This window comes from Pseudotamlana haliotis (assembly GCF_008806375.1).
GTDB classification, from domain to species: domain Bacteria; phylum Bacteroidota; class Bacteroidia; order Flavobacteriales; family Flavobacteriaceae; genus Pseudotamlana; species Pseudotamlana haliotis.
The window spans coordinates 148,086-205,756 of sequence record NZ_WAAT01000044.1 but is presented as its reverse complement, the minus strand read 5'-3'; the positions used below and the strand labels follow the sequence as shown (position 1 = coordinate 205,756).

Below are 57,671 nucleotides of genomic sequence, written 5' to 3'. Positions count from 1 at the left end.
CTCCTGAAATTTCAGTGTTAGTGGTCGCCACTGGATCTTGAGCAAAACCGTAAGCTCCAACTAAAAGTAAAGCACAAGTGGTTTTAATAGTTTTCCAATTAATTGGGTTCGTTTGTAATTTTGTTTTCATTTTGTTAATATATTTAGATTAGTTTGCACTAATATATGAAAAATATTAAACACTCTAAAAACAAGTGTATTACCAAATTAACTACAGAAAAACCAACAAGAACATATAATACTACAAACCAATATTTTAACAAGAAACTAAGACTTGTAAAAAAAATAAAAAAATATTTACAAGACTGCGTTAGGGATTGCAGCGGCATCCTTTTTTTGGTTAACCACCTCTACACCTACAAATTAACTTTTGCTTTCATTACACAACTCATGTTGCAAAATAAGCTCTGGTCCAAAAAAAGATATAGCGGAAAGCCCGACCATAGTCTGGAACCCAAGTGGAAGGCTATGGTAACGCCCAAAAACTAAAGATTATACTCCCCCAAACCTTTGGTAAAAGCCTCTGGATCTTCAGCAAGATGGTAACGTGGATCATCTATGGCCTCAACAACCACTTCACGGAATTTCGGGTTCGATTTATAAAGAAGAAGTTTACAATCTTCACTTAGGTGTTTTAATCTAATTTGTTTACCGGCTGCTTCGTATTTATTAACCAAGTTGAAAATGGCTTCCATCGCCGAGTGGTCGCTAATACGTGATTCTACAAAATCGATTTCAACGGTATCAGGGTCATTTTTAATATCGAACTTTTCATTAAAAGCTGTAATCGAACCAAAAAATAAAGGTCCCCAAATTTCGTAAACTTTAGTACCATCTTCGCGCATACGCTTACGAGCACGAATACGAATGGCATTCTGCCAAGCAAAACTCAAGGCTGAAATAATCACCCCTACAAAAACCGCAATAGCCAAATCGAAAATCACGGTAACCGCCGAAACCACGATAAGCACCACGGCATCAGACTTTGGTATTTTCTTTAAGATTCTAAAACTAGACCAAGCGAAGGTTTCGATAACCATCATGAACATCACCCCAATAAGCGCAGCGATTGGCACTTGTTCGATAAGTTTATCGGTAAAAAGAATAAAAGTCAGTAGCGTAACTGCCATCATAATTCCAGACAATCGACCACGACCACCAGCTTTGATGTTAATTACGGTTTGCCCGATCATACCACAACCACCGGTGCCTCCAAAGAGTCCAGACATGATATTTCCAGCACCTTGAGCAATACACTCGCGGTTTCCGTCGCCACGACTATCAATAAGCTCATCAACAAGGTTCATGGTCATTAAAGACTCTATCAAACCAACACAGGCCGCTAAAAAAGCGTAAGGTAATATAAAGCTAAGTGTATCTAAATTAATGGGTAAATTTTGCCACAGCTCTAAATTAGGGGTTGGTACTTCACCTTTAAGACCAGTTCCGCCACCTTCAATAATATAAGACCCTACGGTTGATACGTCCATATTGAAACCAACCACCACCAAAGTAGTTACTAAAATAGCCGTCAAAGCTGCAGGAATTTTTGTAGTGATTTTTGGTAGTAACCAAATAACCCCCATGGTTAAGACCACCAACCCTATCATAATGTAAAGTTCAGTACCGTGCATAAAGGTATTGACGTATTCTTTAACACCTGCTTCAGACACTTGTAAGGTTTTATGAGAAAACATTTTGACCTGAGCCCAGAAAATGACAATAGCCAGACCGTTTACGAAGCCCATCATTACTGGGTGCGGTATTAAACGCACAAAACGCCCCAGTTTAAAAACACCTGCAAATATTTGAATGATCCCCATGAGAATCACACAGGCCATCAAATAGAAGAACCCCATGTTTTCAATAGGTTGATCGAAAAGCATGCCTCGGGTATGACCTTCGGCAATCATGCCTACAAAAATAACAGCTACCGCACCAGCAGCACCAGAAATTAACCCTGGGCGCCCACCAAAAATGGCGGCTATTAACCCTACAATAAAGGCACCTGAAAGCGCCATTAGAGGGTCTATTTGCGCCACAAAAGCAAAGGCTACCACTTCGGGCACCATCGCTAAAGAGACGGTTATCCCTGCTAGAACATCATTTTTTGCATTTGCTGCGCGCTTAATAATAAAATCGGTCATGGCTCGTTTTTTGGAGCTGCAAATTTAAGTTTAAAATGTTGTCTTGCAAGCAGAAGCTATTTATTTTACCATTACCAAAAACTATAACGTTTGAGATAGCTATTTCAGACAAGAAAGAAAAACAACAACAATGTTTTATGAGACCTAAAAATATTGTTAAAAACTCAAGTGATTGAGCCTAATTATTAGTTAGAAACAAACTTGAGTCCCACAATAGAAGCTATTAGCCGCAAAAGCCACCTCAAACAACCCCGCAATAATCAATAAAATCCAATTCATAAGATTAAACTTAACTACTTCAACTCCTAACCTACTTAACTACACCGCACTGAGCCCCGCGAAGTGAGAACCCCTTAACTACTTAACTACTTCAGCCCCCAATTAAACCAACCTCCGAATATTAGCATAAGAATTCCCCAGCGCCTCCTGAGCCTCCTCATTGTTCAACCACTCCACTTTAGTAATTCCCTCTTCTTCTTGTCCGTTTAAATCACCTGTAAAATCCGTTTTCATCTCAAACCAGTGTGTTATTTTAATCTTATAGCGCCCGTGACGTTTAAAAATGTGATAGGTAGTATCTAAGGGTTTAGTAATAACGAGTCCGCTAACCCCGGTTTCTTCAGTGACTTCTCGAATGGCAGTTTCTTCAATACTCTCATAACGCTCGGCTTTTCCTTTAGGCAGGTCCCATTTATCATTTCGGTATATGAAAAGAATATCTCCTTTGGCATTATAAACCTTTCCCCCACCAGCGATAACATTGGGCAGTTTCTTTAAAAACTTCTTAAGTAATTTCTCAGGATTTTTATGAATCAGTCGTGCTTCTTTCAGCGATGAAGTATTCAGTTTTCTAATAACTTTCACCAAGTTCACCGTATCAAGCAAATAATTCTTAAAATTGATTTCCTGCTCTACTTGGTTGGTTAAAATCATAGGTTTATCTCCAACAAAAACTTTAATCATAGTCACTCTTAGTTAACAATTTCTTTAGGTAAAAGTATTAATTTTGTTCACACAGTAAACGAAGATCAAAAAATAATTTCATTAAAAATAAAACTCGATTCATTTTAAAATTAAATTTATCCGTAATTTTGCCAACATGATTTTCAACAAAGACACAGCAAAAAAAACAGCCGAAGTTTTATTGCAAATAAACGCTATAAAACTAAGTCCTCAAGAACCATTTACTTGGGCATCGGGCTGGAAATCGCCAATTTATTGCGATAACCGTATTATTTTATCATTCCCTCCTGTGCGTAATTATATTCGTGAAACTATGGGGAAATATATCGAAAAACACTATGGTAAACCCGACGTTATCGCGGGCGTTGCTACAGGTGCCATTGGTATAGGTATGCTTGTTGCCGAATATTTAGGACTTCCTTTTATTTATGTGCGACCAGATGCTAAAGGCCACGGAAGAAAGAATCAAATTGAAGGATTTATTCAAAGTGGTCAAAACGTGGTGGTTGTAGAAGATTTAATAAGCACTGGCAAAAGTAGTTTAAATGCTGTAAAAGCTTTAAAAGAAGCTCATGTTAACGTTAAAGGCATGATTGCCATATTTACTTATGGTTTTGACGTTGCCACGGAAAACTTTAAAGAAGCTGGTGTACACTTAAACACTTTAAGCAACTACGAAAACTTATTAGAACAGGCATTAGATACCAACTACATTTCTGAAAAAGAAATAAAAACTTTATCAGAATGGAACAGTAATCCTAGTGAATGGAACGCTAATTGATAGTAGCTCCTTGTCATTTGAAGGCATTCGTTTAAAAAAATGCCTCAGCAATACATAACACTATTTTAAATATTATGAATTTAGAATCCCCAAAAGTTACGGTAACAAAATCAGAAGAAGAGGTGTTTAAATTTCTATCTGATGTGAAAAATTTTGAAGCGATTATGCCTGAAAACATCAGTAAATTTGAAGTTTTAGGTGACGATAAATTTCTTTTTGCTTTAAAGGGCATGCCAGATATCGTACTTAAAAAGAAAGAAGAGGTGCCTCATAATAAAATTGTTCTTGGTGCAGCAGGTGGAAAAATAGACTTTTCACTAACTACTCAAATAAATAAAATTGACAATGGCGCCAGCGAAGTACAATTGCTTTTCGATGGAAACATCAACCCTATGATGGCCATGATGATTAAAGGTCCTATCACAAAATTGATAGAAACCTTATCAACAAATATCCCTAAAGCCGTTTAGTACATTAGGGTAATTTCTTTTAAATCGAATTCTTTTATAATGTTGTCTTCTAATAAAACCTGAAGGTTTCCAAAATTAGAAACACCTTTTATAAAACCAGAAAATAGTAAACCTTCAGCATCTTTAAATGTTGAGGGTTTATTTTTTCTAAACAAACAGGATTCATATTCGGTTTTTAGGTTTTCAAATCCACCCTCTTTTAAAAGGTCAAAATAATACTGAACTTGATTTAAAACCGCCAAAGCCACTTCATCTAAGTCATAAATAGCGCCTGTAATTTTTGTCAATGAGGAGGCTCTAGGTAAATTATCAAATTCAACTTGATTGACATTCAAGCCAATTCCTATTATTGAAGCGACAATATCTTGCTGTTTCATGACATTTTCAATTAAAACACCACATATCTTTTTGTCTGCTGACAAAATGTCGTTAGGCCATTTTACATATAATTGCGGAATTAAAAAGGACTGTAAAGCCTTTCTTAAAGCTAAAGCAACCACCATACTAATACCAAAAGGGTGTGTTAGCGAAAAGTCTTCTAGGCTCTTAAATACGCTAAAAGTAAGGTTTTTAGCCTCTTGAGATTCCCATTCTGCCCCCCTCTGCCCACGACCTTGAGTTTGCTTTTTAGCAATAACTGTTGTAAAATCTTCAATAGCAGAACTTGAATAAAGCCTTCTCAAATAGCTGTTTGTAGAATCGGTGGCATTAAGTTTGATAATAATCATGAACAAGTTATTGGGATAAGACTAAATCTTATGGTATTTTTAAACTATAAAGAACCAAAAAAATAATAACTTTGCACAAATTAAATAAATTTAATGGCGAAAGAAAATATAAGCGCAGACCAATTAATATCCGTTATTATTAGTGGCATTGAGGATGTTAAAGGACAAGAGATAAATATTCTAGATTTAAGAGAGATTGAAAATACGGTTTGTGATTACTTTATTATTTGCGAAGGAACGTCAAATACACAAGTAAACGCTATTGTTAACTCCATTCAGAAAAAAGTAAGCAAAGAACTTAAGGACAACCCATGGCATACTGAAGGTATGGATAACGCCGAGTGGGTATTAATTGATTACGTCAATGTTGTTGTTCATGTCTTCCAAAAACACATTAGAGAATTTTATGACATCGAAAGTCTTTGGGGTGATGCAAAAACAACCGTAATAGAAACCAATTACTAAAAGAATCAAATGGCAAAGGACAATAAAAAACCAAAAGACAAAAAACCAAAATTTAGTCCGTATTGGGTTTACGGCGCATTAATAGCTTTATTTTTAGGATTTCAATTATTTAGTGGAGAAAGCTATGAAGGCGGTAATACAACAACCCCTCAAGAATTCTTTCAGTATTTAAAGGATGGTGATGTAGCACGCGTAAACATTGTAAAAAATACACGTGTAGCAAAGGTTTACCTAACTTCTGAAGCATTAACTAAGGAAGAACACAAAGGAGCAAAACCTCAATCGATTATTCCTTCGGCAACCGAACTACCGAATTATAAATTTGAATTTGGTGACCTTCAGAATTTTGAAAATGAACTGAACGAAAACATTAAAGATCTTCCAACAGAACCAGATGTTAGCTATTCTACAGAAACCAATGACTTAGGAAACCTTTTAATGGGTATCCTACCTTTTATTTTACTTATTGGAGTTTGGATTTTTATCATGAGACGTATGTCTGGTGGTGCTGGTGGCGGTGCTGGTGGTCAAATTTTTAACATCGGAAAATCGAAAGCAAAACTTTTTGACGAAAAAACAGAAGTTAAGACAACTTTTAAAGATGTTGCCGGATTAGAAGGTGCTAAAGAAGAAGTACAAGAGATTGTAGATTTCTTAAAATTCCCTGAAAAATATACCACTTTAGGTGGTAAAATTCCGAAAGGCGCCTTACTTGTAGGCCCTCCAGGAACTGGTAAAACATTATTAGCTAAAGCCGTTGCCGGTGAAGCTAAAGTGCCTTTCTTCTCGTTATCTGGTTCAGATTTTGTTGAAATGTTTGTTGGTGTGGGAGCTTCTCGTGTTAGAGATTTATTCAAACAAGCTAAAGAAAAATCACCATCTATCATTTTTATTGATGAAATTGATGCCATAGGTCGCGCCAGAGGCAAAAACGCCATGTCTGGAAGTAACGATGAACGTGAAAACACATTAAATCAGTTATTAACTGAAATGGATGGTTTTGGCACAAACACCAATGTGATTGTAATTGCCGCAACCAATAGAGCCGACATTTTAGATAAAGCCTTGATGCGTGCTGGTCGTTTTGACAGACAAATATTTGTTGATTTACCAGACGTAAGAGAGCGTGAAGAAATATTTGAAGTCCACCTAAGACCACTGAAAAAAGCTGAAAACTTAGATTTAGACTTCCTTTCTAAACAAACACCTGGATTTTCTGGTGCCGATATTGCTAATGTTTGTAACGAAGCCGCTTTAATTGCAGCGAGAAACAACAAGAAAGCTGTAGATAAACAAGATTTCTTAGACGCCGTAGATAGAATTATTGGTGGATTAGAAAAGAAAAATAAAATCATTACGCCAAGTGAGAAAAAAGCAGTAGCTTTTCACGAAGCTGGTCACGCCACAGTAAGTTGGATGTTAGAACACGCAGCGCCTCTAGTAAAAGTGACAATTGTACCTCGTGGACGTTCATTAGGTGCAGCTTGGTATTTACCTGAAGAACGCCTAATTGTGCGTCCGGAACAGATGTTAGACGAAATGTGTGCCGCTCTTGGTGGTCGTGCCGCTGAAAAAGTGATTTTCGACAAGATCTCAACTGGAGCATTAAGTGATTTAGAAAAAGTTACTAAACAAGCACGTGCCATGGTAACCATTTATGGTTTAAGTGATAAAGTTGGAAACTTAACCTATTATGATTCTGGTCAAAGTGATCACGGTTTCACAAAACCTTATAGTGAGGAAACCGCTGTTTTAATTGACAAGGAAATTTCTGAAATAATAGAAGAGCAATACCAACGTGCCATTAAGTTACTTGAAGAAAATAAAGACAAGTTAACTGAGCTCGCTGAAGTCCTTTTAGAAAAAGAAGTGATTTTCAAAGATAACTTGGAAAAAATATTTGGCAAACGTGCTTTCTTAAAAGAAGAAGCTATTACTTCTAAATCAGAGGTTAAAAGCACCGAAGAAGAAGCTTAAAAGCTTTTAAGCCTTAATACCTATACAAAAATCTTAAATTAATCATATGATTAGTTTAAGATTTTTTATATTTGATGACCCTCTCAACATAAATTCTTATAATAGCATTACTTAATGAATCTTTTTAGAAAAATTTTTGGTTCAAAATCTAAGCAACCTGACGAGGAGATTAAATCAGATCACAGAGGGCGCTATATGCCTGAACTAAAATTACCAATTGACGAAAGGTTTACCATAAACTTTAAAGCTAATGGCGGTAAGTTTCTATACTGTGATGATATCAATGAGGTTCAACAAAATTTAGGGCACATCATTCAAGAAAACAAATGGCAAAATGAGCCCTTACTTTTACTGGATTCAGAACTTGGAAAAAAGTTTAAAAGAATCAATCTGAACCCGACCAAAAAACTGAATGAAGCTCCATTTTTCTTAACTACATGCGAAAACTTAATTGCTAACGATGGATCTATCTTAATTTCATCAAATCAGATTTTTGAAAAAAAGCTTCTTGAATTACCTTTCAATTTTATAGTATTTGCAACTACAAGTCAATTAGTTGAAACCATTGGAGAAGGGTTAAAAGGTATCAAATCAAAAAACACCAAACAAATCCCTACCAATATTACAACCATAAAGCATTTTAAATCGGGAGATGACAACGACTTCTTAAGTTATGGCAGTAGTGCAAAAAACCTATACCTCCTACTTTTAGAAGACTTATAGAATGAAAGAAATAGTTATTCGATCCCTTTCAGGATTTCTTTATATATCCATATTACTTGTTTCACTATATTTTGAACATTTATTAATTGCATTATTCTGTATATTCGGACTAGTATGTTTAGCTGAGTTTCAAAAACTTATCCAGCTAAAAAGCAACATACCTTATATTATTTTCATCATTCTCTATATCTTCTTCGGCTATTGGCAAACCGTATTAAATACTAATGCTGGACTTATAGAAGCAACACAAATACTTTTAGTACTTTCTATTTTTGTCAACTTATTCTTAATAAAAGATCTGTTTTCTGAAAAAACAATACCCTTATTCAGTACAAAACGTTTTTTACTAACTACTTTCTACCTTTCCAGTGCTTTTGTCTTTTTAATACTAATTACGGCAAACAATCAACAGTATAATCCTAAAATTTTATTAGGTGCCTTTATATTGATTTGGGTTAATGATACATTTGCTTATCTAGTTGGAAAAAACTTAGGAAAACAAAAACTATTTGAATCCATATCTCCTAAAAAAACCGTTGAAGGTTTTCTTGGAGGGCTATTCTTTTCCTGTGTAGCAAGTTATTTTATTGCTACCTTTACCGAAACTTTAAACTCTGCAAACTGGCTTATTTTAAGCATTATTGTTAGTGTTTTTGGAACGCTGGGAGATTTGATAGAATCCAAGTTCAAAAGGCAAGCCAAAGTCAAAGATAGTGGGGTTATCATGCCAGGACACGGTGGATTATTAGATCGATTAGACAGCATTATATTTGCTGCACCATTTATATATTTATTTTTAAGAATTTTACATTATGTTTCATAAAGAAGGGTATAAAATTATATTTATAACGTTTGTAATCGTTGTAGGAGCTGCTTTAATTGCAGATAGTTTTATAGGCATAAATTGGCTAAGAACCATTGTATTGCTAGCATTAATCGTCTTTTTAGTATTGATACTACAATTCTTTAGAAACCCGAAAAGAAACACCGTATTAAATGATAATCAGGTTTTATCTCCTGTAGATGGCAAAGTGGTCGTTATTGAAGAAGTTTATGAAAAAGAATATTTCAAAGAAAAACGTCTTCAAGTGAGTGTATTTATGTCTCCAATAAATGTTCACGTCACACGTTACCCTATTGGCGGGCATGTTATCTTCAGCAAATACCATCCCGGAAAATATTTAGTAGCTTGGCACCCAAAAGCAAGTGAAGAAAACGAACGTACTACTGTTGTTGTCGAGAACCAAACTTACGGCAAAGTACTTTATCGACAAATTGCTGGAGCATTAGCCAAACGTATTGTTAACTATGCGCAATTAAACGATAAGGCCGTTCAAGGTACAGACTCAGGCTTTATTAAATTTGGGTCTCGTGTTGATTTGTTTCTACCTTTAGACACTAAAATCAATGTAGAAATCAATCAAAAAGTTCGCGGTGGTGAAACTGTCATTGCTGAATTAAAAAAATAAATGAGTAAAAGCAACTTAGATATTGAGTTTGATCAAGCAGTAGACCGTGTAAACGCTTACACGGAGCCTTTTCCTGCAGACACATTACTCAAGCTGTATGCTTATTATAAAAAAGCTACAAACGATTACGGACGTCCGAAAAGCAAAAAGCCCATCATTAATGCTTTTAAAACAAATGCCTTATTTCAAGCCAAAGGACTGACCGAAGACGAGGCTAAAAGATTGTACATCGACTTGGTTAATAACTACTTTTTATATCGTAAATAGAAAGCTCCTCTTTAGTTTATTAATAACCTTCACGAATACTTTATACTGACCACAGCAACTTTCTTTCTTTCTTTCTTTCTTTCTTTCTTTCTTTCTAAAAACATCGTAAAAAGACATTTCTAAAGTTTCGTTTACGCCAGCGTTACGTCGATTTTATTCCTAAATAAAGCAAATAACTTTTATAGCTATAATTATTCAAAAAGCATCACAGACTTCAACACTATTCCCCCTACCTTCTGCATGTACACTTAATGCTTTAAATAGCTGGAGGCTAATGCGTACAGTAAACGAATTATACAACACTTAGATGAAGTGGGGAGAACAGAATCATTTAAGCTATTCTAAATGTTCTTAATAACACCTATTTTATTTCTCATAGCAGTATAACCACAATTATGCAGAAACTTCAATATGGAAGATGCTTTAGCTCAAGCAACCAATTATTAGCTCCATTTACCGCCTATATACTCTCGGAAAGAAAAAACAATAAAAAGCTACTTCACAAAACTATAAAGCATAAAAAAAGGGCCTTCAGAAGAAGGCCCTTTTTTAAAACATTTATTGGTTTAAAATACTATTCCCAAACTAATTCGTAATCAGTTCTACGGTTTTCTCTGTGTTCTTCTTTAGTACACTTAACACCATCAGAACATCCATTATTTAACTGAGTTTCACCGAATCCTTCAGCAACAAATCTAGATCTATCGATACCGTGAGTTACTGCATAATCTACGATACTCTTAGATCTCTTCTGAGAAAGCTGTAGGTTATAATCTTTCGCTCCTCTACTATCTGCATGAGATTTAATATCTAAAATAGCTGTTGGGTATTTATTCATGAATACTACAAGTTCATCAACGATATCTTGGTCTTCAGATGTTAAAGTTGAAGAATCAAAATCGTAGTACACACGACGTACTTCACTTAAATCAGAAGTCATTTGTTCACGTAATACAGCTTCTTGATCAACTTGTGGTTCTGGAGTTGGCTCTGGAGTTGGAGTTGGCTCAACAACAGGCTCTGGCTCGGGCTCTGGTGCTTGCTCTACAACTGGTGCAGGAGCAGGTTTCTTCTTCTTACCAAATGGTTTAAACACAACACCAATAGCGTGTTGAATATGGTTATCACCTTTATTATCTTCGTTGATTCCCCATTTACCCATAGTGTTTAAGTTGATCGCCCAGTTTTTTTGTTTCCCTAACCAAAAGTTAGCACCAGCACCAGCATTAAAAGTAAGAACCTTATCATTATTAATAGAAGAACCTCCCATACCTGCTTGTAAATAAGGATCAAACCAACCTTTTCTTGAGGTAAATTTGTCTAAACTGAAAGACACCATACCATCAACAGCCCAGTAGTCTAAATCTTCAGTTAAAACACCATATCCATCCAACACTTTACCTTCTTGTAAGGTATTAATGGTACCAATAGCTTCAACAGAAAAACCACTACGACCTAAGATATAACCAACATTTAATCGGTTAGGATAAGCTGTGTAATGCCAGTTATCACTAAAATTAAAAGGCTCACTACCTGCTGTACCTGAATCGTCAACAAAGTTATAACCTAGACCAAAATAAAATCCGCCTTCCCTTTCTCCACTAGATTGAGCAGTAACATTTGAAAGGGATCCCACGACAAGCATGAGCAAACTAAATAAGTAAAATTTTTTCATAATTAATTAATTAATATAAGTAACTGAGTATCAACAGTGAGTCTATCGAGTCAGTATTACCTGATTTGAGTATCAAATATAGAAAAACGGTAAGATTATTCACAATCAAATCGCATAAAATCTATAAAAAATTAAAAAAAAATTAAAAACAAGCCCTTAATTGCATTATTCTCTTTTTAATTCAAGATTACCAACCATTACTGAGATTAATGGGCTGAAAAATAAAAAATTGACAATCACTAAGCCTAGAGGTGCGTTCATAATTAAACTGATTTTCATCAATTTAACCTATTGATTTGTTAAGTAACACCGAATAATAAAAAGATTAACAACATCACACAAAGACACCTCATAAAAAAAGCTTTCCAAAATATGCAAAACACATATTTGAAAAGCTTTTTTTAAAAGAATTTATGCTTTTTAAATTAACCTAAACTAGCTAAACTAGACTTTAAGGTTTCTATTTTGGCCAAAGCATCCGCTTCTTTTTTCTTTTCACTGGCAACTACTTGCTCTGGTGCTCCTGCAACAAAACGCTCATTGGATAATTTTTTTTGAACAGATTTCAAAAAACCTTCGGTGTATTTTAGTTCTTCTGTAAGCTTTTTAATTTCTGCTTCCACATCAATAGCCCCAACCATTGGAATAAAATATTCATTCGATTTTACTCTAAAAGTCAAAGCGCCTTCAATAGCTTCGGTAGTCGTTTCAATAGCTTCAAGGTTTCCTAATTTTTGGATAACGCCATCAAAAGTTTTTGTGGTATTTTCATTATTTATTATAGAAAATGCAACGGCATCTTTAAAAGCGATGTTTTTCTGTTTCCTAATGTTTCTAATACCCGAAATCACTTCTGAAGCAAATTCAAATTCTGAAATCAAATGCTCATTTACAACTATATGTTTTGGCCATTTTGCTACAATTAAGGCCTCCTCAGGGGTTCTCTCTGTAATATATTGCCAAATTTCTTCGGTTAAAAACGGCATAAACGGATGTAAAACTTTTAAATTATTTTCAAAAGCTTTAATGACTGCCTGGTATGTTTTAGCATCAATAGGTTTTTGATAGGCTGGCTTAATAATTTCTAATAACCATGATGAAAAATCATCCATGATTAACTTGTACACCCCCATTAAAGCATCACTCAATCTATATTTGCTAAAGTGATCTTCAATTTCTGCTAAAGCTTTTTGAAACTTCGCTTCATACCAATCTAAGCCAACTTTTGAAGTTTCTGGTTGTGGAATAGTTTCATCAATTTCCCAACCTTGAATCAAACGGAAGGCGTTCCATATTTTATTACCAAAGGCTTTTCCTTGCTGACAAAGGGCTTCGTCAAACATCAAATCATTACCAGCCGCTGAACTCAATAACAGTCCTACACGAACCCCATCAGCACCATATTCTTCAATAAGTTTTAAGGCATCAGGAGAATTACCTAATGATTTACTCATCTTACGACGTTGCTTATCGCGAACTAAACCTGTTAGATAAACATTATTGAACGGTTTTTCATCTTTGTATTCATAACCCGAAATAATCATACGAGCTACCCAGAAGAATAAAATATCGGGCCCTGTAACTAAATCGTTAGTTGGATAATAGTATTTTATGTCTTCATTTTCTGGATATCTAATCCCGTCAAAAACAGACATGGGCCATATCCAAGATGAAAACCAAGTATCTAATGCATCTGTATCCTGACGTAAGTCTTCTGCTTTTAATTCTGAATTATCAGTAGCTGTTTTTGCTAATTCTAGTGCTTCATCAGCTGTTTCTGCTACAACAAAATCATTTTTACCATTGCCATAGAAATATGCAGGAATTTGTTGTCCCCACATGAGCTGACGAGAAATGTTCCAATCACGGATATTTTCCATCCAGTGACGGTAAGTGTTCTCAAACTTTTTAGGAAATAAGTTAATTTCTGAATCTTCACCTAAGACAGCTTCAATTGCTGGCTTTACTAATTCTTCCATTTTCAAGAACCATTGATCACTCAATCGCGGTTCGATAACAGCTTTGGTTCTTTCAGAAGTCCCAACTTTATTAATGTGAGTTTCTGTTTTTATTAAAATTCCTTTTTCTTCTAGCTCTTGAGTAATTTCTTTTCTTACCACAAAACGATCTTTACCCTCGTAATGCAATCCGAAACTATTTAAAGAAGCATCGTCATAGAAAATGTCAATAACTTCTAAATTGTGTTTGTCGCCAAGGTTTTTATCGTTTTCATCGTGAGCCGGTGTTACTTTCAAACAGCCTGTACCGAATTCTACATCGACATATTCATCTTCAATAATTGGAATAACACGGTTACAAATTGGAACAATGGCCTTTTTTCCACGTAAGTGAGAAAAACGTTCATCATTTGGGTTAATACAAATGGCTGTATCTCCAAAAATAGTTTCAGGTCTTGTAGTTGCAATAGTTAGAGTGTCATCACTACCTTCAATTTTATACTCTAAATAATATAAATTCCCCTGACGTTCCTCATGGATCACCTCCTCGTCAGAAAGTGTTGTTTTAGCTTCTGGATCCCAGTTAACCATACGGTAACCACGATAAATCAATCCTTTTTGATATAAATCAACAAAAACTTTAATCACTGATTCACTCATCTCTGGATCCATGGTGAATTTAGTGCGCTCCCAATCACAAGAACAACCTAGTTTTTTCAGCTGCTCTAAAATCACACCACCATACTCATGGGTCCAATCCCAAGCGTGCTCTAAAAACTCTTCTCTAGTTAGACTGTTTTTATCAATGCCTTGTTCTTTAAGCCTGGCTACCACTTTAGCCTCAGTAGCAATAGAGGCATGATCGGTTCCAGGTACCCAACAGGCGTTTTTACCTAATAAACGTGCACGACGGATTAATACATCTTGAATGGTATTATTAAGCATGTGTCCCATATGCAAGACCCCTGTAACATTTGGTGGCGGAATCACAATAGTATAAGGCTCTCTTTCATCAGGTTCTGAGTGAAAATAATTATGTTTCATCCAGTAGTTGTACCACTTATCTTCTACTTGACGGGCATCATATTTTGATGGAATTTGCATGCTTTGGAATAATTTTTGAATAATAAAGTGCAAAAGTACTTATATTTCTTTTTCTGTGAAACTATATTATGAATTCATAACATAGCGTAGTCTTGATATTTTAACATTATAATAGGACCTTTTTTCGATCTGATCCGTACATTTGAATATCAATACTAGGTTAACAAACAAGTATTACATCTTTTATTTTTGCAGATTATCGGAAAAGTAAGTATGTTTGAGGGCTAATTCCAGATTCTAACAAGCTTTATTTCTTGACAGAATCATTAAAAAAGAAACATCAAAACTATAAAATAATGAAGTCATTAATTACAATTTTATTTATCGGATTAATTAGCTTATCGGTGAATGCACAAGCTAAAATCAAGTTTGAATCAGATACTATAGATTATGGAACCATAGAAAAAGGGGCAGACGGTGTTCGTGTGTTTAAATTCACAAACACTGGAGATGAACCACTTATCATTTCTAAAGTGTCATCAAGTTGTGGATGTACTATTCCTAAAAAACCTGAAGGACCTATTTTACCAGGAAAACAAGGAAAAATAGAAGTTAAATATGACACCAACAGAGTGAACCCAATTAGAAAAACGATTACGGTTATTTCTAATGCCGAGACACCAACAGTCGCACTAAAAATTAAAGGTCTTGTTGTTGAAAAAGCCGGTGTTATGGATAAAAAAGATAAAAGCGTAATGGAATAAAAAAACCATTTCTTTTCATAAAACACAAAAAGGCTTAAACAAACGTTTAAGCCTTTTTCATTTACAGGCCTACTCTAAAACAAATTAACAAAAGATTGGGCTATTTCTTAGAAAACTATTCAATTGCTTAAGTATACCTTCATATTTAAAGCTGTTTATTGAAAAACTTCATATAATTTTCTCAACTTTACACCCTAAAATTTAATAAATGCCAACCATTTCTAAAAAAGGCCACAAAATGCCTGCCTCTCCTATTCGTAAACTGGTCCCTTATGCGGAACAAGCTATAGAAGACGGAAAGCACATTTACTATTTAAACATCGGGCAACCAGATATCAAAACTCCTGAAGTTGCCATAAATGCCGTTAAAAATAGTAACATTGATATTTTATCCTATTCTAGATCTCAAGGTTCTGAAACGTATAGAAAAAAGTTAGCTGCCTACTATAACAAGCATGACATTACCGTCATTCATGAAGATATCATTGTAACCACAGGAGCAAGCGAAGCTTTACAATTTTTATTTAGTAGCATTATGGATCCCGAAGATGAAGTGATCATCTCTGAACCATTTTATGCCAATTACATTGCATTTTCTACAGCAACAGGAGTCAACGTGGTTCCTGCGATTTGTAGTATCGATGATAATTTTGCACTACCATCCATTGAAACTTTTGAGAGTTTAATTACACCAAAAACTAAGGCTATATTAATTTGTAATCCTGGAAACCCTACAGGAACTTTATATTCTAAAGAAGAAATAGAACAACTTGCAGCCTTAGCCATAAAACATGATTTGTTTTTGGTTGCCGATGAAGTATACCGTGAGTTTATTTACGACGGAGAAACCCACTACTCCATTATGCAAGTAGATGGTATTGAACAACACGCCGTTATTATTGATTCGGTTTCTAAACGCTACAGCATGTGTGGTGCACGCGTAGGCTTTTTAGTATCTAAAAACAAAATGGTTATGGAAACCGTTTTGAAATTTGCTCAAGCAAGATTAAGTCCGCCAACATTCGCACAAATTGCAAGCGAAGCTGCGTTAGATACACCGCAAAGTTATTTTGATGAAGTCATTCATGAATATGTAGAGCGCCGTAATATTCTTATTGCAGAATTACAAAAAATAGAAGGCATTAAAGTTGCCAAACCGAAAGGCGCATTTTACTGCATAGTAGAATTACCAGTAAAAAACACCGATAAGTTCGCGCAATGGCTTTTAGAGAAATTTGATATAGACGGAGAAACTATTATGGTAGCCCCGGCAAACGGATTTTACTCTACACCAGATGTTGGATTAAACCAAATAAGAATTGCTTACGTACTTAACAAAGAAAGCTTAATAAAAGCAGTTCATATATTAAAGGAGGCCTTAAAAATTTATAAAGACTAATTACTGTGCAGATCGAACAAAATACATCCTTAAAACCATTTAACACCTTTGGTATTGATGCTAAAGCCAAACATTTTGTTTCGGTAGATGATATTGAAGAACTTAAAAAAGTACTTTCTTTAGAAGACTATCCTAACAAGCTTATTTTAGGTGGTGGCAGCAACATGTTACTCACTAAAGATTTTGAAGGACTCGTTATCAAGTTAGGATTTAAAGGTATTGAAGTCATTGCTGAAGATGATGAGTTTGTTACTGTAAAAGTACAAGCGGGTGAAGTCTGGCATGACTTTGTACTTTGGACAATAAACAATGATTTCGGTGGTATTGAGAATTTATCGCTAATACCTGGAAATGTAGGCACAGCACCCATTCAAAACATTGGTGCCTATGGGGTAGAATTAAAAGATAGTTTTGAATCTTGTGAAGCCATTTCTATAGCGTCAAAAGACATGCACAGCTTCCGTAAAGAAGACTGTCATTTTGGCTACAGAAACTCCATTTTCAAACAAGAAGCGAAAGGAAAATATATTATCACTAGCGTAAACTTTAAGCTCACTAAGAAAAATCATAAGCAGCATGTACATTATGGTGCTATCGCTTCAGAACTAGAAAAAGAAGGCATTAGTACGCCAACCATTCAAGATATTTCTAAGGCCGTTATTTCTATTCGCCAAAGCAAACTTCCTGACCCTAAAGTTATAGGAAACTGTGGTAGTTTTTTTAAAAACCCCGTGATTTCCAAAAAAGCTTACGAGCAACTGACTGAAAACTTTCCAGACATGCCGTCTTATCCGGTTTCAGACGATGATGTTAAAGTTCCTGCGGGATGGTTAATTGAAAAAGCAGGATTTAAAGGAAAAACATTCGGTCATTACGGTGTGCATAAAAATCAAGCCTTAGTTCTAGTGAATTATGGAGGTGCCACTGGTGAAGAGATTTTAAACCTTTCACAACTGATTCAGAAAACAGTAAACCAACTTTTTGGTATTGCTATTGAAGCGGAAGTAAATATCTTATAATAAAAAAGAAATTTCTAACTTTGCGGGCTTGCTACTGTCGCAAGTTTTATATAAACTGCTTATAATTTGGTTTCAGCAATAGAAAAAGAAATAGTCAGTCTCCTTCAAAAAGAAGATAAAAAGGCCATTAGTTTACTTTATGAAAACTATGCCGATGCGCTCTATGGGGTAATCAGAAAGGTCATTACCGATGAAGATCTCGCCCAAGATGTCCTGCAAGAAACCTTTGTAAAAATTTGGAGATACGCCAAAAAATATGATGCTTCTAAAGCAAAACTATTTACTTGGCTTTACCGCATCGCCTATAATACGGCCATAGACAAAATTAGATCTCAAAAAAATAAAATAAACAATGAAGTCCAGATGGAGACTTCAACCGTATATAAAGTGACATCCAACGAACTCAATCAGGATGTTTTAGATATCAAAAAACATCTAAGCAGCTTAGATGAAAAATATCAAATAGTGATTAATGCCCTCTTTTTTGAAGGCATGACGCAGCAAGAAGCTAGCGATGAATTAGACATTCCATTAGGAACAATAAAGTCAAGATTAAAAATTGGGTTACGTGAATTGAAAAAAATTTACCACCCTTAAATACATTTAAGTCATGAATGAGAAAGTACATACTTTTTTAAATTCTGGCCTTCTAGATAAATATTTACTAGGAGCAACTACTTCTGAAGAAACCCAACATGTGGAATCTTACATCTCTCGATTTCCAGAAGTACAGAACGCATACAACACGCTTCAATCTAACCTTGAAATCGTAGCTAAAAGCCAAGCGGTTGAAGCTCCAAAAATGGTTTTAGATCATATTTTAGATGAGTTAGATGAGAAACCAGTGATTGCACTAAAGCCGCAAAAAGCTTACAAAAAATGGTATAAATTGAGCATTGCAGCTAGTTTAGTCGCTATGCTTTTTGCTGGAACATCATATATCTTTTACTCTCAAAATCAACAACTAGCCGAAGAAAACCAAGTTGTTGTTGAAGAGATTTTTGATTTAAGAAGTGATATTGACAAGCACAACGAAATGCTTGACAGCATGATGAGGCAGCTTTTAAAACTTAACAATCCTGAAACTCAAAAATATATCATTACAGGTAACGATCGTGCAAAAGATTTAAAAACAGTAGCCTATATCAACTCTAAAGAAAAAACATCGATGATTGACGTGGTTTCCTTACCGCAACTACCTGAAGAACAGTGCTACCAAATTTGGGCAGACTTACAAGGTAAAATGGTGAACTTAGGTATTTTAGATAAGGCTGATAGAAAATTACGAAATATCCCTTACATGGAAGATGTTCAAGGTTTAAGCATTACCATCGAACATAAAGGCGGTGCTAACGTCGCTTCAAAAGAAAATTCAGTAGCAGAAATTAGTTTACATTAATCCAGTATTCAACTAATAACAAAAAAAGCCTCGTTTCAATTGAAACGAGGCTTTTTTATGACATATATCTTGAATTCAAATTATTCTTTATCAAACAAAGCTTTGTGAATCAAACCAGCCACAATAGCACCAGCAATTGGAGCTACCCAGAACAACCAAAGCTGACTTACATAACCTCCACCAGCAAACAAGGCCTGACTTGTAGAACGCGCAGGATTAACCGATGTATTGCTAATAGGAATACTTATCAAGTGAATCAAAGTCAAACCTAAACCAATAGCAATAGGTGCAAAACCTTTAGGCGCTCTTTCATTCGTGCTTCCTAAAATAATTAGCAAGAAAAACATGGTGAGTAAAAACTCAGCCAATAAAGCTGAAGTCATGGAATAACCTCCTGGAGACAATTCACCAAAGCCATTGGCAGCAAAGGCTCCCGCCTGAGAACTATCAATAACAAAGCCTCCTTTACCAGAAGCTATAAGATACAATGCCCCTGCAGCTACAAGACCACCAACCAACTGTGCTATAATATATCCTATTAAATCTTTCCCATCGAATTTTCCTCCTGCCCACAGTCCGAAAGACACGGCCGGATTAAAATGTCCGCCAGAAATATGGCCTACAGCAAATGCCATGGTTAACACCGTTAAACCAAAGGCTAAAGACACCCCAGCAAAACCAATACCCAATTCGGGAATACCTGCCGCATAAAGCGCACTACCGCAACCTCCAAAAACGAGCCAAAAGGTCCCAAAAAACTCTGCAAATATTTTTTTCATAATTATAATATTAAATCGATTAGTAAATTAAATGTACGAATAAATACCAAATAAGACGTTAAAGTTTTTGTGGCCACAGGCCTTTTTAAAGGGCTTTGTATTTCAGAAATATCAAAAAACATTATCTTTGCAGAAACAATTACAGCATACAAATGAAACTTTTCTTTATAACTATTGGCCTTTTAGCACTTGGCATTGCAGGTATTGCCATAAAAATTTGGGCAAAAAAGGACGGCAAATTCGCTGGCACCTGTGCAAGCCAGAATCCTATGCTTAATAAAGAAGGAGAATCTTGTGGTTTCTGCGGAAAAACGCCAGATCAATATAGTGATTGTAATGAACCAGCACACTCCTAAGTAACCTATGCCTTTATTGGATTTTGTTATGTATACCTTTTTGGTTGTAGTTGGTATACAGGTTATATTCTATGTCCTATTCTATTCTAGGTTTGCTTTCTCAAAACAGCAACGAACCACTCAAAATGTAGTTCCGGTTTCGGTCATTATATGCGCCAAAAATGAAGCCGAAAACTTAAAAACGTTTTTACCTTCAGTTTGCGCTCAAAATCACCCGAATTTTGAAATTGTCCTGATAAACGATAGTTCGACCGATGACACGCTAGATATCATGGAAGAATTCAAGGCAACATATCCAAACATTAAACTTGTTAATGTTAAAAGCATAGAAGCCTTCTGGGGGAATAAAAAATACGCCTTAACCTTAGGCATAAAAGCTGCTACTCACGAGTATTTACTGTTTACTGATGCCGACTGTAAGCCCCTTTCTGAAAATTGGGTTTCAGAGATGACGGCACATTTTTCACAATCAAAATCGGTGATTTTAGGTTATGGAGCCTACGCTAAAATTAAAAACTCGTTTTTAGATAAATTAATTCGGTTTGAAACATTAGTAACAGCTACAAATTATTTCTCATTTGCCTTAGCGGGCATGCCATACATGGGTGTAGGTCGAAATTTAGCCTACACAAGAAAGGAATTTTTTGATGCCAATGGTTTTATTAATCATATTAAAGTACGATCTGGAGATGATGATTTATTTGTGAATCAAGTCGCAACCAAATCCAACACAGTTTGCCAATATTCTGCAGCAAGCTTTACAGAATCTGTCCCTGAGCAAACCTTTCATGATTGGTACAGACAAAAGCGCCGTCATGTTTCAACTGCAAAACTTTACAAAACGCCTCATAAGGTTTTACTAGCCGCATTATACATCAGTAATTTTATGTTTTGGCTATTAGCCATCCTATTATTAGCCACACAATATCAATGGAAAATTGTACTAGGCGCATTTTTATTACGTATAATCATGCAATACATCATTTTGGGCGTCTCTGCTAAAAAATTAAAGGAAACCGATTTAATCTTCTTTTTTCCTTTCATAGAATGCTTCTTAATCCTAATGCAATTATTTATCTTTATCAATAATATCATCTCAAAACCCAAACATTGGAATTAGATAAAGCTATTAAAAATGCCAAAACGAATGACCAAAAGGCCTTCAACTACCTCTTGGATTTATATTGGGATGACGTTTATGGTTTTCAGCTCAAACGCACGAAAAACGAGAATGATGCCGAGGATATTACCATTCAAACCTTTTCAAAAGCCTTTGATCGCATAGAAACTTTTAAAGAAGAATACACCTTTAAAACCTGGTTAATTACCATTTCAAAAAACATTCATATTGATTTGCTTCGGAAGGAAAAAAACTCCATTTCACAAGTCATTCTTAAAAACAACCGTGAAGTCTACGATATTTTAGACGAGTCGCCTTCACCGGAAGACGAACTCATCACAGAGCAACACCTAGCCAAATTACTACGTGATATAAAAAAGCTTAAACCACATTATCAGGAAATTATCAATTTACGTTTTTTTCAGGAATTGAGTTACAAAGAAATTTCTCAAGAACTCAACGAACCTATAAATAATGTCAAAGTCAAACTGCTTAGAGCTAAAAAACTCTTAACAGAAATTATTCAAAAAAAGTAGTTCTCTGCGTCAGTTTAAACGTAACACTTTACTCGTAACTCATCGCTATATCGGCTTAATTTAAAAGAATACTTTGTATCTTTGCAATCTATTTTTTCAGATTATGAACAGCGAAACAACTTCAAATATATTACCAGAACGCAGTCCGAAACCAAAATGGCTTCGTGTTAAACTCCCTACTGGGAAAAAGTACACCGAGTTAAGAGGTTTAGTTGATAAATACAAATTAAACACGATTTGTACTTCGGGAAGCTGCCCAAATATGGGTGAGTGCTGGGGAGAAGGTACAGCCACTTTTATGATTTTAGGAAATGTTTGCACCCGTTCTTGTGGTTTTTGTGGTGTTAAAACAGGGCGCCCAGAAACTGTAGATTGGGATGAACCAGAAAAAGTAGCACGTTCTATTAAAATCATGAGTATCAAGCATGCGGTTTTAACCAGTGTAGATCGTGATGATTTAAAAGATATGGGAAGCATCATGTGGGCCGAAACGGTAAAAGCCGTACGCCGTATGAACCCAGAAACAACCCTAGAAACACTTATCCCGGATTTTCAAGGTATGGAAAAGCATATTGATAGAATTATTGATGTGGCTCCAGAAGTCGTTTCTCATAATATTGAAACCGTACGCCGCTTAACTCGTGATGTTAGAATTCAAGCCCAATACGACCGTAGTATGGGGGTTTTAAAATACTTAAAACAACAAGGCCAGCGCAGAACAAAATCTGGAATCATGCTAGGTTTAGGTGAAACCCGAGAAGAAGTTATTCAAACCCTTCATGACCTTAAAGAACATGATGTAGATGTGGTAACTATTGGTCAATACCTTCAACCGTCTAAAAAACATCTTCCTGTGAAGAAATTTATCAACCCTGATGAATTTAAGGAATTTGAAGACATCGGATTAGAATTAGGTTTCCGTCATGTAGAAAGCAGCGCCTTAGTAAGATCTTCTTATAAAGCACAAAAACATATTAATTAGGCATGATACGTGTCGCCATTAATGGTTTTGGTAGAATTGGCAGACGTGTTTTTCGATTGCTTCAAGCTTACAACCATATTGAAGTTGTTGCTATAAACGATTTAGCTGATGCTAAAACTTTAACGCATTTATTAAAATACGATAGCGTTCATGGTGTTTTAAGTGGTGATTTTTCTTCTGATGAACATCATATCATTTATAATGGCAGAGCTATTCCGCTATTAAGCGAAAAACACCCAAAAACCATTGACTGGAGTCCTTATGATATCGATTTTGTTATCGAATCCACAGGAAAATTCAAAAGTAAATCAGAAATTAATCATCATATTACTAATGGGGCTAAACGCGTTATTTTAAGTGTTCCTCCGGTTGAAGACGATATAAAAACCATCGTTTTAGGTGTTAATAACCACACAATAGATGGCTCTGAAACCATCATTTCAAATGCTTCGTGTACCACAAACAATGCCGCGCCCATGATAGACATTATCAATACCCTTTGTGGTATCGATCAGGCCTATATTACTACGGTACACTCCTACACTACCGATCAAAGTTTACACGATGTACCGCATCGCGATTTACGACGCTCTAGAGCCGCTGCACAATCTATAGTTCCAACCACTACGGGAGCAGCAAAAGCACTGACTAAAATATTCCCAGAGCTTTCTGATGTTATAGGAGGTTGTGGCATTCGTGTTCCAGTCATTAACGGCTCACTTACAGACATCACCTTAAACGTAAAAAAAACGGTAACTCTGGAACAGGTTAACGCAGCGTTTAAAGAAGCTTCCCAAAACCAATACAAGGATATTTTAGAGTATACCGAAGACCCCATAGTTTCTATTGACATTATTGGAAATACGCATTCCTGTATTTTTGATGCACAAATGACTTCGGTAATCGGAAATATGGTTAAAATCATTGGATGGTATGACAATGAATCTGGCTATTCCAAACGAATAATTGATTTAATTTGTTATTTGTCGGAAAAAGAAACCCTAAATCACTAAAAAGTTTATATTTGTTGGCAACACCAACAGCATGACAAAACTTAAGACATACTTATTTTTTATAGTATGGCTCATAATGGCCACGACTTCGGCTCAAGTTAAAATTGAGCAAGATCCGGAAATCGTTCAAAATAACATTAATTACCGTATTGTTCAGTCTCAAACCGAACTAGAAAGTTACCATTATTACAATGCCCAGAAAAACCTAGACGAGGCACTAGAACTTGCCGAAAAAGTAGGCAATAAAAAAAGTGTTGGCGTTATCTACGCTCTAAAAGGCCGCCTTCAACTTATCATCCAACAAGAAGACAAAGCCCTAAAATCATTAAACAAAGCCATTGAAATACAACGTATTATCAATGACAATAAAAACTTAGGTGCTTCGTATAAACTATATGGCGATGTTTATTTTGCAAAACAAGATTACTATGCTGCCTTAGATTCGTATACGGCTGCTAAATCAAAATTTGAAGAAGAAAATCTTAACGAAGAGCTTGCAGAAACACTATTACACGAAGGAAAGGTCTATTTTCAACTAAAGAATTATCAAAAATCTAGAGATGTTACCGAACAAGCTTTAGCCATAGCTATTAACTACGACTATTTTAAAATACAAAGTGAAGCGTTAAACAATCACGCTATTATTTATAGTAAACTTGGTAATACTGAAAAAGCCATTGTTTCAGGGTTAGAAGGTTTAAGTATTGCTAACAAACACAAATTCACAAACGTCACGAACGATAGCTACTTAATTATTAGCGACTTATACAACAACATTGGAAACTATAAACTCTCAAGAAAATACCTAAAAGACCACTTAAAAATTTCAGATTCTATTCGCGGGTTAAATCGTATTTATTCGCCTAACAATCAAGAAACTCAGTATCTATTAAACGAAGAAATCGAGAAGAACAATGCCATTGTTGAGAAGTTAGAAAAGGCTGAAGAAGACAAAAATCTAGGAACGCTTATTTCTATTTTAAGTGTAGCCTTAATTACCATTTTATCACTGTTAACCTTATCATTATATAAGAACAATAACATTAGGTTAAAAACAAACACTATGCTTCATAAGAAGAATGGTGAATTAATTATAGCTAAAGAAAAAGCCGAACTAGCCTCAAAAACCAAGGCCAATTTCCTATCTACGGTTACGCACGAATTACGAACACCTCTGTACGCGGTTACGGGACTGAGTAATATGCTTCTAGAAGAAGATCCTAAACCTGAACAAATACCGCATTTAAAATCTCTAAAATTCTCTGGTGATTATTTATTAACCTTTATAAACGATATTCTTCAAATTAATAAAATTGAAGCCAATAAGGTTGATATAGAACCTGAACCTTTCAATTTAAAGAAGAAAATCACTAATATTATCTTGGCATTGAATAATTCGGCTGAAGATAATGACATCAAAATGCACATCGAATACGAGCCTGGTCTCACTGAAAACTTCATTGCCGATCAGCTTAAAATCTCACAAATACTCATCAATTTAATAGGAAACTCTATCAAGTTTACCAAAAAAGGAGATATTTGGATTCGCGTTTATCAAATAGACCAAAAAGATAAAATCTATACCTTACGTTTTGAAATTGAAGATAACGGAATTGGAATTAGCCAAGAGAAACAAGACCACATGTTTGAAAGTTTTTCTCAAGGCTCCATTCAGATTAACCGAAAATATGGTGGCACTGGCTTAGGATTATCTATTGTAAAAGGACTTGTTGATATTTTAAAAGGAAAAATTTACGTAAAAAGTGAATTAAATAAAGGCACGACGTTTTTCTTTGAAATCCCACTAGAATACACCACTGTTGAAGAAGCACTAGAGGGTAAAATGAATTATTTCGATGGTGATAAATCAGATTTAGACCTATCAAAAGTGAAAATTCTCGTTGTTGAAGACAATAAGATTAATCAAATGATCACCAAAAAGATTCTTTCTAAAATGGAACTCAATTGCGACATTATTGACAATGGAGAGGACGCCGTTCAAATGATAAAAAACAACGATTACAACATCATTTTGATGGATATTCACATGCCAGGAATTAGTGGGATTGAAGCGACCAAACAAATACGTGCTTTCAACAAAGAACTCACCATTTTTGCGCTTACCGCGGTTACTATTGAAGATAAAATGCAAGAATTTGAAGATGCTGGTTTTACCGATATTATTCCGAAACCATTCAAACAAGATGAGTTTGAGAAAAAGCTTTATAATGCATTAGCTCCTAAGCAAAAATCTTCTACTAACGCTTAACCTTATCTTTAATCAAATCATTAAAAGCTTCTGCTTTATCAATTTGAACCGAAATTGGCAAGTAAAACAGTTTGTCTTTTAAAACCCTGTATTGCTTCAAACGCATATAATCTTTTTCGGTTGTTACAATACATGATTTCCCTGACAGCAGTGCGATATCTTTTTCAGAAAAATCATGATGATCTTTAAAGTTTAAATGCTCAAATTTCAATTGTTTTTCATTCAAATAATCTACCAAAGGCGTCGCGTTTGCAATGCCTGTCACTAATGTAAACACTTTCAAATCATCAATATTATGTGAAGTACTTTCAGTATATAGTGTTTCAGAATACACTATGGAGCTAAAAAACACCGCTTGATCTTCAGTAGGCTTAATGCGTTTAATTATAGCTTGCTTACTTTCTTCATTCAAGTCTAATGGACACTTAGTCACAACAATACAATTAGCACGTTTAGCACCGCTTCGAGGCTCTCTTAAATCGCCTGTAGGCAATACGATATCGTTATAATACGGATTCGAATAAGTAGTTAACATCACATTAAACCCCGCTTGTACTTTACGGTGTTGGAAAGCATCATCTAATAAAATAACCTCCGGTTTATCTACTAAATTTCTTAATTCAGAAATACCATTTCTTCTATCAGAATCTACCGCCACTTTAACCGTCTCTTGAAATTTATTATAAAATTGAAAAGGTTCATCACCAATACTCTCAGCCATTGCATGGGCATCAGCCAAAACAAAGCCTTCTGTTTTACGTTTATAACCTCTACTTAGTGTCGCTAGTTTATGATCATCTTTTAGGAGGCGTACCAAATATTCAATCATTGGTGTTTTTCCGGTACCTCCTGCACTCAAATTCCCAACACAAATCACAGGAAAATCATAAGATTCCGATGGCTTTAAACCCATGTCATATAATTTATTGCGCAGCCAAGTCACCATAAAGTAAATGGGAACTACAGGAACTAAAAGGTATCTTAAAATTTTCATCGCAACGAAAATATAATATTTATATTTGTTATAACATTTCTAGTTTAAAATTACTACAAAAGATAATAGCCTATCCCGTCTTTTAGGGAATGTTTTTTTGTTTTATTGAAAGCCAAAAAGTGCATTTTTAAAGTAATATTAAATGAGAGGTGGTATTAAAAACCAATAGTTACAAATTACATGATTATACAAGATGTCATAAATCATTTAGAAACCCTTGCTCCTTTAGCTTACGCCGAAGACTTTGATAACGTCGGACTATTAGTAGGTGATAAAAAAGCAAAACTCACTGGGGTTTTGGTGACTCTAGATACTTTAGAAGCTGTTGTTGACGAAGCCATTGCTGAAAAATGTAATATGATCGTCAGTTTCCACCCTATTATTTTCAAAGGCCTTAAAAAAATCACTGGCAAAAACTATGTAGAACGTGTAGTTTTAAAAGCCATAAAGCATGACATTGCCATTTACAGCATGCATACCGCCTTAGACAACGCACTTTCTGGTGTGAATGACATGATCTGTAACCAATTAAACCTTACCAATAAAAATATTTTAATTCCGCAAAGCGGCACCGTAAAAAAACTAGTGACTTATGTTCCAAAGTATGAAGCACATTTAGTACGTAGTGCCTTATTTGAAATTGGAGCAGGAAGTATTGGAAACTATGATAACTGTAGTTTTAATGTAGAAGGCTACGGTACCTACAACGGCAATGAAGATTCTAACCCAACTCTAGGCGAAAAAGGGCAAACACATACCGAAGAAGAAACCAAAATATCAGTAACTTTTGCTAAACACTTAGAATCAAAAGTATTACACACTCTTTTTGACACTCATTCATACGAAGAAGTGGCCTATGAAATCACTACACTTGAAAACAGAAACCAACACGTGGGCATTGGTATGGTTGGAGAACTAGAAACAGCCATGGATGAAAATGACTTTCTAAGTTACGTAAAAGAAAAGATGCAAACCCAAGCCATTCGTCATTCAGCTTTTTTAAATAAAAAAATAAAGAAAGTAGCAGTTTTAGGTGGCTCAGGAAGCTTTGCTATTTCTGCTGCTAAAGCTGCTGGTGCTGATGCCTTTATAACAGCAGACCTCAAATATCATGATTTTTTTACTGCGGAAAACAACATTCTTTTAACCGATATTGGTCATTATGAAAGTGAGCAGTTCACAAAAAATCTTTTAGTAGCACATCTTAAGAAAAAAATTACTAATTTTGCAATCATTTTATCAAAGACAAATACCAATCCTGTTAAGTATTTTTAAAGTATGGCCAAAAAGAAAGAAGTAACTGTTGAAGAGCGCTTAAGAGCTTTATACGATTTACAACTCATAGATTCTCGTGTAGACGAAATAAGAAATGTTCGTGGTGAACTTCCTTTAGAAGTTCGTGATTTAGAAGATGAAGTTGCTGGATTAAACATTAGATTAGATAAACTTATTTCTAATTTAGAAGTAATTGACAACGATATCGCTGGAAAGAAAAACTTAATTGAAGAATCTAAATCTTTAATTAAAAAATATAGCGAACAACAAAAAAACGTTAGAAATAACAGAGAATTTAACTCTTTAACTAAAGAAGTTGAATTTCAAGAATTAGAAATTGAATTGGCTGAAAAGCACATCAAAGAATTCAAAGCTCAAATTGAGCAGAAGAAAGAAGTGATTGCTGAAACTAAAGACCGTTTAAAAGAACGTGAAAACCACCTGAAACATAAAAAAGGGGAATTAGATGCTATTTTAGCTGAAACTGAAAAAGAAGAGCAAGCTTTAATTCAAAAATCAGAAGAGTATAAAGATACTATCGACTCAAGATTAGTAGCTGCATATACCAGAATCAGAACGAATGTTAAGAACGGTTTAGCTGTTGTACCAATTGAAAGAGGTGCTTCAGGAGGGTCTTTCTTTACAATTCCACCACAAGTACAAGTTGAAATTGCTTCTCGTAAAAAAGTAATTACTGATGAGCACAGTGGTCGTATTTTAGTTGATGCTGCTTTAGCTGAAGAACAAAAAGAAAAAATGGAAAAATTGTTTTCTAAACTATAATCCATTTTTCAAACATATTTTAAAAGCCTTCACATTGTGAGGGCTTTTTTTATGGTCTTTGGTTAAGTTTTTACTGATTCTTTCGACTATTATAAAAATATTTCGCAGAGCTGTAAAGCCGCAAAGAAGCGATGTGTAAAAAAAACCTGTAAAAATCAGTTTATTCTGTGTCTAAAAAAACTAAAATGAAACAACTCGTAGCCATCGTATTCTTCACCTTAATATGTAGTTGCCAAAACACGGCACAATCACAAAAAACGCAAGAAGACGTCATAAACGCTAAACCTGTTGAAGTACCTCTAAAAAACGGTATGGCCAAAGCTTATTTTGCTAGTGGCTGCTTTTGGTGCGTTGAAACTATTTACGAAAGCGTAAAAGGTGTTAAAGAATCTATTTCTGGTTATGCTGGCGGTCATACAAAAAATCCAACTTATGCAGCAAGCAACACCGGAACCACAGGTCATGCTGAAGCTGTGGAAGTGATTTACAACCCTAAAATAGTGACTTTTGAATCCCTTGTTGATGTGTATTTTGCTTCGCAGGATGTAACACAGGTTAACGGACAAGGACCAGACAAGGGCTCACAATACCGCTCAATTATTTTTTATCAGAATGATGCACAAAAACAGATTATTCTAAATAAAAAAGAAGCCTTAGCGAAAAAATTTGATGCTAAAATTGCTGCGGAAGTTTATCCGTTTCAAAAGTTTTGGCTTGCAGAAGATTACCATCAAGATTACAAGAAACACCATCCTAATAATTCTTATATCCAGAATGTTTCTGTACCACGGTTTAATCGTTTTAAAGCGAATTTCCCGAGTGAATTATTAAAGTAAAGCTATTAAAATTCTGATTTAACTCTTAGAAAGGCCACAAATACTATCTTTGCGCAAAACTAAAAAATGAAGAACTTCTACCTAATTTTCTGCTTAACACTACTTTTTATAGCCTGTAAAAATGACCAAACACCTGAAGCTATAGCTGAAAAAATAGCGCAAGCGCACGGCTTTGAAAACTGGAAAAAAGTTTCTGAAATTCAATTTACCTTCAACGTCGATAAAGACAGCATGCATTTCGACAGAAAATGGGCTTGGAAACCAAAAACCGATCAGGTTACGCATTACAAAGGACGTGATACTATTAAGTATTTCAGATCACAAAAAGATTCGACTTTAGCACAAACTGATCGTGGTTTTATTAATGATAAGTTTTGGTTACTTATTCCGTTTCAGCTGGTTTGGGAACCTAATTTAACATTTTCAGAAATAACAAAGGTAGAAGCTCCGGTAAGTAAAACTCAACTGAATAAATTAACCATCACCTACCCCGATCAGGGCGGTTACACGCCTGGTGATGCCTACGATATTTTTTATAATGATGATTATATCATTCAGGAATGGGTTTACCGTAAAGGCAATCAAGAAAATCCTACTATGGTAAACACTTTTGAAAGTTATCAAAATTTCAACGGCCTCCATTTAGCATTAGAACACAAAAAAGAAACAGGGAATTGGAACCTCAATTTCACTGACATTAAAGTGATTACTGAATAAAATTTCAAATTAATAATCCGAAACTAGCATTTTTTCCGTATATTAAGTAAACAATTTAATATTCCGCACTTTGCGTCTATATATATTAAAGCGCTTAAACCAATGGTTTAAGCGCTTTTCCATTTTTATAAACGTTTATTCTTTCCATAACCATCAGGTAACACAAGGCTTCTTTTCTAAATTTATAATGCTTATTTTTGTTAGAAACCCTAAACATTCCCACGGTGTTCACTCATAAAACAGGCCATGAATACGCTTTAAAGCAAGATGAAACGGATGCGTTGAAATCCTTCAGAAATCAATTTCATATTCCGAAAGACACGCATGGAAACCCACTCATCTACATGACGGGAAACTCCTTAGGCCTACAACCCAAGCAAACCAAAGGTTATGTCAATCAAGAACTAGATGATTGGGCTAACTTAGGCGTAGAAGGTCACACCACTGGAAAAACACCTTGGTTGCCTTATCATGAATTTTTAACCGAAGCTATGGCCAAAATAGTCGGTGCCAAACCCATTGAAATTGTGGTCATGAACACCTTAACGGCTAACCTTCATTTTATGATGGTTTCTTTTTACCAACCGACTAAAACACGTTATAAAATACTTATTGAAAGTGACGCCTTCCCTTCAGATAAATATGCCGTAGAATCACAACTCCGCCATCATGGTTTTGATGATAAGGACGGTCTAATTTTGTGGCAACCAAGAGAAAACGAAGAGTTATTAAGATACGAAGACCTGGAGCGTATTCTTGAGAAAGAAGGTGATAGCATTGCTCTAATTTTAATTGGCGGGGTGAATTATTACACCGGGCAATTTTTCGACTTAAAACGCATCACTAGCCTAGGGCATCAACATGGCTGTAAAGTCGGCTTTGATTGCGCACACGCGGCAGGAAACACTAAATTAGAACTACACGATTCTGGTGCCGATTTCGCCGCCTGGTGTAGCTATAAATACTTAAACTCTGGCCCTGGAAGTTTAGCAGGCTGCTTTGTTCACGAGCGTCATGCTCACAATAAAGACCTCAACCGCTTTACGGGCTGGTGGAGTCATAATAAAAAAACGCGCTTTAATATGCGTGATGAATTTGACCAACTTCCAGGTGCTGAAGGTTGGCAACTGAGTAATCCACCTATATTATCAATGGCTGCCATAAAAGCCTCTTTAGATCTGTTTGAAACCGTTGGCATGGAAAAACTTATCGCTAAATCAAAAAAACTCACCAGTTATTTCGAGTTTTTATTAAATCAATTGGGCGAAGATACCATACGCATTATTACCCCCACCAACCCAGATGAACGCGGTTGCCAATTATCCATTCAAGTTAGAAATGCCGATAAATCTTTGCATGATAAATTAACCGAAGCTGGTATTATCAGTGATTGGCGTGAACCCGATGTTATTCGATGTGCGCCAACGCCATTTTATAATTCGTTTGAAGATGTTTATCTTTTAGTAGAAAAACTAAAATCTATTTTAAATCACAACCAACTTAAAGCCTAGCCATATGAAAAATAAGCAACAAAATATATTGATTATTGGAGCAGGCCTCTGCGGAACACTGCTTGCACTACGCCTAGGTCAGCGTGGCTATAAAGTTTCAGTTTATGAAAAACGTCCAGATTTACGAACCACCGAAATGGCTTCAGGACGCTCGATAAACTTGGCCTTTTCAGACCGTGGTAACAAAGCCATGAAATTGGTTGGCTTAGAAGAACAAGTTAAGGGGCTTTGTGTGCCCATGCACGGCCGATTAATTCATGATAAAAACGGTGACACTGTACAATCGAATTATAGCGGCAGGAAAGAAGAACATATCAATTCTATTTCCCGAAACGATTTAAACGCACTTCTTTTAAATGAAGCTGAAAAACATGCCCATGTCAACTTCTATTTCAATAGAACTTGTAAATCTGTTAATTTCGAACAAACAACAGCGCTTTTTCATGATGAAGGTTCTCAAAAAGATTTTATTGAAGATGCTGACGTGATTATTGCTGCAGACGGCGTAGGCTCTTCACTTCGCAGAAGTTATTTTTTAGATCGTGATTTTTTATTCAGTTTTTCACAAGACTATTTAACCCATGGTTATAAAGAACTCAGCATTTTACCCAATGAAAACGGTGATTACCTTGCCAAGAAAAATGCTTTACACATTTGGCCGCGAAAAGACTTTATGCTTATCGCGCTTCCTAATCTAGACGGAAGTTTTACCGTAACTCTTTTTCTGAGTTATGATGGTGGCCTGTATAATTTCAACAACCTCACAACCGAAGAAAAGGTTGTTGAATTTTTCAAAACAGAATTCCCAGATGCTTTGCTCATCATGCCAAATTTAGCTGCTGAATTTTTCAAGAACCCAACGTCACCGCTAGGCACTATAAAATGTTCGCCATGGCATTATAAAGGCAATACGCTACTTATTGGTGATGCGGCACATGCCATTGTACCATTTTACGGTCAAGGCATGAATGCGGCTTTTGAAGATGTCGTAGTACTCGATACGATTTTAGATATGAATTTAGGAAGCTGGGAAGCCACTTTCAAAGCTTATCAAAAAAAGCGAAAAATTGACACCGATGCCATTGCCGATTTAGCCATGGATAACTTCCAGGAAATGAAAGAGCACGTTATCGACCCTATTTTTCAGCAAAAACGCAAGTTAGAATTACTTTTAGAGAAGACTTTCCCAGCACATTATCATTCAAAATACGCCATGGTTACTTTTACCGAAGACCTTGATTATCATGTAGCCATGCTTCGGGGACGGGCTCAAGACCGCGCCGTTTTAACATTACTTTCAAACGGTACGATAAAATTAAACCCTAAACCCACTAAGGAAGATTTACAAAAATTCTTAGAGCAAATAAAACATGACACCAATCAAATTCTTGAAAACCAAAGACACGCCAGCTTAAAATATTAACGCATGAAAAAAACAGTCACTCCACGAGGCGCTTACCCATTAACCAAACGTGTTGGCGATTTTATTTTCGTTTCAGGAACAAGCTCCAGACGCGCCGACAACTCTATTGCAGGTGTTGATATCATAGATGATATGGGGACCAAAAAACTAGACATTGCCTTACAAACGCGAGAAGTTTTAAAAAATATAGAAAACCTCCTATCAAATGAAGGCGCCACATTAAGTGATGTTGTTGACGTGACCACATTTTTAGTCAGCATGAATGACTTTGCAGGTTATAATAACGCTTACGCGGAATTTTTCAATACGCAAACCGGTCCAACACGAACCACTGTTGCCGTACATCAATTGCCTCACCCCGATTTGCTCGTAGAAATTAAGGTGACGGCTTACAAAAAACAAGTATGAAAATTAAAAACTTCATAAACGGTGCTTTTCAAGAGCCGCTTTCAAAAGATTGGCTAGACAACATCAATCCCGCTTATGGTAAGGTTTATGGGCAAACGCCCAATTCTTCAAAAGAAGACATCGAACTTGCTTATCAGGCTGCAGAAAAAGCTTTCCCTTCATGGTCACAAACGTCTATTGAAAAACGGAGTCGGATTTTAATTAGAATTTCAGAATTATTAGAAGCTCAGCTTGATAAGTTTGGGGAAGCAGAAAGCAAAGACAACGGGAAACCACTAAGTTTGGCAAAAACCATAGATATTCCTAGGGCGGCTAGTAACTTCCGTTTCTACGGCAATGCCATCACTCAATTTTCAAGTGAAAGTCATGATAGTATCGGTGAAAACGCAATAAACTACACCCTGCGTCAGCCACTAGGTGTTGTTGGGTGTATTTCACCTTGGAATCTACCGCTTTATTTATTCACTTGGAAAATCGCTCCTGCATTAGCTGCAGGGAACTGTGTGATTGCTAAACCCAGTGAAATCACCCCGATGACCGCCTACATGTTAGGCGAATTATGCAACGAAGCTGGATTACCCAAAGGCGTTTTAAATATTGTTCATGGCTTAGGTGAAACCACAGGTCAAGTCCTTATAGAACACCCTGAAATCAAAGCTATTTCGTTTACAGGAGGTACTTCAACCGGCGCTCAAATAGCTAGAACTGCAGCACCTTTGTTCAAAAAATTATCCTTAGAGTTAGGAGGTAAAAATCCGAATATCATTTTCAGCGATTGTGATTATGAGTCCATGTTAGAAACTACCCTAAGATCCTCCTTTGCCAATCAGGGACAAATTTGCTTGTGCGGCAGCCGCATATTTGTTGAGGCAAGTCTTTACCAAAAGTTTAAAACCGATTTTATTAAAAAAGTAAAACAGCTAAAGGTTGGGCATCCTTCACAAGAATCAACAGATGTTGGCGCTATAGTTTCTAAGAGCCATCTAGAAAAAGTCTTAAATTATATTGAAATCGCTAAAACAGAAGGTAAGATTCTTGTTGGCGGAAATCAAGTCGTGATCCCAAGTTTTAAAAATGGTTATTATCTAGAACCGACCGTTATTGAGGTGAATTCAAATAATTGCACCATCAATCAAGAAGAAATATTTGGTCCCGTGGTAACTATCATGCCGTTTGAAACAGAAGAAGACGTTTTAAAAATGGCTAATGACTCCAATTACGGACTCTCAGCAACCTTATGGACGAACAACCTAAAACGCAGCATGCGATTAAGCCATCAATTAGAAGCTGGCATAGTTTGGGTAAACACCTGGATGTTACGCGACTTAAGAACACCATTTGGAGGCACAAAAGCTTCTGGCGTTGGTCGCGAGGGCGGTTTAGAATCCTTACGATTCTTCACCAAAGCCAAAAATGTGTGCATTAAATATTAACAAACACTCTGGTTCCCGTCAGACGTTCCTCTCCTACTATAGGGCACACATCAAATTGGGAGGTTAATAGGGTTATTGTATATGGATTTAAAAATAAAAAATAAAAATGCCTTAGTTTGTGGAAGCACCCAAGGTATTGGTAAAGCCACCGCTATAGTACTCGCTCAAGAAGGTGCAAACGTGACTTTGGTAGCCAGAAATAGAGAGAAACTAAAGGCGGCTTTAGAGGAACTGCCTCAGCCAGGTAATCACAGCTATATTGTTGCCGATTTCACAAATCCTAGAGATTTACAAGAGCAAGTGATCAAATTTATTGAAAATAACCACGGCTTTCACATTGTAATAAACAATACCGGAGGCCCTAGAAGTGGCGCAATTTTAACGGCTAGTTTAGAGGAGTTTGAAAATGCCTTTACCATGCACATAAAATGTAATCATGTTTTGGCTCAGGCCGCAATTCCGTTTATGAAATCAGAAGGCTTTGGGCGTATTATCAACGTCGTTTCAACTTCAGTAAAAGAGCCTATTCCTGGCTTGGGCGTAAGCAATACCATTAGAGGAGCTGTTGGAAATTGGAGCAAAACCCTTTCTGATGAAGTCGCTGAATATGGCATCACAGTAAATAACGTGCTTCCTGGATTTACAGACACAGAACGCTTAGCCGAAATTGTGAAAATTAAAGCTAAAGCCGAAGATGTCACTGAAGAAAACATGGCCGAAACCATGAAAACTTATACACCAGCAAAACGTTTTGCTCAACCTGAAGAAACAGCAAGTGTGATTACTTTTCTCGCTAGTGAAGCCGCTGCTTATGTAAATGGTGTGAATATTCCTGTTGATGGCGGGCGTACAAAATCCTTATAAGATTAGTGTACCCTTACACAGTTTCATTTTGTTCTAACGGAACAGGTAAAGCATAAAATCAAAACTGTTTTGAAACGCATCAAATAGTTGTTTCTTTTTTATCTTTATATCAAAGATTAATAAAAAAACTCAAATACCCGATTTGAGTTGCTCCTTTAAGGAGCTTAATAGGGTTTCTTAGCATGAGTCAGTTAACATCACCTATAAATTTTAAAGCTTGGATTGAAGAAAACAGGCACCTTTTAAAACCACCCGTTGGCAATAAAGTGGTTTGGAAAGATGGCGACTTTATTGTGATGGTTGTTGGTGGCCCCAATAGCCGTAAGGATTATCATTACAATGAAACACCTGAATTTTTCTATCAAGTGGAAGGCGATATTGTTTTAAAAATAATTGACAATGGTACGCCTAAAGATGTTCATATTAAGGAAGGAGATATCTACTTGCTTCCACCAAAAGTACCACATTCCCCACAACGTGGCGCCAATACTGTTGGTTTGGTAATTGAATACAAACGCCCTAAAGGTACGCGAGATGCTTTGCTTTGGTTTTGTGAAAATTGTGTCACCAAACTTTACGAAGAAGATTTTACCTTAGGAAACATTGAAACCGATATGCCTAAAATATTTGATAAGTTCTATGGTGATGAAAACAAACGCTGCTGCCCCAATTGTGGCGAAGTGATGCAGCCTCCTAAAAAAGTAAAAATAGATTAAAGCGCAATCATCTAGACGATTTCTCGAAAGAAGCATCGAAACACCTTAAAAAATGAAAGAAGCACACATGAGTTCCCACTCTTCAGGAATACTAGATAAGGCTAAAAAACTACGCATAAACGGGCATTCACACCTGTTACCCTATCCTGAAGACATCCCAGATTTCATGCGAGAAAAAGAAATCTTTTGGGTGGATAAAGAGCGTAAATTTATGCTACAAAAAGACTGGAGTCGCCCCGTAACGCATTCTAGTTTTTTTCTAGAAGAAAAGTTAGAGTGGATGGACCGCAACCACCTTGACCATGCGGTAGTTCTAAACCTATCACAATTATACGGCAACGGTTTACGTGTTGAAGAAATGAAGAAGGCCTTAAAATTTCAAAATGACTTTAATGCTAAAATACAACAAGATCACCCCAGTAAATTTACCTGCGGGTTTGTGGTACATCCTGGCTTCGTAAATAGTGCCTGTTGGGAAATTGAGCGCTGCGTAGAAACCTTAGGTCTACAATTATTATGTTTACCAACCCATTATATGGACACCATAGGCACCTGGCGTTGTATTTTTGATGAAGCTAATGAACCTATTTTTGAGTTGGCCAATAAATACAATTTAGCTGTGGAGATTCATCCTTATGACGGTGAAAAATTCATTAAACTAGAAAACACGTCGTGGCGTTTTCATCTTATTTGGATGCTCGCACAATGCGCTGATGCTTATCATTTTTTAACCTTAAACGGTTATCAAGATAAATATCCCAATATGCGAACTTGTTTTGCTCATGGCGGACAATTAGCACAGATTAATTTAGGACGCCGTATTCAAGGTTTTGATGGTAGACCCGATTTATTTGAGGGCAAACACCACCCTAGAAAAGCCGTAGGCCATAAAAACATCTTTTTTGATACTTTAGTTCATGATACTGGAAGCTTAGAATTACTTATAAAAAACCACGGTTCAAAACAAGTGATTATGGGCCTTGACGACCCCTACCCTTTGGGTGAAATGGAAAACGAAAAACAATCATCTTACCCTGGTAAAATCTTAGATTTGGCTAAAGAAAGAGAAATCATCAATCAAGAGGAGTACGATGCCATTTGGGAAAACAACGTGATTCAATGGTTACATGGTGACGATAAAGTAGCAAAAGAAAAGTTGATTAAAAGAATTTTAAGTTAATTTTGAAGCTTCTTAAGTATCAAGAATTAAACACAAAAACACATGCATTTTATTTCGGAAAACTTAGATGATTATGTTGTAAAACATTCTGAAAACGAACCAGAATTACTACAGCAACTCACACGTGAAACTTATCAAAAGATACTGCAACCACGTATGCTTAGTGGGCATTATCAAGGCCGTATTTTAAGTTTGATTTCAAAACTGGTCAATCCTAAAAATATTTTAGAAATAGGAACATACACAGGTTATTCGGCACTTTGTTTAGCGGAAGGCATGCAAAAAGAGGGTGAGCTCCACACTTTAGATGTTAATGAGGAATTATTTGATTTCCAGCGTAAATATTTTGACAAATCTGAGTACGGCCCACAAATTTTTCAACATTTAGGCGATGCTTTAGAGATCATTCCTAAACTAGATAAAACCTTCGATTTAATTTTTATTGATGCCGATAAAGAAAATTACCCCAACTACTTCAACCTGATTATTGACAAACTCAATGTAGGCGGTATCATATTATCAGACAACGTGCTTTGGAGTGGTAAAGTATTAGACCCCTTAAAACCTGATGATAAATCTACTAAAGCGGTTTTAGACTATAATACCCTCATCAAAGAAGACCCGAGAATTGAAACCGTACTTTTACCCATTCGTGATGGTTTGACGATTAGCAGGAAGTTGTGATTGGTGTTTGGTTTATTACCAATTATAACCTCCAAAAACAACTTAAACAAAGCTGGAGGTGAAGCCCAATATATTGGATAAGCAAACACCGAGTGATGACTTCATAGTATTAATTCATAAACTTCTCATACTAAGGCTTGAAAAATAAATTAATCAACCCATAACCCCAACAAATATTCATCCTTATAATTATCTATAGCATCGGAATAAAACAAAACATAGATACTATGTTCTTGATTATTGTCATGAAAATACGCGTATTGATATACACCTTGAGCTGATGATGTAGGCGCTCTAAGTTCTCTTTTAAGACTTACTAGAGGGGATGGTAAAGTGCCAGTAAATGTAAAAGATGGCAAGCCGAACTTATCAACTATTTCATCCATTTTTCCTCTTTCTGAACCGCTAAAATCAAGAGAATTATTGATTAAATATGGGTACGTTTGAATTATAACGTCTCCCTTATATGATTGTAAAATCCTACTGTATGTATTGATTTCTGCTGAAGTAATGATATTAGTTAGCGTATTTACGGTGAATAAAACGCCAGAATAATAGCCCCAGGTCTCCTCATTTCTAGAAGTGTGAAATAGTTTCCCATGTGGCTCTCCTAAGACTTCTAGCAGCCTCTCGGTAGTATCAACGTCAATCTTAATGCCTTCAACGATATTAGAGTTAACAACACCGTGTTCAACAAATTCTAAGTCTACAGATTGGGTTTCGGAAGATCCTCCATTAGAAAGTTCTACACTCACACTGCCTTCCAATCCTTTACTAGCGCTTATTTCATAAGTCGTTTTATCAATTTTACGAGATGTCATGTTGGGATCAGAAAACACAAAATCAACAGTACTAAAACTACTAGCATTCAGGGTTAATGTAATTGGTTCATCTGTAAACGATAAGTTTTCAGAAACAGATAAGCTCTCAAATACAACAGGAGTCATTGAATCTACATCACTAGAAGCATCATCACTGGAACAGGCAAGCGCTAAAAATGCAAAAATTAGGCAAGAAAAAATTAAGGTCGCTTTTTTCATTTGGTTATAGGTTAGTTTGTTAAATAAAACAAACACGCCACGCACCTATTTTATTTGAAAGGCGAAATATAATACACCCGTCAATAACTCTGAAATTTTATAGTGAGAAAATTCAATAATTATGAAGTTGTAATTAAAACAGAAATAATCAAATAAATAATATTGTAATTCACCTAAGACAGTAAGTTTTAAATATTATGAAGATGTAACTAATTAGCAAACACGCCCGCGTTAAGGATGGAGGCATTGTTGGAGCTCCTCGCAGAGAGCGACTGCCGAGAGCCTGACCCGCTAGGGTAACGCCCAAATAAGTGGTAGGATTTTAGAATTTACGTCGAACAGAACCGGTAAAGTCTTCAAGATCGTCTTTAACCTTGTCGAGTTCTTTCTTAACATCTGAAGTGATGCTGGTGTCAATACCGCTATTTTCGGCCGTTTTGGTGATTTCGTGCTTGATGCCGTTTGAAGCATCTTTAAGCGTGCGCATGCCTTTACCTAAACCTCTTGCGATTTCTGGTAACTTATCGGCACCAAATACCATTATGGCAATAAACAGTATGAAGGCTATTTCTGCACCGCTAATAAATAAGAATGTTGCTTGCTGTATCACGCTACAAATATACTAAGTTGTTTTGTTAGAATAAAAAAAAGCCGATTTTAAAAATCGACTTTCTTTTATAATTATTTTTACTGTTTTTAGTTGCTTGATTGACTTTTAAATTCATCAAACTCACTTGGCTGCTCTACTGCTGGCCATGTATTATTGTTAGTATCAACATCGGCAGTTTCTTCATTTGGATCTATTTTAATAGACACGATTTCTTTTTCTGAAGCAACGGCTTTAGAAACTTCGTTGTCGTTAAGTCTCCAAATTTGTGCCGGATAGGTTTCGTTTTTCTTAGTACCATCAGCATAAGTGTACTCTACAATAATTGGCATCACCAAACCTCCTGGTTTATTAAAAGTAATGTTGTAGAAATACTTTGGATTTTTAAGTTTTGCACGCTCTTCTGGCGTGAAGTTATCCATTAAGTATTCTTTTAACGGTGTGCTATGATCTAAAAGATTACCTTGAGACAATTCCACTTTATAATCTTCACTTCCTTCTTCAACCATAAACACTAACGGACGTAAGTTTTTCACATCAAAACCTTGGGCTTTGGCCATGTCTTTTACGTAAGCATTTGGCTCTGAAGACACAAAATATTTTTTAACCTCTTTGACACCGATATCAACCCAGTCAGTTGTATAGAACCAACCTCTCCAGTACCAATCTAAATCGAATGCTGAAGCGTCTTCCATCGTTCTAAAGAAATCTTCTGGAGTTGGATGTTTGAATTTCCAACGGTGAGCATATTCTTTAAAAGCATAATCGAACAACTCATGTCCCATTACAGTTTCTCTTAAGATGTTTAATGCTGTTGCTGGTTTTCCATAGGCGTTATTACCGAATTGGTAGGTATTTATACCTTTGGTCATGATTGGTGCAATGAAATCTTGATCACCGCCCATGTACGGTACAATCATTTTTGCTGGTCCGCGATCTGATGGGAAATGCTTATCTTTTTCAGATAAGGCTGCTGGATATTTTTCTCCGAAGTCTTGCTCGGCTACGTACTGCACAAAGGTGTTTAATCCTTCGTCCATCCATGTCCATTGACGTTCATCACTGTTTACAATCATTGGAAAGAAGTTATGACCAACCTCATGAATGATCACACCCATCATACCGTATTTTACACGATCGCTATACGAACCATCCTTTTCTGGACGCCCGTAATTCCAACAAATCATAGGATATTCCATACCTTGACGCTGCGCATGCACTGATATGGCTTTATGATAAGGGTAATCGAAGGTCATACGTGAATAGGTTTCTAAAGTACTAGCTACAGCTTTTGTAGACCAAGCTTCCCATAAAGGATTTCCTTCTTTAGAATAAAGCGATACCGCCATCACATCTTTCGATCCTACTTTAACGGCCATCATATCTAAGATATATTTTCTTGAAGTTGCAAAACCAAAATCACGAACGTTTTCTGCTTTAAGCTTCCACGTTTTAGTCTTTTCAGAAAATGATTTCTCGCGTGCTTCTGCTTCAGCTTGATTTGCTATAATTACAGGCTCTACAAATGATTTTTTAGCGTCTTCGTAGCGCTTCATCATGTCTTTAGTGTACACCTCTTTTCTATTGGTAAGCACCCCGGTTCCGTCAAGAATATGATCGGCAGGTACTGTAATATTTACTTCAAAATCTCCAAAAGGTAATGCGAATTCATCACGTCCCCAGAATTGTGAATTTTGCCAACCTTCTACATCGCTGTAAACGGCCATTCTTGGGTAGAACTGAGCAATTACATAAGAACGATTACCATTTTCTGGAAAGAACTCATAACCTGAGCGTCCGCCTTCGTCTACGTGATTATTAACGTTATACCACCATTTAATTGAAAATGAAAATTTATCACCACTCTTTAATACTTCTGGCAATTCAATACGCATCATGGTTCTATTAATCATGTGTGGTAAAGCATCACCATTAGTTAAAGTAACAGCTTCTATATGAAAGCCACGATCTAAACCATTTTGCAAATAATCATGTGTAAATTGTCCTGGTAGCGCAAAAGGATCAAACCCTGATGATTCTATTAATGGTGACTTTGAGTCTTGTGCTCGTTGATTTTGATCTAGTTGCACCCACAAGTACTTTAAATTATCTGGAGAGTTATTGGTGTAAGTTATAGTTTCATCACCTGTTATTTTAGCTAATTTGTCATCTAAAACGATATCCATTTTATAATCAGCTTGCTGCTGATAATAGGCTACACCTGGGGCTCCAGAAGCCGCTCTGTACATATTAGGAGTAGAAAACTCATCGTATAATTGCTTAAACTTATTGGTATTGGTGTGGCCTGTTTTTACTTGTTCCTTTTCTTCCTCTTGAGCATACATTCCAGAAGTTACAAACACTAATGAAAGGCAGAAATAAACGATTTTTCTCATATTTATTCTATTTTTCGGGTGGTTAATTTATTATTGGTTTGGATTCGTTTTATTAATAATTCAACTAAAAGTGAACGAAAGTACTCAAAATCAAAAGCAAATCCACGTAAAATTTAAAATTTTAACATGTTACTGTCTTTTTGAGCGTATAAAATGAAGCTTTTTTGCTTCGAATTGATTTTTGTTTTTACAATATTCTGTTGATCTGAAAAGAGATCAAAAAGCACTTTATTGCTCATTTCGAAAGTTTTTACAGCCCTTACTCCTTCAATTTCAAGGTAACATTTCATGATATCGGCTTCATAGGTTTTCCCTATAAACTTCAGGGTCATGTCTACCCCATTTATCTTTATATTTATTTTATCTTTTAAGTATTTAGTAATGTAAGTATCTGCCGTTGGTGTCTCATTCTCACCGGCTAGAGTAATCCCTTCATCATAGCGCTCACGTAGTAATAATTCAAAATCATCAATAAAAATTCTCGAAATGATTTGAACAGATTGTTTCTCTTCTACAAATTCTACTTGAGTCACACTTATATAGTATTTGTGTAAACTAGAAAATGCGCAAAGCGGAAGGATAAGCAACAACAGTAATAACTTATTCAATTTCATTCGGAGAATTTTTTGCTAAATTAAATATTTTAAGGGCATAAAGGGAATCTTAAGGACTTGAAAACGAATTTCATTCTAATTTTCGAGGTTTTCCATATATTGCTTATACTTTTTTTCTAAAAACTGAAATATTTCAAAATCTGTTTTCCCCTGACAAGCTTCTTCAAAATTTTCATCTTCCTCACAGAAATAGAAAAAATCATTTCTTTTATCTTCTGGTAAACTATGCAATTCAAAAAACGTTTCGGAAACTCTTAATTTTACTTTTCTTAATAGCTCCGACTTCCTTTCCATTTCAACATGCTCCTTTAAATATTTAGTACGACCTGAAATAGCATTAATTATAGGGTTTACTGAGACGTTTAAAGTTAAAACCTGAAGCAATAAGGTTTCAAAAGCGACACCATCACCATTAGCTTCGTATAAATTGCGCTCACTTTCTGTGGCTATTTTACCTGTATACCCAGGAATCCCAACATCATAAAAATTAATAGGGACTTCGCCTGTAGTATTCTCAATGTCAGACATTAAATCACCGGTTAACAGCCTTCCAACATTAACCTCATCGAGTTCATTTACTTGCTCTTCTAAGTGAACAACGATGATTTTATTTTTAAAAATGAATTCTGAAACAACCTGTTCGTGCGGTTTATGTTGTATGGACGAAAACATTAGGGTGTCATTCACTTTTACAGGAATAGTAAATTCACCTTGAGTATTGGTTGTTGTGAAACGCTGTTGGGTTTTATTGATGACATGTATATTCTCAACATTGGCACCACTTTTAATCTTTCCGAATAAATCAATGGATTGAGCTGTGACTAGAAATGCCCAAGAAAAAAATAAGGCAAACAGAAGGAGACGTTTCATTGTTGGTTTAGTTATAACAACAAAAAACGCATATAAATTCTTAAAGAACTATTAAACAGCTGATAAGGTTAAGTTAAAAACGATGAAGCCCTATTTTTTCATGTTTAAAAACTCAATACTTTTTTGGTTAAGGAACTCCAAAAACTCCATTTCTTTACCATAGTTAAGTAAATCATAATCATATGCATCTCGCTCTACATACTGAATAAATTCGTCCACACGGTGCTCTGGAATATTAAAATTATCTACTAAGAATTGAGCGCCAAAATAATGTTTAATAGATTCGATTGGCACTTCTGGAACGCCAGCTTTCTTTTTATCTGGAACGTTGGAACGGAAAATAGGGAGTAATAATTGATCAACAACATTGACAATATTCAATCCATTAATCATGTGTTGCTGTTGGTAGTTTTGTCCTAAATTTTCAACCTTGGTTTTGTTATCAGGTTTAAACTCATGGTCCATATTATTTTTAACTCCGAAATACAAGGCATCTAGCTGCGGTTTAAATGGAGCGGCTTCTTTTAGGTCTGTTTCTAAATTTCCCGTTAAGCCTTTTTCAGAAACGACAACCTCTTCTAACTTATTGATTTCTTCAATTAAAAAAAGTTTCATCCGCTTAGACTTTAAAATAGCCTCATTAACTTGAAAACTAATATTCTCATATTGAAGCGCACTGACATTGACCTCATCATTTAAAGCCACTTGTAATTTAAATTCACCTTGATCATTGGTAATGGTTCCTGCTTTAGCAGTTTTATTAAAAACCGTAATTCCTGAAAGGTCACCACCTTCTACAATAATTTTCCCTGAAACCTCAACCCGATTAATGTTTTGAGCAACCACTTGTAACGATAATAGTACGGCAATAAAAAGTAGTATTTTTTTCATAGATAAAATTTATTTCAATTTACCATTTTAATTGAAATTCATAAAGTAAAATTCTTTAAAGTTTTATTAAACCTTAATTTTGGTTAGTTTTATGGGCAAATAAAAATCTCATGAAGAACATCATCATTGCGAGTACCTCAACGGTACACGGCCTGGGTTATTTGGAATACATTTTAGAAGACTTGAAAGTCTTTTTTAAGGATGTCAAGCAGCTTATTTTTGTGCCGTATGCACGACCTGGTGGTCTATCTCATGATGATTATACCAGTCATGCGAGAACGGCTTTCGATAAAATCAATATTGAAGTGAAAGGTGTTCATGAATTTGAAAATCCTGCTGAAGCCATACAGCAAGCTGAAGGTGTTTTTGTAGGTGGCGGAAACACTTTTGTTTTAACCTATCAGCTCTATAAAAACAAGCTGATTGAACCTTTACAAAACGTGGTTAAAAACGGCACGCCGTACCTAGGAACAAGCGCCGGAAGTAATATTTGTGGTCTGACCATAAAAACCACTAACGATATGCCTATTGTATACCCGCCTAGCTTTAACGCTTTAGCCTTTGTTCCTTTTAATATTAATCCGCATTACTTAGACCCAGACCCTACTAGCAAACACATGGGAGAAACTCGTGAAACTCGAATTAAAGAGTTTCATCATTACAACACGCCTCCTGTAGTAGGTTTAAGAGAAGGCAGCTGGTTACATGTTCAAGGCGACTCTATTATTTTGAAAGGCGTTTTAGAGGCTCGTATTTTTGAATACAATAAAGCACCATACGAAATACCTTCAGGTAGTGAGTTGAATGTTTTGAAGTAAACTTTGGTTGTTGGTTTTAGAAGCGGTGATGCTTCTGGAGTTTGGTAAACCTTCTAATTCATACAAACTGCAGCATTATTACTATACCTGAATTCATTCCACATAAAACATAAAAAAACCAAGATTTGAAGCTTTCAAATCTTGGTTTTTTTTATTACAATCGTTCTTAGTTTTACTAATGAACTACATGGCTAAGAATGACTGAAGATTACAGATTCTACTCTTCATAAATAAGTTGTAATTGCTTCAGATTATTTTCCATTTCTTTAAAGTAATTACTGTTTTCAGGCACAGAATAAATAGGGTTTACAACAATGCTTTCAATATTCATTTTTTCTAATTTAGCTCTAGTCTCCTCTAATGGTTCCCCTTCCCAAATGAGGTAATTGAATTTTTTATCTGCTACTAAATGTTTGATTTCATGTGCATTTTTATGATTTAATTGATAATCGGGCTCCCAATGTAAACTACGTCCATTTATCTCATAAGCATCTTCAAAATACTGATAAACAGGATGTGAAAACACTACTGAAAGGTTTGGTTTTTTATTTGCAACTGCCTTAAACTTAGAATCTAATTCTAATAAGTCTTCAGATAACTTATCAAAATTCGCCTTAAAAACTGCTTTCTTTTCTGGGAATTTACTCAATAAATATGTAGCCATAGCTTCTGCTTGTTTATTTGCTAAGGCTAAATCTAACCATGTTGTTGATGCCATTTCCTTATGCTCATGAGCACCACCTTCACCATGACTGTGCGTAAAAACATGACCACTATCTAAAAGATCTTCTTCAACATTTTTTGTAGTATTTACTAAAATGGATTCCGGTAAAGAAATCGATGTTAACCATTTTTCATAAGAAGCTCCATTTATAAACACAACATCGGCAGCTTGCATGTTTACTACTGTATCCGATTGTGGTTGCCAGTTTGCAATTGATTTGCTATCCTGCATAGGAAAACGTAAATCCACGTCATTCCCCCCAATACGTTCAGCAAAATAATACAAAGGATAATTAGACACATAAACTACAGGTTTCTTTGATGTGATCATAGCCTGTTCTGTTTCCGAAGTTTTTTTATCGTTTTTACAAGCCATTAAGCTAAAAAGACATAGAACTAGTAATGAGATTTTTTTCATAGTCATATAATTATAAAATAAAAATTTTAATTAAATAAGGTCCAAATACATTTAGAAGCAGTACCAAAACAACAGCCAAAACCAAACTTAGAGCCAGAGTCAACACAACTTCTAAACCTAAAATATTTGTAATAGCACTTTTGGAGCTCCCTATACGCTTCATGGTGTGAATTTCACCGCTTCTAAGTTTAATAGATAAACTAAAAACTAGAGTTACAATAACCAAAGTTGCTAACCCAATACTTATGGCCGCTAAGAGCAATAAATTTTTAACTGAAACCACTGTATCTAACAGTTCTTGCATTACCGTTGTGGGTACGACAATTTGTAGATTATCTGTTCGATTTTCAAAACGCCCTCTTAAAATAAGCCCGTCTTTTTTAGAGTTTGGGTTGACAACAATAGCTTGTACTGGAAAAGCATCTGGGTTTCCATGGAAATGAAAAGAACTTATATTCTCGGGTGTAATTTCATTATAGGTTAGTACCGCTGGGCTAGCAATGGCGTTCTCCTTGGTTTTAGAAAGCAGCAAGCTGTCTGCGGTGGTTTCGGTAACGTTATCATGACCGTGTGCAAAACCAGAAATAACCCAAGTGGTTTTAACATCTGTAAAAACAGCTTCATCATCTGCTGTATTTGTAGCATTTAAAATACCTACAACGGTCATTTTTAACGGATAACTTCCAGAGACATCAAAAGCACTTTTAGGCGATGAAATAACCGACTCGCCAACTTTAATACCTAAAACTTCAGCTGCTTTACTTCCTAAAACACACTCGCCTAAAATAGCCATAGCTCGTCCAGACTTGAAATTGGCGTCTCTAAATTTAAAATAGCTACTTGCCGTTCCAACAATAGGAAATTCTTTTACATAATATTCTAAATTTAGAGGAATAACTTCTCCTAAATTAGTGTTAGAAATTTCTGTTACTGTTTTAAACGGAATAGCTTCTAAACTATTTGATTTAAAATATAACCCACTTAAAGCCAATTCGGTTTCACTGCCTTTTGCTCCAATAAGTAAGGGTGTGCTTTTGGCACGAGCCATTAAATCTTTAGAGCCTTTATCAGATAAGGTATTTAATCCCAATGGGATGAACAGTATAAAAGCAATAGATAGAATTAAAATCGTTGTTTTTACCCAATGGTATTGCAAGTATTTCCAAGCTAAAAATAATTGATGTTTCATGAGCTGTGCGGATTTAAATTAATTACCGATTTAAATCGCGGTAAAATCTCATGATCGTGTGTCACTACAACTAACGTTGTTTGTTTATCTTGACAATATGATGTTAATATATCGATAATATTATCGCGATTTACAGGGTCTAAATTCGCAGTTGGTTCATCACACAACAATACTTTAGGTTCAGCAATTAAAGCTCTACAAATGGCAACACGTTGACGTTCACCTTGGGATAACTGTTTGGGATAACGCGTTATTTTATCACCTAAACCAACACGTTCGGCTAAAATTTTAGCGCGTTCTTTAACTTTTTTATCTAAACTTAATAAACTATTAATCCTGTAAGGCAGTAGAATATTTTCAAAAACAGACAAGTAATCTAACAATTCGAACTCTTGAAAGATGAGCCCCATGCTTACGATTCTAAAATCTTGACGTTCTGTTTTATTAAAATCTGACAAAGTGATATCATCAACTGAAATAACTCCTGAATCAGGCTTCAATATACCTGAAATTAAGTTTATAAATGTAGTTTTACCACAGCCACTCGGACCAATAATAGCGGTTTGCTGTCCTTTTTTTATATCCATGTTTTTTAACTGAAAAACAAAGTCACTTTGTGGATATTTAAATGTTATATTGTTACAACTTATCATTTATTATTAGCTGAAATTATAGTTCGGTCCTCACTCGTCAATGTCATGTTTGATATTTTCCACACCTTATCAATAACTTTTAGTGTAATTTCACCTAGATATTTATTTTGTCGGTAATGAATATGTTGCAAATGCCTTACTCTTGCTTTTACTGTCCATTCTACGGGATACTTAAAAACGGTCAACATATCATCCGTTTCGATGCGCTCCCCTATGTCTGACACGGTCACTTCTTCAACCGTAACTTCAGCACCTTCTTGAAGTCCTGTGGTTAATCGTCGCCTACTATCTAAATACACATGATCTACTAATGAACCTTCTAAGTTATTTGAAAGCGTGGTAAATAATTGTGTTTCATCTTTAAGGTTAAATGCAGTATAGGTATTATTTAAAATGCGTTGGGTAATTTGATAAATTTCAGAGCTGTTTGGTGCTTTAAAAACATGCCATGGATTTGAAGCTGTAACGGTTAAAGGCATGAGGAATACGGTTAACCCTAAAAACAAATAACTTAAAACAGGCTTTTTACGTTCTAAATTCATGGCTTTATGAATCTTTTTATAACGTGGCCAAGTCATAACCACCAAAAAAACACATCCCAAGGAAAGAAGAGGTATATGTATCAAGCCTATGGTATAATCCGTTTTAAAGGTATCAATTTCAATATCAAAGAAGTCTTGACTCCAGATAATAAGTAAACCTAGAACCGCGATCCATGTAAATAGAATACTGAAAGGCCTCAGCTTTTCAAGAGTTAATTCCGTTTTAAAATTTAGAATACTAGTTACAACCAGCATTAAAATAATGAGGTACCCCATGGTTTGACCTAATGCGAAAGATAAATTAGCAGTGACTGATTCGGCCAACAAAAACCCAGAAGATACAGCACCTAAAACCACTACCGTAATGATGAGAGGTTTTATTTGTAATCCTTTATAAAAACCACACAAAAGCAAAACCCAAGTACAAGCAAGGGCTATGGTTAAAGCAAACGGAAATTGAATCCCTAAAAAAACAAAACTCGTTCCAAAACCTAAAGGCAATAAGAAAATCAATAATTTATTTAAGAGATTAACCTCATCTACTTTTTTTAGCGCATAAGCACTAACAAGAACAAAAATACAGAGAGCATACGGTAATTTAGGGAGCATGGAAGGTGCCATCCAATACAAGCTAGCTTCATAGATTATGAGCGCGAAAGCTAGAACTCCTACAATCTTACCGAGCAGGACATCGGTTTGTTTTTTTAAAATAAGTTTTAGCAGTATTAAAAGCTTATGGCTCATCAAAATAATTAAAACGCACCCGATGAGAACGCCCAAAGTCACGGCAAATAAATAAACAGAAACATTGCTGGAGGTAAATCCGTCTAAATTAACATACGGCCTTGTTATTGCTCCAAAGGCAAGCCCTAATAAGGCGCTAAAAATAAAAGCAGTAGTTAATTTCAAGTCGGTTCGATCTCTTTTTAATAACCCATAGGACATAAACAAACTCATCAATAAAATAATAAAATCAAAATGATATTTTGAAAACACCAAGTGATCCATGGTGGCTAACCAAAGTCCTAGGAGACTAAATAGACAAAAATTTAGGCTTAATTTTGAAAACTCTTTCAGTGTAAAAAAAGCGCATAGCACCAAAACTAACAGATAGAAAGGGTATACGGAAAGCAAACGTTGCGCACCATTGACAAAGGCCTCTTTTGTAATTCCTAAAACCGTTGGCGGACTAGGAATCACGTAATAAGCATGAGTTGGACTTAGTTTTTTAGCATATAAGCGTCCGTTGAGTAAACTTAATTCAAAAAAAACATCAGTTTGACTTCCTAAAACACCATCAATACCTATTTTTAGACCTGCTAATTTCTCAGGATCACAACTTACACGCCAACGAATGCGTTTGGTATTACGGTCGACGTCAACAATAGGTTTACCTAAAAAATTGAAAGCTTCGGGAAAAACGGGTTTGGCTTTTAAAACTTTACCTTCCATAACGGGAAGCACAAAAAGCACGTCGTAAATCCCTGGTTCCACTTCTGTGATTTCTAATCGTGCAGGAAAAGAAATATCGGCATGAACGCTGAGTGGCATCGATAAACAAAAGGCAAAAATAATAATCGTAAAAAAACGCTTAATGCTATTTTTCATAGACAAGCTTTTTTAACTCTCCAGTATATATGATCTCATATTGTTGCATTAACTCTGTAAAGAACTGGTCTTTGGAAGCTTCCTTTACTTCATATTTTAATTCACGAATCAATTCGGTTTTCACCGCTTCCAGTTGCTTGGGGGCTTCTGGGGTTATTTGATTCACATAAACCAGATGTTTTCCGTAAGCAGAAATAATAGGACCTTGCCAAGATTTTAGAGGTAATTCTAATAGCTTACTGCTAAAATTTTCACCTAACGTATTATCAATATGTTCCGCTGGCGTATTGTCATAGCTTGAGTCTAACATGGTGAGATCACCGACATCTGACACATGATTTGGCAAAGTTTGTTTCACATTTAATAGATTTTTAATCTTTTCAATACTTTTATTGGAATGGCTATTGGCCTTAAAATATATTTGAGAAAATGCAATTTCGGCAGGTTTCAGGTATTTATCTTTTCGCAATTCATAATAGGCTTTTAAATCAGCTTCTGTAATGCCTTCTGATGTCCCTTGAGTTTCAGCAAGCATATTCATTTGCGTGATCAAAGCACGTTTAACCGTGCCGTTATTTTCATCTAATTTTTGACTTTTAGCTTCATGATAAATAACCTGATCTCTAACATAACTTTTTAGAACCTTCCGAAACTCCGCTTTGGTAGGTTGGCGCTGCCATGTTTTTTCCCAAGATGCTAAAATATGGGCAAAATCGTCATCACCAATAATGATGCGTTTATCATCTTGAGATGGTAGTTTTGCTCCAAAAACTAAAATTAAAATAGTAGCGAGGAGTAAACCAAAGACGATAATATGTACTATAGGATGTTTATAAAATTTTGTCATTGAAAAATTTTCAAAATATGAACCTAATGTAAAAAAATAGTGATAGGCTCACAACTATTACATATGCTGAATTTTTGGTTACAATTAAAATTGGCAATAATCAGATTTCCCTAAAAAAATAGCTGCAAGAAAATTTTGCAGCTATTTAATCATTTTAGAACTTATAAAAACCTATTTCGCGTTATACCATATTGGAGAGGTATAAGCCCGTTCTCTATTAGAAGTTTCAACACCCTTAGGGATTTCTTTCCCAAATTTCTTGGCATCATAAACCACCCATCTTGGGGTTGGAATTTCAATAACTCGTGAATAGTAAAAGGCAGGTTGCTTAGGGTCAAAATCTGGATCTGTCCAAACAGCATTTAAATCTGGAGCGCCAATGGAGTTTTCATAACTTGCTTCTGCAATATTAATAGTATTACCAACATCTTCTTTAACACGTCCATCAGAATTGATTTTACGATCGCCTGACCATGCTACATCATATATTTTTTCATGAGTTTTTCCGTTTTCGTCTAACCAACCTTTAATGATTTGTACACGATCTAAGTTAGCACCAATAGCATCCTTTAAAGCTGACACCATAAATGTAGGAGCCTTAGCGCCTTGGGCTGGTTTTAAATCGCCTCCCATAGGAACCCCTTTTTCGTAGCCGTGTTTTACGGCATCATGACTATTTAAATCATCTTTGGTATACTCCCATCCTCCGAAAAAGCGTACGGTCATTCTCGGACCAGTAGAAGCATACACCTCTTTACGCGCCATGGCATCGTAAATCGCTTCACGTGTATTAGACTCTGCCCAAACACCGGTATATCCCGCCGAGTTCAATCTCGTATCTTCAATAGTACCAATATCAGTTTTTAAATAAATACCTTCTGTAATTCTTTCTGGAGATGGCTCGCTACTAATATGCTTTCCATAAAAATTATCTTCTTCTACGGCTGTAAGCGTTGTGTGTGAATCTGTAGACCCAATAGCTCCAAACTTGTATGGGTTAGCCCCAAATTTTTCTTCTAGAAGTAAACCGTTTTTAAGAGCTTCACGAGCATATTCTTTAGCCAGCATATCATTAGATTTCCCTTGCGTTAAATCTAAGTTACCGTCATCCCAAGTTTCGTAATCTGCAAATTCATCTTCTGGAGATAAAAAAGGATGTGCTTCACCATCTCCTTTTATTTGGGTCCACTCATAAAGCGGTTCGTACTTTCCTCTTTCTTCAACATATTTGGCATCTAATTTTCTTCCTGTATATTGTGCATCTACAGGGAACATAATACCATTGGATAAATTACCATTGTGGGCTATCGCTAAAACAGAACCTCCTGTTTTTTCTTCATAATTCTTCATCCATGCGTATAAATCTAATGGATCTGTAGAACCTACAGGTGCAATAGTCACCATCGGCTCAACTTGAGATGCTTTATCCCCATTATCACGAAATAGTACATTACGGTGCATGTTGGCGCCTTTCACTAAAGAAGTCCATTCGTAACCAATGATTGTGGTAAATTCACCTGGATTATAATGTGCTTCGGCAGCATCTATACAGTTTTGCCAAACCCTACCATAAATTTCAGATCCTGGCGAATAATCTTTAGAAAGTGCTGCTGGCATCTTTCCTTGACTGAACGTTGTGATTAGGTTGAAAGCGGCATCTGTGGCTGCTTGGCCTCCGGCCTTCATACCATCATACCATTCTTTTCCTTTAGCATCTGCCAAAACATTTGGAGCACCTTTATCAATATCTTCAGCAAACCCCATAAAATCAGAGTGATCGGTAATGACCAAATAATCTAAAGGTCTGTTAATTTTTGCTTTTATTCCTGTTGAGGAAGTTACCTCTTCACCTTTTGCAAAGCGGTAAGCAGCATCTAAACCTAACTTATTTCCAAACAAACCCGCATCTGCAGAAAGCTGTGTATGTAAATGCGTCTCACCCCAATATACATCGTTTGTGGGGTTCACCTTGACTTCAACTTCAGAACTCGATTGGGTGTCAAGAGCGGATTCCGAAATAACCGCCTCCTCTTTTTCACTTTTACAAGCTGTAAGACTTAATGCCAAACAAGCATAAGTAAAGAATAGTTGTTTTCTCATACTGTATATTTATTGGTTTTTGGTAAATCTAGTTAAATATACAGTATTTTAAGCTTTAAACAATGGTAACAGAGACGCTATCCAACAAGATACTAACTCATTAGATAATTGAATTGAATTTAATATTTAATAAAACCCTGCAAGGCATACACGTGCTCTCACAGGGATATTTTGCTAGTACGAAACAGCTATTTTTGTAGTTAATGCCATTTCTGAAATAAGAAAAAAAGTAAATAAATGTGATGAAACTAAATCACTTACCTATTAAATCGACCTGAAACATTACCTTCTAAAATCCCTGTAACCTCAGCGATTGTGGCATAATTCACATCACCTTCGTAAGTGTGTTTTAAGGCACATGCAGCACTTGCATAATCCATAGATTTGTAGTCATCGAAATGCTGTAAGCCGTAAATTAAACCAGCTGCAAAAGCATCACCTGTACCTATGCGGTCAACAATGTGGGTGATATCAAAATCTTGAGTTTCTCTAAATTCCTCACCATTCCACATTCTTGCTCTAATTTTATGCCATGATGCATTGATAGAGGTTCTTATTTTATCGAAAACTTTCTCTATAGAAGGGAAGGTTTCCATGAGTAATTTACTGGCTTCAATAAATTCTTCGTTAGAATAGCCGTACTCTGTACCTAAAAGTTCATTCATTTCATTAATTCCACCAATAAAAATGGTAGAACAATGAATTAATTCAATTAAAGCATCTTTGGCATTTACACCGTATTTCCATAATCCGCTTCTGTAGGTAGGATCGGCAGAAACCTGCATCCCTTTAGCTTTGGCTAATTTCAATCCTTCTTTCAAGGTATCAAAACTTCCTTGAGTTAATCCAGGGGTAATACCGGTCCAGTGAAACCAAGAACCATTTTCTAAAGCAGCCTCCCAATCGACCATTTCTGGTTGAATACATGAAAAGGCAGAATGTGAACGGTTGTATGAAATAGAACTTGGACGCATTACGGCGCCTACTTCTAAGAAATAAACCCCTAAAGGTCTTCCTGAACGCACAATAGCTGTGGTATCTAAATCGAATTTGTTTAAGTATGAAATGGCTGTATCTCCAATAAAATCATCAGAAATACAAGTAATATGCTTTACATTTCCTCCAAAATTAGCAATTGAAAGCCCTACGTTTAATTCAGTGCCTCCAAAGTAGAATTCTAAAGTGTTGGCTTGAATAAATTTTTTATTTCCGAACGGAGATAAACGCATTAAAACTTCACCGAATGTAATAATCTGACTCATAAAAATATTTTTGTAGCCACAATTTAACCATAACGAATGATATAAAATTCCTTATTGGAAAAAATTATGATATTCGGAATAATTGGTCAACCAATTCTATAATTCAAACCAAAATCGAAATTTCTATAAAAATAATGAAAATGAAAACCTATTACTTTTTACGCATATATACGCTAATTGGTACGCCATTAAAACCAAAACGCTCTCGTAATTTATTCTCTAGAAAACGCTTATAAGGATCTTTAACATACTGCGGCAAATTACAGAAAAATGCAAATTGAGGTTGCGGTGTTGGCAGCTGCATGATATATTTGATTTTAACGAATTTAGCTTTATATGCTGGCGGTGGATAGTTTTCAATAATAGGTAACATCACCTCGTTAAGCTCGCTTGTTTTAATCTTTTTTGTACGGTTTTTATAGACTTCAACCGCTGTTTCAATAGCCTTATAAATACGTTGTTTCGTTAGTGCTGAAATGAATACAATAGGCACATCGGTAAAAGGTTGCATTTGTAATCTAATGGCTTTTTCGTATTCCTTAACAGATTTATGATCCTTTTCAACCAAATCCCATTTATTGACTAAAACCACAATACCTTTGCGGTTACGTTCTGCGAGCCAGAAAATATTTTGTACTTGCCCGTCAAATCCGCGATTGGCATCTAAAACCAAAATACAAACATCGGCATGCTCAATAGCACGTACACTACGCATTACCGAATAGAATTCTAAGTCTTCTTTAACCTTAGATTTTCTTCTAATTCCGGCCGTATCGACTAAGTTAAATTCGAATCCGAAACGGTTATATTTTGTATCTATAGAATCTCTTGTTGTTCCTGCGATATCTGTAACGATATAGCGATCTTCACCAATTAAAGCATTGATAAAAGAAGATTTCCCTGCATTTGGACGTCCAACCACAGCAAAGCGCGGCAATTCATCTTCAACAACATCTTCCTTTTCAGGCAAGGCTTTGATAAGATCGTCTAAAAGCTCCCCTGTTCCGCTACCGTTGATACTGGCAATGGTGTAATATTCACCTAAACCTAATGAGTAAAACTCTACGGCATCTTCGGCACGTTTACCGTTATCTACTTTGTTTACTACAAGAAAAACAGGCTTATTCACACGTCTAAGTAGTTTAGCAACGTCTTCATCCATACCTGTAACACCAGATTCAACATCTACCATAAAAATAATAGCATCAGCTTCGTCAATGGCTAGTTCTACTTGTTTGTCTATTTCAGCTTCAAAAACGTCATCACTTCCTAAAACATACCCTCCAGTATCGATTAAAGAAAACTCTTTACCATTCCAATCACTCTTTCCGTAATGACGGTCTCTTGTAACCCCACTTACTGCATCTACAATGGCTTCACGTCTTTGAATCAATCTATTAAAAAACGTTGACTTTCCAACATTTGGTCTTCCTACAATGGCTACTATATTACTCATAATCTCAATTTAAGGTTAACAGGTTAAAACCGTTTTACTTATGGTACCCTGAAAACTTTTGCAAAAATAGGAAATATACTGTATGCCACATCTTTTTTATGAAAAGAATAAAATTTATACCATATCAAAAAAAACAGTATTTTACCAGCTCTTAACCACTACAAGTATGGCTTTATCCAATGACATTGTTTTACGCCCCAGATTTAAACTCGAAATGCCTCAATATAACGAAGCTATTTTAAGTGATTTTAAAAATGCTAAAACCATACAAACTGACTTTATAGTTTCGGTGATAGACGAGCATGTTTTTATAAAGCTTCCGAAAGAAAAACAAACCTATTGGTCGCCTCAACTGCATTTAGAAATTAATGCTATAGACGAAAACAACAGTTTGATTTATGGTTTATTTGGACCAAGCCCCACGGTTTGGACGCTCTTTATGTTTTTACACTTTTTAGTGGCAGGTACTTTTTTAGGTTTTGGTATTTGGGCTTACACCAACTGGTCGCT

The 57,671-nt window shown here is 35.7% G+C and carries 55 protein-coding genes (2 of these 55 cut by a window edge); 33 read left to right on the top strand and 22 right to left on the bottom strand.

The features are described 5' to 3' along the window. The 3 genes from F6U93_RS09555 to F6U93_RS09545 form a co-directional block, all read right to left on the bottom strand. Nucleotides 1-130, bottom strand: the start of a protein-coding gene (locus F6U93_RS09555) for a T9SS type A sorting domain-containing protein (protein ID WP_150939194.1). 707 nt of this gene lie to the left of the window's left edge; only the first 130 of its 837 coding nucleotides appear in the window; it begins with the start codon at nt 128-130; the stop codon falls past the left edge of the window. 355 nt (nt 131-485) lie between these two features. After that, nucleotides 486-2,147 carry a SulP family inorganic anion transporter gene (locus F6U93_RS09550; protein ID WP_150939192.1) on the bottom strand — a complete coding sequence of 554 codons (1,662 nt, stop codon included), beginning with the start codon at nt 2,145-2,147 and terminating at the stop codon, nt 486-488. A gap of 381 nt (nt 2,148-2,528) precedes the next feature. Beyond that, nucleotides 2,529-3,110: an NUDIX hydrolase gene (locus tag F6U93_RS09545; RefSeq protein ID WP_150939190.1), complete on the bottom strand. Its 582-nt coding sequence runs from the start codon at nt 3,108-3,110 to the stop codon at nt 2,529-2,531. A 136-nt stretch (nt 3,111-3,246) separates the two neighbouring features. Between F6U93_RS09545 and pyrE the strand changes: the two genes are divergently transcribed. After that, nucleotides 3,247-3,891: an orotate phosphoribosyltransferase gene (gene pyrE, locus F6U93_RS09540; protein WP_150939188.1), complete on the top strand. Its 645-nt coding sequence runs from the start codon at nt 3,247-3,249 to the stop codon at nt 3,889-3,891. Nucleotides 3,892-3,965: 74 nt separating this feature from the next. Next, nucleotides 3,966-4,361 (top strand): SRPBCC family protein, encoded by a 396-nt coding sequence (locus F6U93_RS09535; protein WP_150939186.1) that lies wholly within the window; start codon nt 3,966-3,968, stop codon nt 4,359-4,361. Here F6U93_RS09535 and F6U93_RS09530 read toward each other — a convergent pair. Beyond that, nucleotides 4,358-5,089 carry a biotin--[acetyl-CoA-carboxylase] ligase gene (locus F6U93_RS09530; RefSeq protein ID WP_150939184.1) on the bottom strand — a complete coding sequence of 244 codons (732 nt, stop codon included), beginning with the start codon at nt 5,087-5,089 and terminating at the stop codon, nt 4,358-4,360. The two genes, F6U93_RS09535 and F6U93_RS09530, sit on opposite strands and share 4 nt — an antisense overlap. 93 nt (nt 5,090-5,182) lie before the next feature. Here F6U93_RS09530 and rsfS point away from each other — a divergent pair, with 93 nt between their 5' ends. From rsfS to F6U93_RS09500, 6 genes are all read left to right on the top strand, one after another. Beyond that, nucleotides 5,183-5,554, top strand: a complete 372-nt coding sequence (rsfS, locus tag F6U93_RS09525; RefSeq protein ID WP_150939182.1) for a ribosome silencing factor — start codon at nt 5,183-5,185, stop codon at nt 5,552-5,554. A 9-nt stretch (nt 5,555-5,563) separates the two neighbouring features. Next, nucleotides 5,564-7,531 (top strand): ATP-dependent zinc metalloprotease FtsH, encoded by a 1,968-nt coding sequence (ftsH, locus tag F6U93_RS09520; RefSeq protein WP_150939180.1) that lies wholly within the window; start codon nt 5,564-5,566, stop codon nt 7,529-7,531. A 114-nt stretch (nt 7,532-7,645) separates the two neighbouring features. Beyond that, entirely contained in the window at nt 7,646-8,254 is a 609-nt protein-coding gene (locus tag F6U93_RS09515) for an LUD domain-containing protein (protein WP_150939178.1), read from the top strand. A gap of 1 nt (nt 8,255) precedes the next feature. After that, nucleotides 8,256-9,077: a phosphatidate cytidylyltransferase gene (locus F6U93_RS09510; RefSeq protein ID WP_150939176.1), complete on the top strand. Its 822-nt coding sequence runs from the start codon at nt 8,256-8,258 to the stop codon at nt 9,075-9,077. Continuing rightward, on the top strand, nt 9,067-9,723 hold the full coding sequence (locus tag F6U93_RS09505; protein WP_150939174.1) for a phosphatidylserine decarboxylase family protein: 657 nt from the start codon (nt 9,067-9,069) through the stop codon (nt 9,721-9,723). Before F6U93_RS09510 ends, F6U93_RS09505 begins: the two co-directional genes overlap by 11 nt. Continuing rightward, nucleotides 9,724-9,990 (top strand): acyl-CoA-binding protein, encoded by a 267-nt coding sequence (locus F6U93_RS09500; RefSeq protein ID WP_150939171.1) that lies wholly within the window; start codon nt 9,724-9,726, stop codon nt 9,988-9,990. Between the two features lie 574 nt (nt 9,991-10,564). Here F6U93_RS09500 and F6U93_RS09495 read toward each other — a convergent pair. Next, on the bottom strand, nt 10,565-11,665 hold the full coding sequence (locus F6U93_RS09495; RefSeq protein WP_150939169.1) for an OmpA family protein: 1,101 nt from the start codon (nt 11,663-11,665) through the stop codon (nt 10,565-10,567). Between the two features lie 425 nt (nt 11,666-12,090). Next, the gene (locus F6U93_RS09490) at nt 12,091-14,727 is read right to left on the bottom strand and encodes a valine--tRNA ligase (RefSeq protein ID WP_150939167.1); all 2,637 of its coding nucleotides are present in this window, start codon (nt 14,725-14,727) and stop codon (nt 12,091-12,093) included. 296 nt (nt 14,728-15,023) lie between these two features. On the opposite strand from F6U93_RS09490, the gene F6U93_RS09485 reads away from it, so the two are divergent. The 5 genes from F6U93_RS09485 (at nt 15,024) to F6U93_RS09465 (ending at nt 19,248) form a co-directional block, all read left to right on the top strand. Continuing rightward, nucleotides 15,024-15,431, top strand: coding sequence for a DUF1573 domain-containing protein (locus F6U93_RS09485; RefSeq protein WP_150939165.1), 408 nt, complete (start codon nt 15,024-15,026; stop codon nt 15,429-15,431). 208 nt (nt 15,432-15,639) lie between these two features. Then, nucleotides 15,640-16,830 (top strand): pyridoxal phosphate-dependent aminotransferase, encoded by a 1,191-nt coding sequence (locus F6U93_RS09480; RefSeq protein WP_150939163.1) that lies wholly within the window; start codon nt 15,640-15,642, stop codon nt 16,828-16,830. Between the two features lie 5 nt (nt 16,831-16,835). Beyond that, on the top strand, nt 16,836-17,849 hold the full coding sequence (gene murB, locus F6U93_RS09475) for a UDP-N-acetylmuramate dehydrogenase (RefSeq protein ID WP_150939161.1): 1,014 nt from the start codon (nt 16,836-16,838) through the stop codon (nt 17,847-17,849). A gap of 66 nt (nt 17,850-17,915) precedes the next feature. Then, complete coding sequence (locus tag F6U93_RS09470; protein ID WP_150939159.1) at nt 17,916-18,446, top strand: RNA polymerase sigma factor; 531 nt, start codon at nt 17,916-17,918, stop codon at nt 18,444-18,446. Nucleotides 18,447-18,459: 13 nt separating this feature from the next. Beyond that, a complete protein-coding gene (locus tag F6U93_RS09465; protein WP_150939157.1) occupies nt 18,460-19,248 on the top strand; it encodes an anti-sigma factor in 789 nt (262 codons plus the stop codon). An 80-nt stretch (nt 19,249-19,328) separates the two neighbouring features. Here F6U93_RS09465 and aqpZ read toward each other — a convergent pair whose 3' ends face one another. Next, complete coding sequence (gene aqpZ / locus F6U93_RS09460) at nt 19,329-20,027, bottom strand: aquaporin Z (RefSeq protein ID WP_150939156.1); 699 nt, start codon at nt 20,025-20,027, stop codon at nt 19,329-19,331. Between the two features lie 152 nt (nt 20,028-20,179). Between aqpZ and F6U93_RS09455 the strand changes: the two genes are divergently transcribed. The 6 genes from F6U93_RS09455 to F6U93_RS09430 all read left to right on the top strand — a co-directional run bounded on the left by F6U93_RS09455 (nt 20,180) and on the right by F6U93_RS09430 (nt 26,303). After that, on the top strand, nt 20,180-20,383 hold the full coding sequence (locus F6U93_RS09455; protein ID WP_150939154.1) for a membrane or secreted protein: 204 nt from the start codon (nt 20,180-20,182) through the stop codon (nt 20,381-20,383). A gap of 7 nt (nt 20,384-20,390) precedes the next feature. Beyond that, nucleotides 20,391-21,503: a glycosyltransferase gene (locus F6U93_RS09450; RefSeq protein ID WP_150939152.1), complete on the top strand. Its 1,113-nt coding sequence runs from the start codon at nt 20,391-20,393 to the stop codon at nt 21,501-21,503. Next, complete coding sequence (locus F6U93_RS09445) at nt 21,494-22,039, top strand: RNA polymerase sigma factor (RefSeq protein ID WP_150939150.1); 546 nt, start codon at nt 21,494-21,496, stop codon at nt 22,037-22,039. Before F6U93_RS09450 ends, F6U93_RS09445 begins: the two co-directional genes overlap by 10 nt. A 103-nt stretch (nt 22,040-22,142) precedes the next feature. Continuing rightward, on the top strand, nt 22,143-23,021 hold the full coding sequence (gene lipA / locus F6U93_RS09440; RefSeq protein ID WP_150939149.1) for a lipoyl synthase: 879 nt from the start codon (nt 22,143-22,145) through the stop codon (nt 23,019-23,021). A 2-nt stretch (nt 23,022-23,023) separates the two neighbouring features. After that, a complete protein-coding gene (gene gap, locus F6U93_RS09435) occupies nt 23,024-24,034 on the top strand; it encodes a type I glyceraldehyde-3-phosphate dehydrogenase (RefSeq protein WP_150939148.1) in 1,011 nt (336 codons plus the stop codon). A gap of 31 nt (nt 24,035-24,065) precedes the next feature. Further along, a complete protein-coding gene (locus tag F6U93_RS09430) occupies nt 24,066-26,303 on the top strand; it encodes an ATP-binding protein (RefSeq protein ID WP_150939147.1) in 2,238 nt (745 codons plus the stop codon). Here the strand turns inward: F6U93_RS09430 and lpxK are convergent. After that, nucleotides 26,293-27,297, bottom strand: coding sequence for a tetraacyldisaccharide 4'-kinase (gene lpxK / locus F6U93_RS09425; protein WP_150939146.1), 1,005 nt, complete (start codon nt 27,295-27,297; stop codon nt 26,293-26,295). The two genes, F6U93_RS09430 and lpxK, sit on opposite strands and share 11 nt — an antisense overlap. 180 nt (nt 27,298-27,477) lie before the next feature. On the opposite strand from lpxK, the gene F6U93_RS09420 reads away from it, so the two are divergent. From F6U93_RS09420 to F6U93_RS09365, 12 genes are all read left to right on the top strand, one after another. Further along, nucleotides 27,478-28,572 (top strand): Nif3-like dinuclear metal center hexameric protein, encoded by a 1,095-nt coding sequence (locus tag F6U93_RS09420; RefSeq protein ID WP_150939145.1) that lies wholly within the window; start codon nt 27,478-27,480, stop codon nt 28,570-28,572. Between the two features lie 3 nt (nt 28,573-28,575). Beyond that, entirely contained in the window at nt 28,576-29,355 is a 780-nt protein-coding gene (locus tag F6U93_RS09415) for a zinc ribbon domain-containing protein (protein ID WP_150939144.1), read from the top strand. Between the two features lie 185 nt (nt 29,356-29,540). Then, a complete protein-coding gene (msrA, locus tag F6U93_RS09410; RefSeq protein WP_150939143.1) occupies nt 29,541-30,191 on the top strand; it encodes a peptide-methionine (S)-S-oxide reductase MsrA in 651 nt (216 codons plus the stop codon). Between the two features lie 66 nt (nt 30,192-30,257). Then, on the top strand, nt 30,258-30,908 hold the full coding sequence (locus F6U93_RS09405) for a hypothetical protein (protein ID WP_150939142.1): 651 nt from the start codon (nt 30,258-30,260) through the stop codon (nt 30,906-30,908). Between the two features lie 197 nt (nt 30,909-31,105). Further along, a complete protein-coding gene (kynU, locus tag F6U93_RS09400; RefSeq protein ID WP_225312639.1) occupies nt 31,106-32,419 on the top strand; it encodes a kynureninase in 1,314 nt (437 codons plus the stop codon). A gap of 4 nt (nt 32,420-32,423) precedes the next feature. Then, entirely contained in the window at nt 32,424-33,842 is a 1,419-nt protein-coding gene (locus F6U93_RS09395; RefSeq protein ID WP_150939139.1) for an FAD-dependent oxidoreductase, read from the top strand. Between the two features lie 3 nt (nt 33,843-33,845). After that, on the top strand, nt 33,846-34,250 hold the full coding sequence (locus tag F6U93_RS09390) for a RidA family protein (protein ID WP_150939138.1): 405 nt from the start codon (nt 33,846-33,848) through the stop codon (nt 34,248-34,250). Then, the gene (locus F6U93_RS09385; protein WP_150939136.1) at nt 34,247-35,683 is read left to right on the top strand and encodes an aldehyde dehydrogenase; all 1,437 of its coding nucleotides are present in this window, start codon (nt 34,247-34,249) and stop codon (nt 35,681-35,683) included. Before F6U93_RS09390 ends, F6U93_RS09385 begins: the two co-directional genes overlap by 4 nt. Before the next feature lie 81 nt (nt 35,684-35,764). After that, nucleotides 35,765-36,547 (top strand): SDR family oxidoreductase, encoded by a 783-nt coding sequence (locus F6U93_RS09380; RefSeq protein WP_150939134.1) that lies wholly within the window; start codon nt 35,765-35,767, stop codon nt 36,545-36,547. A 182-nt stretch (nt 36,548-36,729) separates the two neighbouring features. Continuing rightward, nucleotides 36,730-37,263, top strand: a complete 534-nt coding sequence (locus F6U93_RS09375; protein ID WP_150939132.1) for a 3-hydroxyanthranilate 3,4-dioxygenase — start codon at nt 36,730-36,732, stop codon at nt 37,261-37,263. A 52-nt stretch (nt 37,264-37,315) separates the two neighbouring features. Next, nucleotides 37,316-38,443, top strand: a complete 1,128-nt coding sequence (locus F6U93_RS09370) for an amidohydrolase family protein (protein WP_225312638.1) — start codon at nt 37,316-37,318, stop codon at nt 38,441-38,443. Between the two features lie 42 nt (nt 38,444-38,485). After that, complete coding sequence (locus F6U93_RS09365) at nt 38,486-39,127, top strand: O-methyltransferase (RefSeq protein ID WP_150939130.1); 642 nt, start codon at nt 38,486-38,488, stop codon at nt 39,125-39,127. 149 nt (nt 39,128-39,276) lie between these two features. Here the strand turns inward: F6U93_RS09365 and F6U93_RS09360 are convergent, their stop codons facing one another. The 6 genes from F6U93_RS09360 to F6U93_RS09335 all read right to left on the bottom strand — a co-directional run bounded on the left by F6U93_RS09360 (nt 39,277) and on the right by F6U93_RS09335 (nt 45,545). Beyond that, nucleotides 39,277-40,167 carry a hypothetical protein gene (locus F6U93_RS09360; protein WP_150939128.1) on the bottom strand — a complete coding sequence of 297 codons (891 nt, stop codon included), beginning with the start codon at nt 40,165-40,167 and terminating at the stop codon, nt 39,277-39,279. Between the two features lie 322 nt (nt 40,168-40,489). Next, entirely contained in the window at nt 40,490-40,777 is a 288-nt protein-coding gene (locus F6U93_RS09355; RefSeq protein ID WP_150939126.1) for a Sec-independent protein translocase subunit TatA/TatB, read from the bottom strand. Between the two features lie 86 nt (nt 40,778-40,863). Further along, nucleotides 40,864-43,170 carry a M1 family metallopeptidase gene (locus tag F6U93_RS09350; RefSeq protein ID WP_150939124.1) on the bottom strand — a complete coding sequence of 769 codons (2,307 nt, stop codon included), beginning with the start codon at nt 43,168-43,170 and terminating at the stop codon, nt 40,864-40,866. A gap of 113 nt (nt 43,171-43,283) precedes the next feature. Continuing rightward, on the bottom strand, nt 43,284-43,784 hold the full coding sequence (locus F6U93_RS09345; protein ID WP_150939123.1) for a DUF6702 family protein: 501 nt from the start codon (nt 43,782-43,784) through the stop codon (nt 43,284-43,286). Nucleotides 43,785-43,859: 75 nt separating this feature from the next. Then, nucleotides 43,860-44,654: a peptidase associated/transthyretin-like domain-containing protein gene (locus F6U93_RS09340; RefSeq protein ID WP_150939122.1), complete on the bottom strand. Its 795-nt coding sequence runs from the start codon at nt 44,652-44,654 to the stop codon at nt 43,860-43,862. Between the two features lie 90 nt (nt 44,655-44,744). After that, a complete protein-coding gene (locus F6U93_RS09335; RefSeq protein ID WP_150939120.1) occupies nt 44,745-45,545 on the bottom strand; it encodes a carboxypeptidase-like regulatory domain-containing protein in 801 nt (266 codons plus the stop codon). Nucleotides 45,546-45,655: 110 nt separating this feature from the next. Here F6U93_RS09335 and pepE point away from each other — a divergent pair, with 110 nt between their 5' ends. After that, nucleotides 45,656-46,363: a dipeptidase PepE gene (pepE, locus tag F6U93_RS09330; protein WP_150939118.1), complete on the top strand. Its 708-nt coding sequence runs from the start codon at nt 45,656-45,658 to the stop codon at nt 46,361-46,363. 217 nt (nt 46,364-46,580) lie between these two features. Here pepE and F6U93_RS09325 read toward each other — a convergent pair whose 3' ends face one another. From F6U93_RS09325 to der, 8 genes are all read right to left on the bottom strand, one after another. Next, the gene (locus F6U93_RS09325) at nt 46,581-47,504 is read right to left on the bottom strand and encodes a metal ABC transporter substrate-binding protein (protein WP_191963494.1); all 924 of its coding nucleotides are present in this window, start codon (nt 47,502-47,504) and stop codon (nt 46,581-46,583) included. Nucleotides 47,505-47,514: 10 nt separating this feature from the next. After that, nucleotides 47,515-48,693: an ABC transporter permease gene (locus F6U93_RS09320; RefSeq protein WP_150939113.1), complete on the bottom strand. Its 1,179-nt coding sequence runs from the start codon at nt 48,691-48,693 to the stop codon at nt 47,515-47,517. After that, on the bottom strand, nt 48,690-49,280 hold the full coding sequence (locus tag F6U93_RS09315) for an ABC transporter ATP-binding protein (protein WP_225312636.1): 591 nt from the start codon (nt 49,278-49,280) through the stop codon (nt 48,690-48,692). The genes F6U93_RS09320 and F6U93_RS09315 overlap by 4 nt, the downstream gene beginning before the upstream one ends. 62 nt (nt 49,281-49,342) lie before the next feature. Further along, a complete protein-coding gene (locus tag F6U93_RS09310; RefSeq protein WP_150939110.1) occupies nt 49,343-51,496 on the bottom strand; it encodes a hypothetical protein in 2,154 nt (717 codons plus the stop codon). Continuing rightward, nucleotides 51,486-52,343, bottom strand: a complete 858-nt coding sequence (locus tag F6U93_RS09305; RefSeq protein ID WP_150939108.1) for a peptidyl-prolyl cis-trans isomerase — start codon at nt 52,341-52,343, stop codon at nt 51,486-51,488. The genes F6U93_RS09310 and F6U93_RS09305 overlap by 11 nt, the downstream gene beginning before the upstream one ends. A 171-nt stretch (nt 52,344-52,514) precedes the next feature. Continuing rightward, entirely contained in the window at nt 52,515-54,443 is a 1,929-nt protein-coding gene (locus F6U93_RS09300) for a DUF3604 domain-containing protein (RefSeq protein ID WP_150939107.1), read from the bottom strand. A 257-nt stretch (nt 54,444-54,700) separates the two neighbouring features. Beyond that, on the bottom strand, nt 54,701-55,705 hold the full coding sequence (locus F6U93_RS09295; protein ID WP_150939105.1) for a sugar kinase: 1,005 nt from the start codon (nt 55,703-55,705) through the stop codon (nt 54,701-54,703). A 151-nt stretch (nt 55,706-55,856) separates the two neighbouring features. Beyond that, nucleotides 55,857-57,161: a ribosome biogenesis GTPase Der gene (der, locus tag F6U93_RS09290; protein WP_150939103.1), complete on the bottom strand. Its 1,305-nt coding sequence runs from the start codon at nt 57,159-57,161 to the stop codon at nt 55,857-55,859. A 166-nt stretch (nt 57,162-57,327) separates the two neighbouring features. On the opposite strand from der, the gene F6U93_RS09285 reads away from it, so the two are divergent. Then, nucleotides 57,328-57,671: the 5' portion of a GTP-binding protein gene (locus F6U93_RS09285; protein ID WP_150939102.1), read on the top strand. The gene runs 160 nt beyond the window's last position; the window shows 344 of its 504 coding nt (coding positions 1-344); its start codon is at nt 57,328-57,330; its stop codon lies off the right edge, out of view.

Excerpts from the sequence above, each read along its gene's own strand:
- F6U93_RS09515 (WP_150939178.1), top strand. The coding sequence starts at position 7,646 with ATGAATCTTTTTAGAAAAATTTTTGGTTCAAAATCTAAGCAACCTGAC.
- F6U93_RS09340 (WP_150939122.1), bottom strand. The coding sequence starts at position 44,654 with ATGAAACGTCTCCTTCTGTTTGCCTTATTTTTTTCTTGGGCATTTCTA.
- F6U93_RS09365 (WP_150939130.1), top strand. The coding sequence starts at position 38,486 with ATGCATTTTATTTCGGAAAACTTAGATGATTATGTTGTAAAACATTCT.
- F6U93_RS09545 (WP_150939190.1), bottom strand. The coding sequence starts at position 3,110 with ATGATTAAAGTTTTTGTTGGAGATAAACCTATGATTTTAACCAACCAA.
- aqpZ (WP_150939156.1), bottom strand. The coding sequence starts at position 20,027 with ATGAAAAAAATATTTGCAGAGTTTTTTGGGACCTTTTGGCTCGTTTTT.
- F6U93_RS09375 (WP_150939132.1), top strand. The coding sequence starts at position 36,730 with ATGAGTCAGTTAACATCACCTATAAATTTTAAAGCTTGGATTGAAGAA.
- rsfS (WP_150939182.1), top strand. The coding sequence starts at position 5,183 with ATGGCGAAAGAAAATATAAGCGCAGACCAATTAATATCCGTTATTATT.
- F6U93_RS09295 (WP_150939105.1), bottom strand. The coding sequence starts at position 55,705 with ATGAGTCAGATTATTACATTCGGTGAAGTTTTAATGCGTTTATCTCCG.
- F6U93_RS09370 (WP_225312638.1), top strand. The coding sequence starts at position 37,316 with ATGAAAGAAGCACACATGAGTTCCCACTCTTCAGGAATACTAGATAAG.
- msrA (WP_150939143.1), top strand. The coding sequence starts at position 29,541 with ATGAAACAACTCGTAGCCATCGTATTCTTCACCTTAATATGTAGTTGC.
- F6U93_RS09350 (WP_150939124.1), bottom strand. The coding sequence starts at position 43,170 with ATGAGAAAAATCGTTTATTTCTGCCTTTCATTAGTGTTTGTAACTTCT.
- der (WP_150939103.1), bottom strand. The coding sequence starts at position 57,161 with ATGAGTAATATAGTAGCCATTGTAGGAAGACCAAATGTTGGAAAGTCA.
- F6U93_RS09500 (WP_150939171.1), top strand. The coding sequence starts at position 9,724 with ATGAGTAAAAGCAACTTAGATATTGAGTTTGATCAAGCAGTAGACCGT.
- F6U93_RS09345 (WP_150939123.1), bottom strand. The coding sequence starts at position 43,784 with ATGAAATTGAATAAGTTATTACTGTTGTTGCTTATCCTTCCGCTTTGC.
- F6U93_RS09465 (WP_150939157.1), top strand. The coding sequence starts at position 18,460 with ATGAATGAGAAAGTACATACTTTTTTAAATTCTGGCCTTCTAGATAAA.
- F6U93_RS09510 (WP_150939176.1), top strand. The coding sequence starts at position 8,256 with ATGAAAGAAATAGTTATTCGATCCCTTTCAGGATTTCTTTATATATCC.
- pyrE (WP_150939188.1), top strand. The coding sequence starts at position 3,247 with ATGATTTTCAACAAAGACACAGCAAAAAAAACAGCCGAAGTTTTATTG.
- F6U93_RS09480 (WP_150939163.1), top strand. The coding sequence starts at position 15,640 with ATGCCAACCATTTCTAAAAAAGGCCACAAAATGCCTGCCTCTCCTATT.
- F6U93_RS09300 (WP_150939107.1), bottom strand. The coding sequence starts at position 54,443 with ATGAGAAAACAACTATTCTTTACTTATGCTTGTTTGGCATTAAGTCTT.
- F6U93_RS09530 (WP_150939184.1), bottom strand. The coding sequence starts at position 5,089 with ATGATTATTATCAAACTTAATGCCACCGATTCTACAAACAGCTATTTG.
- F6U93_RS09380 (WP_150939134.1), top strand. The coding sequence starts at position 35,765 with ATGGATTTAAAAATAAAAAATAAAAATGCCTTAGTTTGTGGAAGCACC.
- ftsH (WP_150939180.1), top strand. The coding sequence starts at position 5,564 with ATGGCAAAGGACAATAAAAAACCAAAAGACAAAAAACCAAAATTTAGT.
- F6U93_RS09335 (WP_150939120.1), bottom strand. The coding sequence starts at position 45,545 with ATGAAAAAAATACTACTTTTTATTGCCGTACTATTATCGTTACAAGTG.
- F6U93_RS09305 (WP_150939108.1), bottom strand. The coding sequence starts at position 52,343 with ATGACAAAATTTTATAAACATCCTATAGTACATATTATCGTCTTTGGT.
- F6U93_RS09360 (WP_150939128.1), bottom strand. The coding sequence starts at position 40,167 with ATGAAAAAAGCGACCTTAATTTTTTCTTGCCTAATTTTTGCATTTTTA.
- F6U93_RS09490 (WP_150939167.1), bottom strand. The coding sequence starts at position 14,727 with ATGCAAATTCCATCAAAATATGATGCCCGTCAAGTAGAAGATAAGTGG.
- F6U93_RS09315 (WP_225312636.1), bottom strand. The coding sequence starts at position 49,280 with ATGGATATAAAAAAAGGACAGCAAACCGCTATTATTGGTCCGAGTGGC.
- F6U93_RS09320 (WP_150939113.1), bottom strand. The coding sequence starts at position 48,693 with ATGAAACATCAATTATTTTTAGCTTGGAAATACTTGCAATACCATTGG.
- lpxK (WP_150939146.1), bottom strand. The coding sequence starts at position 27,297 with ATGAAAATTTTAAGATACCTTTTAGTTCCTGTAGTTCCCATTTACTTT.
- F6U93_RS09495 (WP_150939169.1), bottom strand. The coding sequence starts at position 11,665 with ATGAAAAAATTTTACTTATTTAGTTTGCTCATGCTTGTCGTGGGATCC.
- F6U93_RS09385 (WP_150939136.1), top strand. The coding sequence starts at position 34,247 with ATGAAAATTAAAAACTTCATAAACGGTGCTTTTCAAGAGCCGCTTTCA.
- F6U93_RS09415 (WP_150939144.1), top strand. The coding sequence starts at position 28,576 with ATGGCCAAAAAGAAAGAAGTAACTGTTGAAGAGCGCTTAAGAGCTTTA.
- F6U93_RS09395 (WP_150939139.1), top strand. The coding sequence starts at position 32,424 with ATGAAAAATAAGCAACAAAATATATTGATTATTGGAGCAGGCCTCTGC.
- F6U93_RS09485 (WP_150939165.1), top strand. The coding sequence starts at position 15,024 with ATGAAGTCATTAATTACAATTTTATTTATCGGATTAATTAGCTTATCG.
- F6U93_RS09550 (WP_150939192.1), bottom strand. The coding sequence starts at position 2,147 with ATGACCGATTTTATTATTAAGCGCGCAGCAAATGCAAAAAATGATGTT.
- F6U93_RS09430 (WP_150939147.1), top strand. The coding sequence starts at position 24,066 with ATGACAAAACTTAAGACATACTTATTTTTTATAGTATGGCTCATAATG.
- F6U93_RS09310 (WP_150939110.1), bottom strand. The coding sequence starts at position 51,496 with ATGAAAAATAGCATTAAGCGTTTTTTTACGATTATTATTTTTGCCTTT.
- lipA (WP_150939149.1), top strand. The coding sequence starts at position 22,143 with ATGAACAGCGAAACAACTTCAAATATATTACCAGAACGCAGTCCGAAA.
- gap (WP_150939148.1), top strand. The coding sequence starts at position 23,024 with ATGATACGTGTCGCCATTAATGGTTTTGGTAGAATTGGCAGACGTGTT.
- F6U93_RS09505 (WP_150939174.1), top strand. The coding sequence starts at position 9,067 with ATGTTTCATAAAGAAGGGTATAAAATTATATTTATAACGTTTGTAATC.
- F6U93_RS09450 (WP_150939152.1), top strand. The coding sequence starts at position 20,391 with ATGCCTTTATTGGATTTTGTTATGTATACCTTTTTGGTTGTAGTTGGT.
- F6U93_RS09390 (WP_150939138.1), top strand. The coding sequence starts at position 33,846 with ATGAAAAAAACAGTCACTCCACGAGGCGCTTACCCATTAACCAAACGT.
- F6U93_RS09420 (WP_150939145.1), top strand. The coding sequence starts at position 27,478 with ATGATTATACAAGATGTCATAAATCATTTAGAAACCCTTGCTCCTTTA.
- F6U93_RS09535 (WP_150939186.1), top strand. The coding sequence starts at position 3,966 with ATGAATTTAGAATCCCCAAAAGTTACGGTAACAAAATCAGAAGAAGAG.
- pepE (WP_150939118.1), top strand. The coding sequence starts at position 45,656 with ATGAAGAACATCATCATTGCGAGTACCTCAACGGTACACGGCCTGGGT.
- F6U93_RS09325 (WP_191963494.1), bottom strand. The coding sequence starts at position 47,504 with ATGAAAAAAATCTCATTACTAGTTCTATGTCTTTTTAGCTTAATGGCT.
- F6U93_RS09455 (WP_150939154.1), top strand. The coding sequence starts at position 20,180 with ATGAAACTTTTCTTTATAACTATTGGCCTTTTAGCACTTGGCATTGCA.
- F6U93_RS09405 (WP_150939142.1), top strand. The coding sequence starts at position 30,258 with ATGAAGAACTTCTACCTAATTTTCTGCTTAACACTACTTTTTATAGCC.